This is a genomic window from Pseudomonas putida (assembly GCF_028682475.1).
Lineage (GTDB): Bacteria > Pseudomonadota > Gammaproteobacteria > Pseudomonadales > Pseudomonadaceae > Aquipseudomonas > Aquipseudomonas putida_AG.
Map to the genome: position 1 here is coordinate 57,672 of NZ_JANHLE010000020.1, position 44,649 is coordinate 102,320.

36 protein-coding genes (1 of these 36 cut by a window edge) are annotated in these 44,649 nt (G+C 62.6%); 25 read left to right on the forward strand and 11 right to left on the reverse strand.

The window, feature by feature from the left end; all coding sequences use genetic code 11:
* A protein-coding gene (gene rlmKL, locus NPS47_RS17265) for a bifunctional 23S rRNA (guanine(2069)-N(7))-methyltransferase RlmK/23S rRNA (guanine(2445)-N(2))-methyltransferase RlmL (protein WP_274296032.1) crosses the window boundary here: on the reverse strand, positions 1-789 show its 5' portion. It extends 1,413 nt beyond the left edge of the window; 789 of the gene's 2,202 nt are visible here — the first part of the coding sequence; it begins with the start codon at positions 787-789; its stop codon lies beyond the left edge, outside the window.
* Positions 790-1,328: 539 nt separating this feature from the next.
* Between rlmKL and rmf the strand changes: the two genes are divergently transcribed.
* Positions 1,329-1,544 (forward strand): ribosome modulation factor, encoded by a 216-nt coding sequence (gene rmf / locus NPS47_RS17270; RefSeq protein ID WP_010223328.1) that lies wholly within the window; start codon positions 1,329-1,331, stop codon positions 1,542-1,544.
* A 95-nt stretch (positions 1,545-1,639) separates the two neighbouring features.
* Here the strand turns inward: rmf and NPS47_RS17275 are convergent, their stop codons facing one another.
* Positions 1,640-2,662 carry a quinone-dependent dihydroorotate dehydrogenase gene (locus NPS47_RS17275; RefSeq protein ID WP_274296033.1) on the reverse strand — a complete coding sequence of 341 codons (1,023 nt, stop codon included), beginning with the start codon at positions 2,660-2,662 and terminating at the stop codon, positions 1,640-1,642.
* Between the two features lie 151 nt (positions 2,663-2,813).
* On the opposite strand from NPS47_RS17275, the gene NPS47_RS17280 reads away from it, so the two are divergent.
* The 4 genes from NPS47_RS17280 (at position 2,814) to NPS47_RS17295 (ending at position 7,684) form a co-directional block, all read left to right on the forward strand.
* Entirely contained in the window at positions 2,814-4,028 is a 1,215-nt protein-coding gene (locus NPS47_RS17280; protein ID WP_274296034.1) for a CmpA/NrtA family ABC transporter substrate-binding protein, read from the forward strand.
* A gap of 15 nt (positions 4,029-4,043) precedes the next feature.
* A complete protein-coding gene (locus NPS47_RS17285) occupies positions 4,044-4,619 on the forward strand; it encodes an ANTAR domain-containing response regulator (protein ID WP_274296062.1) in 576 nt (191 codons plus the stop codon).
* A 173-nt stretch (positions 4,620-4,792) separates the two neighbouring features.
* Positions 4,793-6,004 carry a nitrate/nitrite transporter gene (locus NPS47_RS17290; protein WP_274296035.1) on the forward strand — a complete coding sequence of 404 codons (1,212 nt, stop codon included), beginning with the start codon at positions 4,793-4,795 and terminating at the stop codon, positions 6,002-6,004.
* A gap of 9 nt (positions 6,005-6,013) precedes the next feature.
* Positions 6,014-7,684 (forward strand): bifunctional protein-serine/threonine kinase/phosphatase, encoded by a 1,671-nt coding sequence (locus tag NPS47_RS17295; RefSeq protein ID WP_274296036.1) that lies wholly within the window; start codon positions 6,014-6,016, stop codon positions 7,682-7,684.
* 157 nt (positions 7,685-7,841) lie between these two features.
* Here NPS47_RS17295 and NPS47_RS17300 read toward each other — a convergent pair whose 3' ends face one another.
* From NPS47_RS17300 to ppsA, 8 genes are all read right to left on the reverse strand, one after another.
* Complete coding sequence (locus NPS47_RS17300) at positions 7,842-8,879, reverse strand: OmpA family protein (RefSeq protein WP_274296037.1); 1,038 nt, start codon at positions 8,877-8,879, stop codon at positions 7,842-7,844.
* A 110-nt stretch (positions 8,880-8,989) separates the two neighbouring features.
* The gene (sigX, locus tag NPS47_RS17305) at positions 8,990-9,556 is read right to left on the reverse strand and encodes an RNA polymerase sigma factor SigX (protein ID WP_036990388.1); all 567 of its coding nucleotides are present in this window, start codon (positions 9,554-9,556) and stop codon (positions 8,990-8,992) included.
* 114 nt (positions 9,557-9,670) lie between these two features.
* Positions 9,671-10,495: a mechanosensitive ion channel family protein gene (locus tag NPS47_RS17310; RefSeq protein ID WP_128326090.1), complete on the reverse strand. Its 825-nt coding sequence runs from the start codon at positions 10,493-10,495 to the stop codon at positions 9,671-9,673.
* A 2-nt stretch (positions 10,496-10,497) separates the two neighbouring features.
* A complete protein-coding gene (locus NPS47_RS17315; RefSeq protein ID WP_371261983.1) occupies positions 10,498-10,752 on the reverse strand; it encodes a CrfX protein in 255 nt (84 codons plus the stop codon).
* 95 nt (positions 10,753-10,847) lie between these two features.
* Positions 10,848-11,843, reverse strand: a complete 996-nt coding sequence (locus NPS47_RS17320) for a zinc transporter ZntB (protein ID WP_274296038.1) — start codon at positions 11,841-11,843, stop codon at positions 10,848-10,850.
* A gap of 27 nt (positions 11,844-11,870) precedes the next feature.
* Positions 11,871-12,359, reverse strand: coding sequence for a ribonuclease E activity regulator RraA (rraA, locus tag NPS47_RS17325; protein ID WP_038608795.1), 489 nt, complete (start codon positions 12,357-12,359; stop codon positions 11,871-11,873).
* A gap of 69 nt (positions 12,360-12,428) precedes the next feature.
* Positions 12,429-13,445 carry an alpha/beta fold hydrolase gene (locus NPS47_RS17330; protein WP_274296039.1) on the reverse strand — a complete coding sequence of 339 codons (1,017 nt, stop codon included), beginning with the start codon at positions 13,443-13,445 and terminating at the stop codon, positions 12,429-12,431.
* Positions 13,446-13,554: 109 nt separating this feature from the next.
* Complete coding sequence (ppsA, locus tag NPS47_RS17335; protein ID WP_274296040.1) at positions 13,555-15,930, reverse strand: phosphoenolpyruvate synthase; 2,376 nt, start codon at positions 15,928-15,930, stop codon at positions 13,555-13,557.
* A gap of 176 nt (positions 15,931-16,106) precedes the next feature.
* On the opposite strand from ppsA, the gene ppsR reads away from it, so the two are divergent.
* A complete protein-coding gene (ppsR, locus tag NPS47_RS17340; protein WP_274296041.1) occupies positions 16,107-16,925 on the forward strand; it encodes a posphoenolpyruvate synthetase regulatory kinase/phosphorylase PpsR in 819 nt (272 codons plus the stop codon).
* A gap of 170 nt (positions 16,926-17,095) precedes the next feature.
* On the opposite strand, the gene NPS47_RS17345 is transcribed toward ppsR, so the two are convergent.
* Positions 17,096-21,961 (reverse strand): NAD-glutamate dehydrogenase, encoded by a 4,866-nt coding sequence (locus NPS47_RS17345; RefSeq protein ID WP_274296042.1) that lies wholly within the window; start codon positions 21,959-21,961, stop codon positions 17,096-17,098.
* A gap of 349 nt (positions 21,962-22,310) precedes the next feature.
* On the opposite strand from NPS47_RS17345, the gene NPS47_RS17350 reads away from it, so the two are divergent.
* The 19 genes from NPS47_RS17350 (at position 22,311) to NPS47_RS17440 (ending at position 44,603) form a co-directional block, all read left to right on the forward strand.
* On the forward strand, positions 22,311-22,664 hold the full coding sequence (locus NPS47_RS17350; RefSeq protein ID WP_274296043.1) for a hypothetical protein: 354 nt from the start codon (positions 22,311-22,313) through the stop codon (positions 22,662-22,664).
* Between the two features lie 74 nt (positions 22,665-22,738).
* Positions 22,739-23,449 carry a FadR/GntR family transcriptional regulator gene (locus NPS47_RS17355; RefSeq protein WP_157191789.1) on the forward strand — a complete coding sequence of 237 codons (711 nt, stop codon included), beginning with the start codon at positions 22,739-22,741 and terminating at the stop codon, positions 23,447-23,449.
* Between the two features lie 118 nt (positions 23,450-23,567).
* Positions 23,568-24,761, forward strand: a complete 1,194-nt coding sequence (gene lhgO / locus NPS47_RS17360; protein WP_274296044.1) for an L-2-hydroxyglutarate oxidase — start codon at positions 23,568-23,570, stop codon at positions 24,759-24,761.
* A gap of 45 nt (positions 24,762-24,806) precedes the next feature.
* Complete coding sequence (locus tag NPS47_RS17365) at positions 24,807-26,135, forward strand: MFS transporter (RefSeq protein WP_274296045.1); 1,329 nt, start codon at positions 24,807-24,809, stop codon at positions 26,133-26,135.
* A 189-nt stretch (positions 26,136-26,324) separates the two neighbouring features.
* Positions 26,325-26,948, forward strand: coding sequence for a CDP-alcohol phosphatidyltransferase family protein (locus NPS47_RS17370; RefSeq protein ID WP_274296046.1), 624 nt, complete (start codon positions 26,325-26,327; stop codon positions 26,946-26,948).
* A 10-nt stretch (positions 26,949-26,958) separates the two neighbouring features.
* The gene (locus NPS47_RS17375) at positions 26,959-28,716 is read left to right on the forward strand and encodes a bifunctional alpha/beta hydrolase/class I SAM-dependent methyltransferase (RefSeq protein ID WP_274296047.1); all 1,758 of its coding nucleotides are present in this window, start codon (positions 26,959-26,961) and stop codon (positions 28,714-28,716) included.
* Entirely contained in the window at positions 28,716-30,068 is a 1,353-nt protein-coding gene (locus NPS47_RS17380; protein WP_425313521.1) for a phosphatase PAP2/dual specificity phosphatase family protein, read from the forward strand. The genes NPS47_RS17375 and NPS47_RS17380 overlap by 1 nt, the downstream gene beginning before the upstream one ends.
* Positions 30,058-30,513, forward strand: coding sequence for a hypothetical protein (locus tag NPS47_RS17385; protein WP_274296049.1), 456 nt, complete (start codon positions 30,058-30,060; stop codon positions 30,511-30,513). Before NPS47_RS17380 ends, NPS47_RS17385 begins: the two co-directional genes overlap by 11 nt.
* Positions 30,514-30,522: 9 nt before the next feature.
* Positions 30,523-31,143 carry a lysophospholipid acyltransferase family protein gene (locus tag NPS47_RS17390; RefSeq protein ID WP_274296050.1) on the forward strand — a complete coding sequence of 207 codons (621 nt, stop codon included), beginning with the start codon at positions 30,523-30,525 and terminating at the stop codon, positions 31,141-31,143.
* Positions 31,144-31,145: 2 nt separating this feature from the next.
* Positions 31,146-32,078, forward strand: coding sequence for a phosphatidate cytidylyltransferase (locus NPS47_RS17395; protein WP_274296051.1), 933 nt, complete (start codon positions 31,146-31,148; stop codon positions 32,076-32,078).
* 189 nt (positions 32,079-32,267) lie between these two features.
* On the forward strand, positions 32,268-33,227 hold the full coding sequence (locus NPS47_RS17400; protein ID WP_274296052.1) for an AAA family ATPase: 960 nt from the start codon (positions 32,268-32,270) through the stop codon (positions 33,225-33,227).
* A 4-nt stretch (positions 33,228-33,231) separates the two neighbouring features.
* On the forward strand, positions 33,232-34,176 hold the full coding sequence (locus NPS47_RS17405) for a DUF58 domain-containing protein (RefSeq protein ID WP_274296053.1): 945 nt from the start codon (positions 33,232-33,234) through the stop codon (positions 34,174-34,176).
* Positions 34,173-34,667 (forward strand): DUF4381 domain-containing protein, encoded by a 495-nt coding sequence (locus NPS47_RS17410; protein ID WP_274296054.1) that lies wholly within the window; start codon positions 34,173-34,175, stop codon positions 34,665-34,667. Before NPS47_RS17405 ends, NPS47_RS17410 begins: the two co-directional genes overlap by 4 nt.
* Entirely contained in the window at positions 34,660-35,736 is a 1,077-nt protein-coding gene (locus NPS47_RS17415) for a vWA domain-containing protein (protein ID WP_274296055.1), read from the forward strand. Before NPS47_RS17410 ends, NPS47_RS17415 begins: the two co-directional genes overlap by 8 nt.
* Complete coding sequence (locus NPS47_RS17420) at positions 35,733-37,451, forward strand: tetratricopeptide repeat protein (protein WP_274296056.1); 1,719 nt, start codon at positions 35,733-35,735, stop codon at positions 37,449-37,451. Before NPS47_RS17415 ends, NPS47_RS17420 begins: the two co-directional genes overlap by 4 nt.
* Complete coding sequence (locus tag NPS47_RS17425) at positions 37,448-39,076, forward strand: BatD family protein (RefSeq protein ID WP_274296057.1); 1,629 nt, start codon at positions 37,448-37,450, stop codon at positions 39,074-39,076. The genes NPS47_RS17420 and NPS47_RS17425 overlap by 4 nt, the downstream gene beginning before the upstream one ends.
* A gap of 51 nt (positions 39,077-39,127) precedes the next feature.
* On the forward strand, positions 39,128-40,369 hold the full coding sequence (locus NPS47_RS17430; RefSeq protein WP_274296058.1) for an exonuclease SbcCD subunit D C-terminal domain-containing protein: 1,242 nt from the start codon (positions 39,128-39,130) through the stop codon (positions 40,367-40,369).
* The gene (locus tag NPS47_RS17435) at positions 40,366-44,013 is read left to right on the forward strand and encodes an AAA family ATPase (protein WP_274296059.1); all 3,648 of its coding nucleotides are present in this window, start codon (positions 40,366-40,368) and stop codon (positions 44,011-44,013) included. Before NPS47_RS17430 ends, NPS47_RS17435 begins: the two co-directional genes overlap by 4 nt.
* Entirely contained in the window at positions 44,010-44,603 is a 594-nt protein-coding gene (locus NPS47_RS17440; RefSeq protein WP_274296060.1) for a glutathione S-transferase, read from the forward strand. The genes NPS47_RS17435 and NPS47_RS17440 overlap by 4 nt, the downstream gene beginning before the upstream one ends.
* Positions 44,604-44,649: the final 46 nt, after the last annotated feature.

The window sequence follows — 44,649 nt, forward strand, 5'->3', positions numbered from 1 at the left end:
CAACGGCGGCCGGGCAAGACCAGCCTGCGCCCGCGCCTGCGCTTCGTCATGCAGCTTGCGCCACAGTGCCGGGACATGGCCAAGCCAGGCGCTGAAGCCCCAGCGCTCTCGCTTGAGGTTGGGGGCGATGTCGGCAGCGATCATCGCCGCTTCCACCAGGAAGGTACCCACGCCACACATCGGGTCAGCCAGCGCTCCGCCTTCGGCGGCAATACGCGGCCAACCGGCACGGATCAGCACGGCGGCGGCAAGGTTTTCCTTGAGCGGTGCCGCCCCCTGCTGCAGGCGATAACCGCGCTGGTGCAGGCTGTGACCGGACAGGTCCAGGGACAGGATCGCTTCCCCGCGGTCCAGACGAAGGTGCACGCGCAAGTCCGGGTTGAGCTTGTCGACCGAAGGGCGCTCGCCATCGCGGGTGCGCAGTTTGTCGACAATGGCATCCTTGACCTTCAGGGCACCGAAATGGGTGTTGTCGATCCCCGAGCCATGGCCGCTGAACTCGACGGCCAGCGAACCGCTGGCTTCCAGGTGGTCCTGCCACTCGACATCGTGCACGCCATCGTACAGGTCGTCGGCGTTCTTCATGTTGAAGCGCTTGAGCACCAGCAGCACGCGGTTGCCCAGGCGTGACCAGAGGCACAAGCGGTAGGCGGTTTCCATGTCGGCCGAGCCGCGAATGGCCGAAGTGTGTTCACGCACCTCTTCAAGGCCCAGGCCGCGGGCCTCTTCGGCGAGCAGGCCTTCAAGACCTTTAGGGCAGGTTAGGTAGAGTTCGAAACGGTCCGACATGAGGTATCCAGTGCCTTGAGCAATAAGTGGAGGGCAAGCGCATCGCCTTCCGATGTTTAATCGAACGCCTTTCCAGCGAGCGTTCGAATGGCACCGCAATGAGTGCCGGGCCACCCGGGCAACCTGACCTTTGCCTGGGGCAGAAAAGTCTTTGATCGCCGGGCAGAATGAAAATTTCACGACTGACAGGGGAAAAATGACCCTTCGTCGTATTGACTGCCTTGTTACAAATTATCACCAGGCAATAGCCAAGTGACTTCAATTCTTATCAAACCCTGATCATAGCGGGCTTTGCATCGGATCCAGGTCTGAAGCATTTATTTACTTATCCTTTGACCCTAGGAAAGGTTACGTCCTTATGACAAAACGATCATTCACACTGTGTCGTGCATTGGTTAGAACTCATCTCAGGTTGTCACCGCAACGGGGCAACACTTTCGCTCGCGACGCCGGCAGCGAGCGCAAACCGGCAGAACGATTCTGCCCGGCCTCCTGGAGGCCGACGCGACATTACAGTCAACAAGTGAGGGCAACACCCTATGAGAAGACTTAAGCGTGATCCGTTGGAAAGAGCATTTTCACGTGGCTACCAATATGGGGTCACCGGCAAATCCCGCGAGCTTTGCCCCTTTACTCTACCGTCTGTACGCCAGGCATGGATCAATGGCTGGCGTGAAGGACGCGGCGACAACTGGGACGGTATGACCGGCACTGCGGGTATTCACAGACTCAACGAACTTCACGCCGTTGGCTGAACGAGGATCTGAATTCATTCACCATGCGCGCCCCATCCGGGCGGCGGGCTAAGGCCCAGGGGCCCCTTCAAGGGGCCCTTTTTTATGCCTGCGCTTCAGCGCGGCATGGCAGCGATGGCGTCCACCGCTTCGCGGATCAGCGCAGGGCCCTTGTAGATGAACCCCGAATAGATCTGCACGAGGCTGGCACCAGCGGCGATCTTCTGTGCCGCGTGTTTGCCCTCGGTGATGCCGCCGGCGGCGATGATCGGCAATTTGCCGCCCAGCTCACCCGACAGCACCTTGACGATATGCGTGCTCTTTTCCAGTACCGGCGCGCCCGACAGGCCTCCGGCCTCGTCGCCATGGGGCAAGCCTTCGACACCTTCGCGGCCGAGCGTGGTGTTGGTGGCGATCACCGCATCCATGCCTGACTCGATCAGCGCCGCTGCCACCAGGGCGGTTTCTTCATCGCTCATGTCCGGAGCAATCTTGATCGCCAACGGTACGTGCTTGCCGTACTGCGCAGCCAGTTGCCCACGGCGCTCGGCCAGGGCATCGAGCAACTGCTTGAGCGAGTCGCCGAACTGCAGGCTGCGCAGGCCCGGGGTGTTGGGCGAACTGACGTTGACGGTGATGTAGCTGGCATGGTCGTAAACCTTGTCCAGACAGATCAGGTAGTCGTCTACCGCGCGCTCGACCGGGGTGTCGAAGTTCTTGCCGATGTTGATACCCAGCACGCCGCGGTATTTCGCCGCCTGCACGCGGTTCAGCAGGTTATCGACGCCCAGGTTGTTGAAGCCCATGCGGTTGATGATCGCTTCGGCTTGCGGCAAGCGGAACAGGCGCGGCTTGGGATTACCCGGCTGCGGACGAGGCGTGACCGTACCGATTTCGACAAAGCCGAAGCCCAGCTGGGCAAACCCATCGATGGCTGCGCCGTTTTTGTCCAGACCAGCCGCCAGCCCCACCGGGTTGGCGAACTCCAGGCCCATGACCGTCACCGGCAAGGAGGCCGGAGCCTTGGTCAGCAGCCCGTTCAGGCCCAGGCGGCCACCGGCGCCGATCAGGTCCAGGGACAGGTCATGGGAGGTCTCCGGGGAGAGCTTGAACAGCAGCTGGCGGGCCAGGGTATACATGGGCGGGCTTAGCTCGACGTGAGTGAGGGGGCGATTATATAGGGGGCGTGGTCCGGGGGACAGCGCCGCCTTGGCATATGCGTTGCTTTGTTGTCTGTCGATACCGGCCCCGCAAGCGGCACGGCCTGACTTTCGATACAGGCGCGATACTGTGAACAATGATATCCCTTCGACAGCACTGGCCTGGGTCAACGGCAGCGATGCGCCGGAAAAACACAGCCTGAATATCGGTTTCATGGCCCTGAGCGATTGCGCCTCGGTGGTGGTCGCCGCAACCCAGGGTTTTGCCCAGCCCTACGGCTTGAGCCTGAACCTCAAGCGCCAGAGCTCCTGGGCCGGCTTGCGCGACAAGCTGGTCAGCGGTGAACTGGATGCTGCCCATAGTCTGTACGGGCTGATTTATGCCGTGCACCTGGGCATTGGCGGCATCGGGGCCACCGACATGGCGGTGCTGATGGGGCTCAACCAGAATGGCCAAGGCATCAACCTGTCGGCGGCGCTGCAGCGTCAAGGCGTGACCCGTCCCGAGGCGCTGGAGCGTTTCGCGCACCAAAGCAGGACAAAACTCACCTTTGCCCAGACCTTTCCGACCGGCACGCACGCCATGTGGCTGTATTACTGGCTGGCCAGCCAGGGCATCCACCCACTGCATGACGTCAACAGCGTTGTAGTGCCCCCGGCGCAGATGCTTGCTCATCTACAAGCCGGGCGTATTGACGGTTTCTGTGTCGGCGAACCCTGGTCGGCCGAGGCCGTCGAGCAGGGCCAGGGGTTTACGCTGGCGACCAGCCAGTCGATCTGGCCCGACCACCCGGAAAAAGTCCTCGGCTGTACCCGCGCCTTTGTCGAGCACTACCCCAATACCGCCAGGGCGCTGGTCAAAGCGATTCTGGCCGCCAGCCGCTTCATCGAGCAAAGCCCGGAAAACCGGCGCGGCACTGCCCAGCTGCTGAGCGGCGAGGCGTACCTGGACGCCCCCTTGAACAGCATCGAGCCGCGCTTGCTCGGCGACTACCACGACGGCCTTGGCAATCACTGGCACGACCCGCATGCCTTGCGCCTGTATGACAACGGCCGGGCCAACCTGCCTTACCTGTCCGACGGTATGTGGTTCATGACCCAATTCCGCCGCTGGGGCCTGCTGCGCGAGGATCCCGACTACCTGGGCGTGGCGCGCCAGGTGCAACAACTGGCGCTGTACCGCGACGCCGCCAGTGCCATCGGTGTGCCTTGCGCCGAGCAGAACATGCGCCGTAGCCAGTTGATCGATGGCAGCTATTGGAATGGCAGCGACCCCGCCGGCTACGCCCGCAGCTTTGCCCTGCACGCGCTGGTGCAAACGCCTGCCGCCCTAGCCCGTCGCTGATAAGGAGGCGCCATGATTCTGCGAATCCTGTTGATCGACGACACCGAAAAAAAAGTCGGGCGCCTGAAAGCCGCACTGGTTGAGGCTGGCTTTGAAGTGATCGAAGCATCGGGATTGACCATCGACCTGCCGGCACGCGTCGAAACGGTGCGTCCGGATGTGGTCCTGATCGATACCGAGTCACCCGGCCGGGATGTGATGGAGCAAGTGATCCTGGTCAGTCGCGACCGACCACGGCCAATCGTCATGTTTACCGACGAGCACGACCCGGGCGTGATGCGCCAGGCGATTCAGGCCGGGGTCAGCGCTTACATCGTCGAGGGCATTCATGCGGCGCGGCTGCAGCCGATCCTCGACGTGGCCATGGCCCGCTTCGAAAGCGACCAGGCGCTCAAGGCCCAGCTGCAAGCCCGCGACCAGCAGCTGGCTGAACGCAAACGCATCGAGCTGGCCAAGGGCCTGCTGATGAAGATGAAGGACTGCAACGAAGAGCAGGCCTACACCCTGATGCGTCGCCAGGCCATGAGCAAGCAGCAGAAGCTGATCCAGGTGGCCGAGCAGATCATTGCCATGAGTGATTTGCTTGGCTGACAGGACGCTGGCCTGGCTTTTGCAAAATCTATCGCACAGGTAGCCAACGGCGGTTGCCCCTTCACGACAAAGACGTCGCATCCCCCTCGCAGCAGCGGGCCGGGAGGCGGCGTCTTTTGCGTTTCTGCCCCTTGAGGGCGCGACCTGCAGTGCAACGTTCAACGAGGTGTTCGATGAATACGAGTTTCTGGAAGTCCGGGCATATCCCCACGCTGTTCGCCGCCTTTTTGTATTTCGACCTGAGCTTTATGGTCTGGTACCTGCTCGGCCCCCTGGCAGTGCAGATTGCCACCGACCTGCAGTTGACCACCCAGCAGCGCGGCCTGATGGTGGCCACACCGATCCTCGCCGGCGCCATCCTGCGCTTGGTGATGGGTATCCTGGTAGATCGGCTGTCAGCGAAAACCGCCGGCCTCATCGGCCAGGTGATCGTCATCATCGCGTTGTTCTGTGCCTGGAAGATGGGCGTACACAGCTATGAACAGGCATTGCTGCTAGGTGTGTTCCTCGGTGTCGCTGGCGCCTCCTTCGCCGTCTCCCTGCCGCTGGCCTCGCAGTGGTACCCGGCCCAGCACCAGGGCAAGGCCATGGGTATTGCCGGCGCGGGTAACTCCGGCACCGTGTTTGCCGCACTGCTGGCGCCGGTCCTGGCGGCCAGTTTTGGCTGGAACAATGTTTTCGGCTTTGCCGTGGTGCCGCTGATGCTGAGCCTTGTGCTGTTCGCCCTGCTCGCGCGCAATGCCCCGCAACGCCCCAAGCCCAAGGCCATGGCCGACTACCTCAAAGCCCTGGGTGACCGCGACAGTTGGTGGTTCATGTTCTTCTACAGCGTCACCTTTGGCGGCTTCATCGGCCTGGCCAGCGCCCTGCCCGGCTACTTCAACGACCAGTATGGCCTGAGCCCGGTCACTGCCGGCTACTACACCGCCGCCTGCGTGTTCGCCGGCAGCCTGATGCGCCCTCTGGGTGGCGCCCTGGCCGATCGCTTTGGCGGTATCCGCACCTTGCTGGCGATGTACACCGTGGCCGCCATCTGCATCGCCGCCGTCGGTTTCAATCTGCCCAGCTCGGTGGCGGCACTGGCATTGTTCGTCAGTGCCATGCTCGGCCTTGGCGCAGGCAATGGCGCGGTATTTCAACTGGTACCGCAGCGCTTTCGCCAGGAAATCGGGGTGATGACTGGCCTGATCGGCATGGCCGGGGGTATCGGTGGTTTCCTTCTGGCCGCCGGCCTTGGCGCGATCAAACAACACAGCGGCGACTATCAACTGGGGCTTTGGCTGTTCGCCAGCCTGGGCGTGCTGGCCTGGTTCGGCCTGCACGGCGTCAAGCAACGCTGGCGCACCACCTGGGGCTCGGCCGCCGTCACTGCGGCGCGGGTCTGAGACAGCGCCATGAGCCTGCAACTGAGCTTCGCCCACGCCAGCGCTACCGGGCCTCGAGAAGAGAACCAGGATGCCTTGCGCCTGGTCACACCCAACCCGGAACTGGCCGCCAGCAAGGGCTATCTGTTCGCCCTCGCCGACGGCGTCAGCCAGTGCGCCGACGGCGGCCTGGCCGCGCGGGCAAGCCTGCAGGCGCTAGCCCTGGACTATTACGCCACACCGCCTACCTGGGGCGTGGCCCAGGCCCTCGACCGCCTGTTGCTGGCACAGAATCGCTGGCTGCGCGCCAATGGTGGTGGCCAGCCTCTCCTGACCACCCTCAGCGCCCTGGTGCTGCGCGGTCGGCGCTTCACCCTGGCGCATGTCGGCGACTGCCGCGTCTATCGCTGGGCCGCCGGCCAGTTGCAACGCATCAGCGAGGATCACGTCTGGGATCAGCCCGGCATGCAGCATGTGCTGAAGCGCGCCCTGGGCCTGGATCAACACTTGCAGGTCGACTATCTCGAAGGGGACCTGCACACCGGTGAATGCTTCGTCCTGCTCAGCGATGGCGTCTGGGCCAGCCTCAGCGAATCGCAGATAAGGGCGATATTGCGCGAACAGCTGGACTTGCAGGATGCCGCCCAAACGCTGGTCAGCTCGGCCCATCACAGCGGCAGCCAGGACAATGCCAGCGCCTTGCTGGTGCGGATCGACCGGTTGGGCGCAAGCAACCTCGGCGATTCCCTGGCGCAATTGCAGCAATGGCCGCTGCCTGGCCCCCTGCGTAGCGGCCAATCGATCGATGGCTGGACGGTCGAGCAGACGCTCGGCCAGAGTCGGCAGTCCCTGCTGTACCGGGTCCACGACGACCAGCAGCGCGCCTGGCTGCTGAAAACCTTGCCCGAGCAGCGCAAGGATGAACCTGGCGCGCTGCAAAGCCTGCTGCTCGAAGAATGGTTCCTGCGCCGGGTTGCCGGGCGTTACTTCCCCGAAGTGCACCCGGCCAGCCAACGCCAGCACCTGTATTACCTGATGCGTGAATACCCGGGCCAGACCCTTGCGCAACTGTTCGCCCGTTCCGGCCCTCTGCCATTGGCGGATTGGCAAGCGCTTGCCCAGCAACTGTTGCAGGCCGTGGGCCTGTTACATCGACGCAACATTCTCCATCGCGACATCAAGCCGGAAAACCTGCACCTGGGCGATGACGGCCAATTGCGCGTGCTGGATTTTGGCCTGGCCTTTTGCCCCGGACTTTCCGAAGACCGCGCCCATGAGTTGCCCGGCACCCCGTCGTTCATTGCTCCGGAGGCGTTCGACGGTAAGCCGCCCAGTGCCCAGCAGGACTTGTACAGCGTCGGCGTGACGCTGTTCTATCTGCTGACCGGTCACTATCCCTATGGCGAAATCGAAGCCTTCCAGCGCCCACGCTTTGTCCAGCCCACCAGTGCCGCGCGCTACCGCCCAGACCTGCCCGAATGGCTGGAGCACAACCTGACCCAGGCGTTGTTGGCCGACCCGCAACAACGTTTCGAAACCGCCGAACAATGGCTGTTGCTGCTCGAACAAGGCGAACGCCAGCAACTGAGCCTGCGCCCGCGGCCACTGCTCGAGCGCGAGCCGATGAAAGTCTGGCGCGGCCTGGCGCTGCTGTCATTGTTGCTCAACCTGATCCTGCTGATCTGCCTGCTAAAAGGCTGACGCTGCGCGCTTCAAACTGAGCAGCCCGGCGATCCTGGTGATTGGCGAAGTGGCGGCCCGAGGAGCCTCACACAGCACCCTGCTGCAGATACCGGCCTGAATCGCAGGCAAAGAAAAGCCCGGCCTAGGCCGGGCTTTTCTGTGAAGCGCTTACCAATTACTTGGCTTGTGCTTCTACTTGTGCTTCTACGCGACGGTTAACAGCGCGACCAGCGTCGGTGGCGTTGTCAGCAACCGGACGGGTTTCACCGTAGCCTACCGACTCAACACGGCTCGATTCTACGCCGTACTGGTTGGTCAGAACCTGCTTAACGGCGTTTGCACGACGCTCAGACAGCTTCTGGTTGTAAGCGTCAGGACCGACGGAGTCAGTGTGACCTTCAACAGTGGTGGTGGTCTGTGGGTACTGCTTCATGAAGTCAGCCAGGTTCTTGATGTCGCCGTAGCTGTTTGGCTTGACGACCGACTTGTCGAAGTCGAACTTGACGTCCAGCTCAACACGTACGACTTCGGCAACAGCCGGGCAGCCGTCAGCGTCAACGGTAACGTTGGCTGGGGTGTCAGGGCACTTGTCAACGTTGTCGCAAACGCCGTCGTTGTCGCTGTCGGAGCAGACTTCAGCAACTGGAGCAGGAGCAGCTGCAACCTTGCCACCGCTACCACCGAAGTTCAGACCCAGACCGACGGTTGGACCCCACTCGGTGTTGCCGTTGTCGATGTTGTACATGGCTTCAACGCCGGCACGGGCGAAGAACATGTCGGTGATGTACCACTTGGCGCCAGCGCCAACGTTGGCGAAGGTGGAGTGGTCACGACCGTTGTTAGTGGCCTGGCCCAGGCTCTCGTGCGCGAAACCAGCGGAAACGTAAGGACGCACTGCGTCGCCTACGGTACCCAGGTGGTAGGTAGCGTCGAGCTTGGCTTTAGAACCTTTGATGTCTTTGTTGAAGACTTCGCCACGAGCGTTGTGAGTCTCGTTGTAGCCCAGGTCCAGCGACAGGTCGTCGGTCAGGAAGTAACCGAGGCGAACACCAGGGTTGGTGCCGTCGTTCTTGAAATTGCGCTCGCTATCGTAGTACTGCTTGGTAACGTTACCTTCGATCTCAACCGCGCCTTGGCCTTGTGCCAGAGCGCCGAGCGAAGTTACGGCTACAAGAGAACCAATGGCCAAGCCCAAGGTGTTTTTCAATTTCATCCGTTAAATCCCCATCTGGTGATAGTTAAGCAGTCCCACCAACATCCGGGGGACAACTCGACGGCAAGTCTAGCAGAACTTGCCGGTACGTTAGAGATATTTACGCGCCACTAAGTTTCAGCAAGGCCCGCAAATTTCTCACGTAGCTTGTCTAGCGCACGCTTGTACCGCATTTTCGTTGCGCTCAGGCCCATATGCATGATATCGGCGATTTCCTGAAATTCCAGCTCTGCGACAAATCGTAGCACCAGAATTTCACGGTCAATCGGATTAACATGCACTAACCACTTGTCCAACCCACCCTTCTCTTCCGGTTTCGGCGCCTTCTCTTCCGAGGCTTCCTCAAGTGGATCAAGACTCAAGGCATCCATCAGTCGACGCTTGCGCCGCTCCTTGCGGTACTGGGTGATGCATTCGTTATAGGTGATGCTGTAGAGCCAGGTCTTGAACTTCGATTTACCCTCGAAGTTCTTCAAACCATAGAGCACCTTGAGCATCACCTCCTGACAGACATCATCAGCGTCCCGATCGTTCCCCAGATAACGCGCACAGACGTTAAAAAGGGTCCGCTGGTAGCGTCGCATGAGCTCCTCATACGCGCGAGTAACATGAAACAGCTCCTCATGCGAACGCGCCACCAACTCCTCATCAGTGAGCTCGCGGGGGTCGTAACGCATGGGCAGCGAGTGAACTTTATTCAAAACGAATCTGGCCGACAGTCAGGTCAATGTCGCCGCTTACCCCTGCCTGGGGCAATTTCGCGGCGGCATACATTAGCAGGATTTACCCGGTTAGCGGCTATTGACTCGCTGCTCGAGAAGAATCCGGTTGGACAACGAAACCAACTCGCCGTCGTCGGTCAGCAAGGTCGTCTTGACCGTGCCGATCTCCTCGATCTGCCCTTCGACCTCTCCAACCTGCACTTGCTGGCCGACTTGATAGAGTTCTCGAACATAGATTCCAGCCAGAATCTGCCCGGCAATTTCGCGACTGCCCAGGCCCATCGCCAGGGCAACGGCCAGACCAACGGTAATCAATCCGATGACAATTACATGGTTGAGCAGGTCGGTTTTGACCTCGAGCTGGCTGATTGCCACTGAAATACTGATGATAATCACCAGGCCCTGGGCGATACGACCGACACCGGCGGCGTACTCCAGGCCGATGCCTTCGGCGGCACCGCGCACCAGGCCGTTGACCAGTTGCGCCAGCAGCACGCCCGCCAGCAGCACCAGGGCCGCGCCGAACACCTTCGGCAGGTACAGTGCGAGCATGTCCAGGGTTGCCGAGACGCGCTCAAGACCCAGGGATTCAGCGGCCGAGACCAGGAAAATGAGCAACACGAACCAGTAAACAATCTTGCCGATCAACGTCGAGATCGGCACCTGGATACCGACCCGATCGAGCATCTTGGTCAGGCCGGTGCCGCCCATCAGGCGGTCCAGACCGAGTTTGGCCAGCAGCTTGGAGAGCAAGGTGTCGAGCAGCTTGGCCACGACAAAACCGAGCAGCACCACAACCAGGGCGCCAAACAGATTGGGGATGAAGTTCGCCACTTTGGTCCACAGCGCGGTCATCGCGGTGAGCAAGCTCTGGGTCCAGAGATTAAGTTCCATATTCAATCGGCCTTATCAGCTTTACGAGCGGTAGCGTTACGGCGGACCGGCGCTACATGCGCCGAACCATTGTTCACGGCAATCATCAACGCCTGGCTCCAGCGGCCAAGCAGGCTGAACAGATCGCCCGCACCGACCTGACGGTTGGCGGTTTTCAGGACACGCCCAAGGCAGGCATCGTCGTCGCGCTCGCGCCCGGACGGTGAAGCCTTGAGCAGGTCTCGCAGGGATTCTTCAAACGGATCGTGCATAGGCACCTCGCGCAATATCTGTCAGAGACGAGGTGGTCTCAGCGCGGGTCACATGAACCGGGCAGACAGTTAATGACTGGTTGTTCACCAAATGCACCGGATCACACCCAGCGCAGTCGGCGGAACAGCCACCACTGCCCCAGTGCCAGCGCCAGTACCAGCAGGCTGGCGAAGAGAAATCCATAGGGGCTTTCCGATCCCGGAATACCGCCGACGTTGATGCCTAGCAGCCCGGTGACAAAACTCATGGGCAGAAAAATGCAGGTGATGATGCCAAAGCGGTACATGGTCCGGTTCATCCGCTCGGCACGCCGACGGTCTTCGCTTTCCAACACCAGGGCAGCCCGTTCACGGGTCAGTTCCAGCTCTTCAAGGTAGCGGATCAGGCTGTTGTTCAGCTCGTTCCAGTAATCGGCATCGTCTTCGGCGAACCAGCTCCACTTGTTGCGCGCCAATTGCGCGTATAGCTCGCGCTGCGGCGCGAGAAAGCGCCGCAGACCGGCAGCGCGGCGGCGGATCTGCTGCAAGGAAGCCTGCTCCGGCGCGTACCGCTGGTCGGCTTCAAGCTTCTCTTCTTCCAGGTCGACCACTTCCGAGAGGTCGCTGAGCAGCGCCTGAACCTTCTCGGTCAGTAGCTGCGCCATACTCAGCAACAGTTCGGAGGCCGTCTTGGGGCCACGGCCTTCGGCCAGTTGCTGCAACAGCTCGTCACTGGCGCGTAATGGCCGCAAGCGCAGGGAAATTACCCGCTGCGCCTGGGCGAAGATCCGTACCGACACCATGTCTTCGGGCTCTGCGCCCGGATTGAGGTTGACCCCGCGCAAAAACAGCAGCATCTGCGCTTCTGGCAAGGGCAGTAGGCGTGGACGGGTATTTTCTTCAAGGAGCAGGTCGCAGGCGAATTCGCTCAGGCCGCTGTCGCGACGCAGCCAGGTCCGCGTCTGCGGGTGACTGCGATCCCAATGCAGCCAGAGGCTCTGCTCTGGCTGCAACTGCAGGTCGTCCAGTTCAGTTCGACCAATCGAACGCGCACCGCCTTTACCATCGAGCACCAGGGCATGCACCAACCCCCACTGCGCGTTTTCTTCCTCGAACATTCCTGCTCCACTTCGCGGTTTCAGTGCTTATTCCGGCATTTTAAGCGGACTTGGCGAGACAATCACACCATTGTTGTCAGCGTAGATATACTCGCCCGGACGGAACGTCACCCCGGCAAAGTTCACCACCACGTTGAGATCACCGATGCCGCGCTTGTCGGTCTTCATCGGGTGGCTGGCCAGGGCCTGCACGCCAACGTCGGTCTGTGCCAGGACATCGACATCACGCACGCAGCCATAGATCACCAGGCCTTCCCAGCCGTTCTTGGCGGCTTTCTCGGCGAGCATGTCACCGAGCAGCGCGCGACGCAGCGAACCGCCACCGTCGACCACCAGCACCTTGCCCTTGCCATCCAGGTCAACCTGCTCCTTGACCAGCGAGTTGTCTTCGAAGCACTTGATGGTGACGATCTCACCACCGAAGGAGTCGCGGCCGCCGAAGTTGCTGAACATCGGCTCCAGCACCTGCACCAGTTCCGGGTAGGCGTCGCACAGATCGGGGGTGAGATAATGCATGGGAAACTCCTGTCGGTTGCCAAGACAAAGGGATGTCACAGTTTCAAATCAGTTAACGAGGCCCAGCGATCACGCTTTAGGCTCAAGGCTACACGTCGGCGCCGGTCCGGTCACCTGCTGCGCAGCATCATTGAGCAAAGCAGTCAAAGGGTTGTGCAGCCAGCGCTCGACCAGCGGCCAAACCTGGGTCTGCGCCGGCTTGCTGACCAGCATGTCGACGTGGCCGAAGTTGTCGAAACCCTCTTCACGTCCCAGGCGAATGAATTGCTTGTGCTCGCCGCCCAGTTGCTCAAACAGCTTGCGGCAGGCCCACACCGGGTCCTGATGATCGCCCGCCGCGCCTACCGCCAGCACCGGCACATCGACTTCGGCCAGCCCGGCCCACCAATCGCGATCCTTGTCGCCGAAACGGCCGAACAGACCGAACCAGCGCATGCTTTCCAGAGCCAGGCCAATCGGTTCGTCTTCCGGGCCGCGCTTGAGACGCGCGCCGGAAATCTGCCCGAAGCGCTTGAGCAACAGGCGCCCGCCCCACTCCACTGGCGGCAATTTCAGCGGCCAATAGGTGCGACTGACCTGAGTACCGAAAAATGCCGCGCTGGCCACCTGCTCAGCCGTCAGATACTGACCGCCAAGCGCGGCAGCCAGGGTGGTGCCGCCCAGGGAGTGGCCGATCCAGTGCGCGGCACGGCCGCACTGCTCGCTGACAAAGGCTGCAATGACTGGCAAATCGTAACGGGCATAGTCGGCGACACGGTTGTGTCGATAAGCATGGTTGCGCGGCGACAGACCGTGACCGCGCATTTCCGGAATCCACACATCGAAACCGGCGCGCGCCAGGTAGGCACCCAGGCCAATACCCCGGGGCGAATACCAGAAACGCCGGTTGGAAAAGCTGCCGTGCAGCAAAATCACCGGGGCGCCGCGCACCTCGGCCTGGTCAGCCAGACCGAGACGGGTGACCGCCAGCTCAACGGTGCGATCCGGGCTGTTACCGGCCTTGATCCGGTAGACATCTTCGCTCAGATCACCGCGACGCTCGGCACTGAGCAAGGCCACGGGAAATAGAGAACTGCTGCTTTGCATAGGTTTCTTGCACGAAAAAGGGCGGGAACCATCACTGGAACACGCCCTGGAATACGGTCGAAACCTTCACCGACCCAAATAGGCCGGGTGAAGGTTCCGGTTCAACGCCTCAGTTCGCAGCCTGACCTTCGGCCAGGAAGAACCAGGTTTCGAGTACCGAATCCGGGTTCAGCGAGACGCTTTCGATGCCCTGTTCCATCAGCCACTTGGCCAGGTCCGGGTGGTCGGATGGACCCTGGCCGCAGATGCCGATGTACTTGCCAGCCTTGTTACAGGCCTGGATGGCATTGGCCAGCAGCTTCTTGACCGCAGGATTACGCTCGTCGAACAGGTGCGCGATGATCCCCGAGTCACGGTCCAGGCCCAGGGTCAGCTGAGTCAGGTCGTTGGAACCGATGGAGAAGCCGTCGAAATACTCGAGGAACTCTTCGGCAAGGATCGCATTGGACGGCAGCTCGCACATCATGATCACGCGCAGGCCGTTGTCGCCGCGGGCCAGGCCGTTTTCAGCGAGCAGGTCGACGACCTGGCTGGCTTCACCCAAGGTGCGTACGAACGGCACCATGATCTCGACGTTGGTCAGGCCCATCTCGTTGCGCACGCGCTTGAGGGCGCGGCACTCCAGCTCGAAGCAGTCACGGAAGGTTTCGCTGATGTAACGCGAAGCGCCACGGAAGCCCAGCATCGGGTTTTCTTCTTCCGGCTCGTAGAGCTTGCCGCCGATCAGGTTGGCGTATTCGTTGGACTTGAAGTCCGACAGACGCACGATGACCTTTTTCGGCCAGAACGCCGCCGCCAGGGTGCTGATGCCCTCGACCAGTTTCTCGACGTAGAAGCCGACCGGATCGTTGTAGCCGGCGATGCGCTTGTCGACGCTTTCTTTCAGTTCGGCAGGCAGGCCGGCATAGTTCAGCAGTGCCTTGGGGTGCACACCGATCATGCGGTTGATGATGAACTCCAGGCGCGCCAGGCCGACACCGGCGTTGGGCAGCTGGGCAAAGTCGAACGCGCGGTCCGGGTTGCCGACGTTCATCATGATCTTGAACGGCAGGTCAGGCATGGCATCGACCGAGTTCTGACGGACGTCGAAGCCCAGCTCGCCTTCGAAGATGAAACCGGTGTCGCCTTCGGCGCAGGAAACGGTCACGCCCTGGCCGTCCTTGAGCAACTGGGTGGCGTTGCCGCAACCGACCACGGCCGGGATACCCAGCTCACGGGCAATGATCGCCGCGTGGCAGGTACGCCCGCCACGGTTGGTGACGATGGCGCTGGCGCGCTTCATGACCGGTTCCCAGTCCGGGTCGGTCATGTCAGATACCAGTACGTCGCCGGCCTGGACCTTGTCCATCTCCGACACGTCCTTGATGATGCGCACCTTGCCGGCGCCGATGCGCTGGCCGATGGCACGACCTTCAACCAGCACGGTGCCGGTTTCCTTGAGCAGGTAACGCTCCATGACGTTGGCCTGGGAACGGCTCTTCACGGTTTCCGGACGCGCCTGAACGATGTACAGCTTGCCGTCATCGCCGTCTTTGGCCCACTCGATATCCATCGGGCACTTGTAGTGCTTCTCGATGATCATGGCCTGTTTGGCCAGCTCGCTGACTTCGGCGTCGCTCAGGCAGAAACGGGCGCGGTCGGCCTTGTCGACATCAACGGTCTTGACCGAACGACCGGCCTTGGCTTCTTCGCCGTAGACCATTTTGATGGCCTTGCTGCCCAGGTTGCGACGCAGGATGGCCGGGCGACCGGCTTCCAGCGTGCCTTTGTGGACATAGAACTCATCCGGGTTGACCGCGCCTTGTACGACGGTTTCACCCAGGCCATAGGCGCCGGTGATGAACACCACATCACGGAAGCCCGATTCGGTGTCGAGGGTGAACATCACGCCGGCCGTGCCGGTTTCCGAACGCACCATGCGCTGCACGCCTGCCGACAGGGCCACCAGCTTGTGGTCGAAGCCCTGGTGCACGCGGTAGGAAATCGCGCGGTCGTTGAACAGCGAGGCGAACACTTCCTTGGCGGCGCGGATGACGTTGTCGACGCCGCGGATGTTCAGGAAAGTCTCCTGCTGACCGGCGAACGAAGCGTCTGGCAGGTCTTCGGCGGTGGCCGAGGAACGCACGGCAACGGCCATGTTCGGGTTGCCCTGGGACATTTCAGCGAAGGCAGTGCGGATTTCAGCGTTCAGGCGCTCGGGGAACTCGGCTTCCATGATCCATTGACGGATCTGCGCGCCGGTACGGGCCAGGGCATTGACGTCATCGACATCCAGCGCGTCGAGCGCGGCGTGGATCTGGGCATTGAGCCCACTCTGCTCGAGAAAATCACGGTACGCCTGAGCCGTAGTGGCAAAGCCGCCGGGGACCGATACACCGGCGCCCGCGAGGTTACTGATCATCTCGCCGAGGGATGCGTTCTTGCCCCCCACATGCTCTACATCATGGACGCCGAGCTTATCGAGGGAAACTACGTACTCTACCAAGGTGATCTCTCCACTAACTGTGTTGGAAAAGCTCAGGTCGCCCGCCTGCCAGCTCTGGCTTGGCCGGGCGCTTGTGGCCTGGACCCGGAAAATAAGTGAGAATGCCGAACACGATGTTCGGTAAACCGAACCTATCATATCCAAGAATTCTCACCAGCTTAAGGCCCAAGGCGCAAATGAAACGATCTGCTTTCTTTATTTCCGACGGCACCGGTATCACTGCCGAGACGCTGGGACAGAGTCTTCTGGCGCAATTCGATACCATTGTGTTCAATAAATACACACGGCCGTACATCGACAGTGTGGAAAAAGCGCGGGCCATGGTACAGCAAATCAATAGCGCCGCAGACAGGGACGGCGTCCGTCCGATCATCTTTGACACCATCGTCAATCAGGATATCCGAGAGGTCCTGGCCACCTCCAATGGCTTCATGATCGACATTTTTTCCACCTTCCTGGCCCCGCTGGAGCAGGAACTGACTGCGCATTCGTCCTATTCGGTGGGCAAGTCCCACTCCATTGGCGGCAATTCCAACTACATGGAGCGCATCGAGGCGGTCAACTTTGCCCTGGACAACGATGATGGCGCCCGCACTCACTACTACGACAAGGCCGACCTGATCCTGGTGGGGGTCTCGCGTTGCGGCAAAACCCCGACCTGTCTGTACATGGCCATGCAATTCGGCATCCGCGCGGCCAACTACCCGCTGACCGAAGATGACATGGAACGCCTGCAACTGCCGCAGGCCTTGAAAAACCACCAGCACAAGCTGTTCGGCCTGACCATCGACCCGGACCGGCTGACCGCCATTCGTCATGAGCGCAAGCCCAACAGCCGCTACGCCAGCTTCGCCCAGTGCGAGTTCGAAGTGCGCGAGGTGGAGAACCTGTTCCGCCGCGAAAACATTGCCCACATCAACTCCACGCATTTCTCGGTGGAAGAGATCGCGGCGAAGATTCTGGTCGAGAAAGGTGTGGAGCGACGCTTCAAATAACACTCGGTGGGAGCAACTGTCTTGATTGGCTAGCGGCTACACGGTGGGAGCGGGCTTGCCCCGCGATTGCGGGTTGTCAGTTACATCGCCTCGCGGGGCAAGCCCGCTCCCACCGTGGTCCCACAAAAAAGCCCCGGCAGATGCCGGGGCTTTTTCATTTCAGCTCAGACTCAGGATGGCACCACTGCCGCCTGGCCGCTCATGGCCAGATCGACCAGCTCGCGGTTGGCTACCGCGTACATGGCGTAATCGGTACCGGTTGCGGCACGCAGCTCGTCCAGCATGGCACGCCAGCGACTGACCATTACACGGTGCTGCTCAAGCCACAGCGCCACCCGGGCATCCATGTCTTCGGGCGCATCAGTCATCTGCAGGACGGAAATGGTGATCACCCGCTGCTGCAGATCGATATCATCGCGGAACGACTCGCGGGCCAGGGCCTGCCAGTTGTTTTCCACCGACAGGTTGCTGATTTCCTGCAGGTACCAGGTCAGGTCCAGGGCACTGCCCACCGCGAAGAAGGCCTTGGCCACTTCCGCCGGATCCTGGCCGGTGACGTCGGACGCTTCGATGATCGGCAACAGGGTGTACAGGTGCGTAGTACCGGCCACCATACGCGCCAGCAGCTCTGGCACTCCGGCTTCGACGAAGCCCTGGTAACGGGTCATCCAGCGCTCACGGGTCGGCCCTTCGAGCAGTTCGTCAAGCTTCAGACCCAACGCGGCGATCTTCGGCCCGAAGTGCGCAACATCGCGCCCGGCATCCTGCTCGTTACGGCGGCTGCGCAGGAACCAGCGGGTCGCCCGACGGCCCAGACGCATCAGCTCGTCCATCAGGGTCAGCTGGATTTCCGCAGGCACCTGGTAGTCCAGCGCCTCGATCTGCCGGAACCAGTGCGGCAGGTGGAAGATGTCGCGCACGATCACGTAGGCACCGGCAACGTTCGCCGGGCTCATGCCGGTGGACTCTTTCAGGCGCTGAACGAAGGTGATGCCCATGTTGTTGACCAGATCGTTGGCGATCTGGGTGCTGACGATTTCGCGTTTCAGGCGATGGCGACGCATGGCCTCGGCGAACTTGTTCACCAGTGACGGCGGGAACGCGGTCTCCATGTCACGCGTCAGGTAATCGTCATCCGGTACCAGCGACTTGAGCAACTGCTCCTTGAGGTCGATCTTGCTGTAGGAGATCAGCACAGACAGCTCGGCGCGGGTCAGGCCCTGGCCAGCCGCCAGGCGCTCGGCCAGCTGTTCTTCGGTGGGCAGGAACTCGATAGCCCGGTCCAGCTTGCCACGGCTTTCCAGGTCGGCCATCAGCCGCTTGTACTCGGCGATGCGCTCCTTGGCCCGACGCGCGGCCAGAGACAGTGCCTGAGTCTGCTTGTAGTTGTTGCCCAGCACCAGACCGGCGACTTCGTCGGTCATGCTGCCCAGCAGCTGGTTACGCTGCTTCTCGGTCATGTCGCCAGCCTGCACCACTTCGTTGAGCAGGATCTTGATGTTGACCTCGTGGTCAGAGCAGTCCACGCCACCGGCGTTGTCGATGAAGTCGGTGTTGGTGGCGCCACCATTGAGACCGAACTCGACCCGACCGAGCTGGGTCATGCCGAGGTTACCGCCCTCACCCACCACCTTGCAGCGCAGCTCGTCGCCGTCGACACGCAGGGCGTCGTTGGCCTTGTCGCCGACATCGGCGTGGCTTTCTTCGCTGGACTTGACGTAGGTACCGATACCGCCGTTCCACAGCAGATCAACCGGCGCCTTGAGCAAGGCGTTGAGCAGTTCGGTCGGGGTCAGCTTGTCGGCTTCGATGGCGAAGCGCTCTTTCATTTGCGGGGTGATCGCAATACTTTTTGCGCTGCGCGGGAAGATCCCGCCGCCTTCGGACATGATGCTGGTGTCGTAGTCGCTCCAGGCCGAACGCGGCAGGTCGAACAGACGCTTGCGCTCGGCAAAACTGCTGGCGGGCTCCGGGTTCGGGTCGATGAAGATGTGCAGGTGGTTGAATGCGGCCACCAGTTGCAGCTTCTCGGACATCAGCAAACCGTTGCCGAACACGTCACCAGCCATGTCACCGACGCCGACCACGGTGATTGGGTCTTTCTGGACATTGATGCCGCGCTCACGGAAGTGACGCTGCACGCCGACCCAGGCGCCACGGGCAGTGATGCCCATTTTTTTGTGGTCGTAACCGGCCGAGCCACCGGAGGCGAAGGCATCGCCGAGCCAGAAGCCGTAGTCGATGGCAATGCCGTTGGCGATGTCGGAGAAGGTGGCGGTGCCCTTGTCGGCGGCCACTACCAGGTACGGGTCGTCATCGTCGTGACGCACGACATTCGCCGGTGGCACCAGGGCGCCGTCCTTGAGGTTGTCGGTGATATCCAGCAGACCGGAAATGAAGATCCGGTAGCAGGCGATGCCTTCAGCCTGGATGTCGTCACGGCTGCCGCCCAGCGGCAGACGGCGCGGCAGGAAGCCACCTTTGGCCCCGACCGGCACGATTACCGAGTTCTTCACCTGCTGGGCTTTTACCAGGCCCAGCACTTCGGTACGGAAGTCTTCCTCACGGTCCGACCAGCGTAGACCTCCGCGGGCAACGTTGCCGAAGCGCAGGTGCACACCTTCGACGCGCGGCGAGTAGACGAAAATCTCGAACTTCGGCACCGGCTTGGGCAGTTCGGGAATCAGCTTGGGATTGAACTTGAAGCTGAAGTACGACTTGATCTGGCCGTGGGCGTCAGTCTGGTAGAAGTTGGTGCGCAGGGTGGCCTTGATCAGGTCCAGGTAACGACGCAGGATGCGGTCTTCGTTGAGCACCTGGACGTCGTCCAGCGCCGTCAGGATGGCCTGTTCCAGACGTTGCTGCTTGTCGTCCAGGTCTTCGCTGGTGAGCTTGCGTGCCAGGTAGAAGCGGGTCTTGAACAACCGCGTCAGCTCGCGGGCGATGTCGGTGTGGTTGTTCAGGGTGCTGGCGATGTACCCCAGGTCGAAGCCCAGGCGGATCTGCTTGAGGTAGCGGGCATAGGCACGCAGCAGCGCGACGTCGCGCCACGGCAGGCCGGCGGTCAGTACCAGGCGGTTGAAGGCGTCGTTTTCCGCATCGCCATTGACGATGTGAACAAAGGCATCCTGCAGGGTGTCGTTGAGCTGCTGGATATCCAGGCTCAGGCCTTCGCTATAGGTGAAGGCGAAATCATGAATCCAGAACTCACGGCCATTGGCATGCTTGAGGCGATACGGGAACTCGCCGAGCACCCGCAGGCCGAGGTTTTCCAGGATCGGCAGGACGTCCGATAGCGCCAACGGCGTATCGGCATGGTACAGCTTGCAGTGCAGCTGCTGTTTGCCGGCCTGGGTCAACGGCTGGTAGAAGCTCATCACCAGCGGCTTGCGCTCGGACAGGGTGAGCACATGCTGCATGTCGACCACTGCCGAATGGGCGGCGAAACGCTCGCGGTAGCCGGCCGGGAAGCCTTTCGGGAAGTCGGCTAGGACATTGGTGCCCTGGGCTTCGCCGAAGCTTTCGACGGTCAGGCTGGCATAGTCGTCCTGCCACGAACGGCAGGCCTGGATCACTTCGTTTTCCAGCTGTTGCGGGTCGATGTCGATGCGGTTTTTCGGATCGACGCGCAGGATCAGTTGCACACGCGCCAGCACCGACTCGGAGAAGAACGTCCAGAACTCGCAATCGCTGGCCTTCAAGCGATCCATCAGCACCTGCTGGATCTTCTGCCGTACTTCGGTGGAGTAGATATCGCGCGGCACATAGGCCAGGCAGTAGCAGAAGCGGCCGTACGGATCCTTGCGCAGGAACACGCGGATCTTGTTGCGCTCCTGGATCTGCACGATCGACATGACGGTGCTGAACAGCTCGTCGACCGGGGTCTGGAACAGGTCGTCACGCGGCAGCACTTCCAGGACCTGGGCCAGTTCTTTACCCAAGTGGGCTTTGGGGTCGAAGTGCGAGCGACGCTCGACTTCCGCCACCTTGCCACGAATGTAAGGGATGTTGCGCACGCTCTCGCCGTACACCGAGGAGGTGTACAGGCCCATGAAGCGGCATTCCTTGATGACCTTGCCGTCGGCATCCAGCTGGCGGATCGAGACGTAATCCGGGTAGGCCGGACGGTGCACACGGCTCGGGTAAGCGGCCTTGGCGAAGGACAGCAGCAACGGCTCGTTGAGGTAATTGACCGCGTAGTCTTCGATGCGCAGGTCTTCGGCCGTCAGGCCGGCGCGCAACAGACGGGTCAGGCCGAGGAACGACTGCTCGTCATACACCAGCTGACCGCCCTGGGCATCGGCGCGGACCACGAACTCTTCATAACCGAGGAAGGTGAAGTGGTTGCCCACCAGCCATTCCAGGAAGTCCTTGACCTCGGCCTTCTCGGCCTGGGCCGGGGCATAGGCGGTTTGTTCGACCAGCGCCAGCAGATCCCGCAGCTTGGCTTTCATCGGCTCGAAGTCGGCCACCGCAACGCGCACCTCGGCCAGCACTTGCTCCAGCTCGCGGCTCAGCACATTGAGCTCGGCGGCGTTGGCGCAGCGATCGATCTCCAGGTACATCAGCGACTCTTGTGAAACGCCCTCGCCCTGAGTGCCCTTGGGCAGGACTTCCAGCAGCTCGCCCTTGGCCCCGCGACGCACGCTCAGGACGGTGGTCTGCAGGGTATGGATGCTGTAGCCGCGACGGTTGAGTTCGGTGCGTACCGAGTCAACCAGGAAGGGCAGGTCATGGTGCAGTACTTCAACCGCAGTGTGCGTCGACTGCCAGCCATGACGCTCGTAATCGGGGTTGTAGACGTGGACCTGGGGGTGGGCTGGGTCGAAACGCTCGATGATGCGCCAGGCCGACAGGGTGCAACCGGCCAGGTCCGACAGGCGGCGCTGGGTAAGTTCGTCTAGAGAAATGATGCCGAAGAACTGTTCCGCGAACATCGCCACTTGTGGCAGTGCCTGTTCGCTGATGTGCTGCGCCAGGGCCGCTTGCAGTTGGTGCTGGAAGTCGGCTTTGCTGGCTGCGGTGAAAAACGCCATCTGTGGTACTCCGCTGGGCTTTGTTATGGAGTGAAGCGTCGCGCGCGTCCGCCCTCTACGGATCAACGATAGCCAACCCGTAGCAGGAGGACGGAAAAACCATCGGAACGGGTGCAAATCATGACTAACAAGTCACAGGCACTCGTTCCACGGATGGGCATCTGCAAAAACGACTGCTCCAGGCGGAGCTGTGTCTTTACGGGTGACCATCGACAGCGCAGCTTAACGAGTGCCCGCCCGCCCCTGCTTGCGGTGCTGCGACATATTCGGTCATTGAGGTGCAGGTCCACGTTTATCCGGGCGCCGAAGACTGGCAGAATCGTGTTTCAACTTATTTATCGAGCCACTCATGCAACTGACCACCGCCCTGCTCTTCGCCACCCCTTGCGATGATGAAGAAGACAACATGGCCACTTTGTGCTGCCACAGCGACAAGGGCCGGATGTTCCTCATGACCCGCTACCCGGACGAAGACCGCGTGGACATCACCCTCGACGACCACTACGCCCCGGTCGATGGCTTGAAGGTCACCCTGGGCAAAACCAGACTGCTGATCGAGGTTGCGCCGCTGGATGCCGACGCCCTCGGTGGCGATGATCACCTGGAGATCACCCTGAGCAGCGACGGCACCGACCTGGCCGAAGTCGAAGAGACCTTGCAGAACATCCTCAAGGGCACTGGCACCTACGTCAGGGAGCTGTAATGGCGATTGCGGTTTCTTGACAAGAAACCCTCCCGAAGGCATTGTCTGACAACCTGATTAATGAGCAATACCCCATGCTTGAGCTTCAGCGCCCCGATACGCTGGTTGAACGCGTTGTCGGTGCCATTCGTGCAGAGATCGATTCCGGGCGCCTGGCGGCCGAATCGCGCCTGCCCACCGAACAGCAACTGGCCGAACAGCTGAACGTCAGCCGCTCGGTAGTGCGCGAGGCGGTGGCCCAGCTCAAGGCCGATGGTGTGTTGATCGCCCGTCGCGGTCTGGGTTCGTACATTTCGCAAACCCCGACCGGCACGGTGTTCCGCTTCCCTTCCGGCCAGGGCCGTCGCCCGGACCTGGTGCAGATGTTCGAAGTGCGCCTGTGGATCGAAACCCAGGCTGCCTCGGTTGCCGCCCAGCGCCGCGATGCCGCGGACCTGGCGCGGATGAACAAGGCCCTGCAGGAGATGCTCGACAAGCGCAGCGACTTTGCCGCTGCGGCAGCCGCTGACGTCGAGTTTCACCGTGCCATCGCCGACGCCAGCAAAAACGATTATTTCGTGGCCTTCCACGACTTTCTTCGTGGCCAGTTGGCCGCCGCCCGCAAAACCGCCTGGGAAAACTCGGCAGCCCACTCGGTGGGTGGTTCGGCGGATGCCAACCGCGAGCATCAGGCGCTGTACCAGGCCATCGCCGATGGCGACCGGCATGCCGCCGCTGCCTGCGCTGAGGCCCACCTGCGCGCCTCGGCCAAACGCCTGAAACTGGAATTGCCAAGCATCGATTGAACCCTTGAACTGCCATGAATAGCGGGCGCTGGTGCACAGCGCCCTTTTGTTTGACCGACTTAGTCTGACAACCTGATAAGCAGACTCTCTGACAAGAACAAGCCAAGGTGACACCTGCATGATTTACGACTACTGCATCATCGGCGGCGGCATCGTCGGCCTCGCCACCGCCATGGCGCTCCTCGAACGCCAGCCCGGCGCTTCGCTGCTGATTCTGGAAAAGGAAGCGAGCCTAGCCAGGCACCAGACCGGTCACAACAGTGGCGTCATCCATGCGGGCATCTACTACGCCCCGGGCAGCCTCAAGGCCGACCTGTGCAAGCGCGGCGCCGAGGCAACCAAGGCGTTCTGCACCGAGCACAAGATCAAGTTCGATGTCTGCGGCAAACTGCTGGTGGCCTCTACCCCGCTGGAAGTCCAACGCATGCACGCGCTTTACGAACGTTCGCAGCAAAATGGCCTGAAGGTCGAACAACTGGACGCTGCCGAACTGCAACGCCGCGAGCCGAACATCGTTGGCCTCGGCGGACTGTTTCTCGATGCCACCGGCATCGTCGACTACAAGCAGGTGTGCCAGGCCATGGCCCGGGTGATCCAGGCCGCAGGCGGCGAGGTGCAGCTGTCGACCACCGTGCGCGCAATCGTCGAGAGCGGCGACAGCGTCACCGTCAGCAGTGATGACAAGGTCTGGCAGGCCCGTCAGCTGGTGGCCTGTGCCGGTCTGCAGTCGGATCGCCTGGCAGCACTGGCCGGGGTCAAGATCGATCACCAGATCATTCCGTTTCGCGGCGAATACTTCCGCCTGCCGGCGAGCAAGAACGACATCGTCAACCACCTGATCTACCCGATCCCCGACCCCGAGTTGCCGTTTCTCGGCGTGCACCTGACGCGAATGATCGATGGCAGCGTCACCGTCGGGCCCAACGCCGTACTAGGGCTGGGCCGGGAGAACTACAAGAAATTCTCGGTGAACTGGCGCGACGTCGCCGAATACGCACGCTTCCCTGGTTTCTGGAAAACCATCTGGGCCAACCTCGGCTCCGGCACCACCGAGATGAAGAACTCGCTGTTCAAGGGCGGCTACCTGGAGCAATGCCGCAAGTACTGCCCGTCGCTGAACATCGAAGACCTGCTGCCCTATGAAGCCGGGATCCGCGCCCAGGCGGTGATGCGCGACGGCACCCTGGTGCACGACTTCCTGTTCGCCGAGACGCCGCGCATGGTGCATGTCTGCAATGCCCCTTCACCGGCCGCCACCTCGGCGATCCCGATCGGCCAGATGATCGCCGACAGGATCTTCAAGACACGCTGAACCCTGCTGAACACCATAACTACAAAGACAAAAAGGAAACCTCCGATGTCGGTACATGAGGCGGCTGTGGCCGCGACAGAATCCCCGGAACAGAAAAAAAAGCGCCTGCGCAAGGTCGCGGCTGCGACCATTTTCGGCTCGATGCTGGAGTGGTATGACTTTTACCTGTACGCCACCATGGCGGCGATCGTGTTCTCCAAGGTGTTCTTCGATCCCAGCAACCCGGCCGTGGCCTCGCTGCTGGCGTTTTCGACCTTTGCCATCGGCTTTATCGCCCGGCCCTTCGGCGGCATCCTGTTCGGCTACCTGGGCGACCGTTTCGGGCGCAAGCAGGTACTGGTCATCACCTTCTGCCTGATGGGGGTGTGCACCACCCTGATCGGCCTGATCCCCAGCTACGCCTCGATCGGCATCTGGGCGCCGATCATCCTTGTTCTGGTCCGCGTGATTCAAGGGCTGGGGGCTGGCGCCGAACTCTCCGCCGCGGCGGTCACCTCCTACGAGCACGCCAGTGAAGGCAAGCGCGGCAGCCAGGGTGCCTGGCCAGCACTGGGGCTGAACCTGGGCCTGTTGCTGTCGTCGCTGACCGTGTACCTGTTGACCATGAACGGCAACGAATTCCTGCTCTCCGGTGGCTGGCGCATTCCGTTCATCTGCAGCATCGTGCTGGTCGCGGTCGGCCTGTGGGTACGCAGAAGCATTCCGGAAACCCCGGACTTCAAAGAGCTCGACAAAACTCAGCGCAAAGCGCAGGTGTCGCCACTCAAGCTGCTGTTCAAAAACGACCTCAAGGGTCTGGCCGTGGTGTTCTTCGTCGCCATCGGCTACAACGCCCTGAGCTACATCTTCAAGACCTTCTCCCTGGCCTACCTGACCCAGTACAAAGGCGTTGAAGCGCATGTCACTTCGCTGTCGGTGACCATCGCCAGCCTGGTGGCGATTATCGCCGTGCCGTTCTTCGGCTGGCTGTGCGACAAGTGGAGCAGCAAGACCGTGCTGATGCTCGGCGGGGTCTTCTCGGTGCTGTTCGCCTATCCGTTCCTGGCCCTGCTCAACACCGGCGAGCCGATGATGATCTACCTGGCGATCGCCATCGGTACCGGCATCCTCGCGCCGATGATGTTCGCTCCCCAGGGCTCGTTCCTCAGCCGCCAGTTCCCGACCCAGACCCGCTCCTCGGGCTTCGGTACCGGTCGCGAGATCGGTACTGCCGTCGCCGGTGGCCTGGCACCACTGGGCGGCCTGGCCCTGGTGGCCAGCTCCGCGACCCACTCCACCGATGGGGTGGCGGTGATCCTGGCGGTAGCGGCCGTGCTGGTGGTGGTGTTTGCCTTGTGTGACCAAGGACGCAAACATTCCAGCTTCAAGAACTGAAACATCGCCTCACTCACCCGCGTAGTCTTCGGGCTACGCGGGCCCCGCCTGTATCGCAACCTGTAGCACTACCGGGATTTCCTCTACAGTTGCTTTTGCGTAACACTGCAGCCCCTGATGGCGCTCCGCGCCTTTGCCCGGCGCCATCCTGACCCCAACCTGTTCCCTGACCGGTCGAGACCTGCTCCGATGGTGTCCATCTACCAACTCAAACCTGCTTTCCAGAACCTCCTGCGCCCGCTGGTCAAACGCCTGCACGCACGCAATGTCACCGCCAATCAGATCACTTTGCTGGCCGGTGCCTGCTCGGTGTTGCTTGGCTGCCTGATCGCCCTCTTCGCCCAGCACGCCTGGCTGTTCATCCTGATTCCGTTGTGGATGATCCTGCGCATGGCCCTCAACGCCATTGACGGTATGCTGGCCAGAGAATTCGGCCAGCAGTCGCACCTGGGGGCCTACCTCAACGAACTGTGCGACATCGTTGCCGACAGTGCGCTGATCCTGCCTTTCGCGCTGCTGCCAGGCGTCAGCGCGTTTGCGGTAGTGCTGGTCGCGCTATTGGCGGTGTTCAGCGAGTACACTGGCGTGCTCGGGCCAATGGTCGGCGCCTCACGCCGCTATGACGGCCCGATGGGCAAAAGCGACCGCGCCTTCGTGCTCGGTGCCTTGGCCATTGCAATTGCCCTGGGTTGGCTCAGCGCCACCTGGATCAATGCAGTGTTCGCGGTGATTGCCGGCTTGCTGGTGTATACCCTGATCAACCGGGTGCGCCAGGGCCTCAAAGAAGTACAGGAAAACGCTCCATCAGCATAAGGAAATTGCAATGCGCGAAGCTCAGGATCAGACCTTCACCACCCATGACGGCGTAGCACTGTACTACCGCCACTGGCCAGCCAGCAGCGCCACGCCGGCCGAGCCGCGCAAGGCCGTGCTGCTGTTTCATCGCGGTCACGAACACTCCGGGCGCATTGCCCATCTGGTGGATGAACTGGACCTGGCAGACACTGACTTCTTCGCCTGGGATGCCCGTGGCCACGGCCAGTCACCCGGCGCCCGCGGCGACAGCCCGAGCTTTGCCACCAGCGCCCGGGACGTACAGACCTTCTGCGAGCACCTGGCCCAGGCCCATGGCATCGCCGAAGAACACATCGCCGTGATTGCCCAAAGCGTAGGTGCGGTAATCGTTGCCACCTGGGTTCACGACTATGCCCCGCGCATCCGCGCCCTGGTGCTCGCCTCGCCGGCGTTCAAAGTCAAACTTTACGTGCCCCTGGCCCGGCCGGGGCTGGCTTTGCTGGGTAAACTGCGCGGCAACTTTTTTGTCGACAGTTACGTCAAGGCCCGCTTTCTCACCCACGATCCACAGCGTGTAGCGTCCTACGACCAGGACCCGCTGATCACCAAGAGCATTTCGGTCAATGTGCTGCTGGGCCTCTACGAAGCGGGCGAACGCGTGGTCGCCGATGCCCAGGCGATCGGCGTACCGACCCAGTTGCTGATCTCCGGCGCCGACTTTGTGGTGCATCGCAAACCCCAGGAACAGTTTTTCGAGCGCCTGGGCAGCGTGCACAAGGAGAAACACATTCTGCCGGGGTTCTTCCACGACACCCTGGGCGAAAAAGATCGCGCCCCGGTCATCGCCCGCATGCGCCGCTTTATCCTGCAGAATTTCGCCCGCCCGTTGCATCGCCCGTCATTGCTGGACGCCGACCGCCTCGGCGCCACCTGTGCCGAGGCCGAATCGCTGGCCACCGCGCTGCCACGCAACTCCCTGCGCGACCTGTACTGGCGCATGACCCGTGCCAGTCTCGGCCTGGGTAGCAAACTGTCGGCCGGGGTCAAGCTGGGTTTTGACACCGGTTTCGACTCGGGCAGCACCCTCGATTACGTGTACCGCAACCGCGCCACCGGGCTGTCGCCGCTTGGCCGGCTGATCGATCGCAATTACCTCGACTCCATCGGCTGGCGCGGTATCCGCCAACGCAAGCTGCATGTCGAAGAACTGCTACGCCTGGCCATCGCCGGGTTGCGCGAACAGCAGCAGCCGGTGCGCATCGTCGATATCGCGGCCGGTCACGGCCGCTACATCCTTGAGGCGGTACACGGCATGAGCCCGTTGCCGGAGTCGATCCTGCTGCGCGACTACAGCGACATCAACGTGCGCGACGGTAGTGCGTTGATCGCTGAAAAGGGCCTTGGCGACATCGCCCGGTTCGTCAAAGGCGATGCATTCGACCGTGAGGACCTGGCTGCGCTGTCGCCAAAACCGAGCCTGGCGGTGGTCTCCGGGCTCTATGAACTGTTTGCCGACAATCAGATGGTCAGCAACTCCCTGGCCGGGCTGGCCGATGCCATCGAACCAGGAGGTTATCTGGTCTACACCGGGCAACCCTGGCACCCGCAACTGGAGCTGATCGCCCGCGCCCTGACCAGCCATCGCGCCGGCCAGGCCTGGGTGATGCGCCGCCGCAGCCAGGCCGAGATGGATCAGTTGGTGGAGGCGGCAGGCTTTCGCAAGGTGACCCAGCGCATCGACCAATGGGGGATCTTCAGCGTTTCGCTCGCCCAGCGGGTGCAATGATGAGCCTGAGCGCCGCCGCCCCGCTGACCGCACGCGAACCTGGCCTGCTGAAACCCGCCGTGCTCTGGTTGCTGCTATTGGCGCCGCTGTTTTTCGGCACTTACGGCTTCGCCACCTGGGTCACCGCCCAGCGCGATGATGTCGCCAGCCTGGTGTTTGCCTGGGAACAACATGTGCCGTTCTGGCCGTGGACCATCGTGCCCTACTGGTCCATCGACCTGCTGTACGGCTTTTCCCTGTTGCTGCCGCGCAGCCGCCAGGCCCTCAAACGTCATGCCCTGCGCCTGCTCACTGCCCAGCTGATTGCCGTCAGTTGCTTCTTGCTCTGGCCTTTGCGCTTCACGTTCGAACGACCCGAGCTCGACGGTATGTTCGGCTGGCTGTTTGCCGTACTTGCAGGGTTCGACAAACCCTTCAATCAGGCCCCCTCATTGCACATCGCCCTGCTGGTGGTGTTGTGGGTGTGCTACGCCCAGCATTGCCGGGGGCTGTGGCGCTGGCTGGTGCACGGCTGGTTTGCCTTGATCGGCGTTTCGGTACTGACCACCTACCAGCACCACTTTATCGATGTGCCCACCGGCGCCCTGGCCGGTTGGCTCTGTGTCTGGCTGTGGCCACTGGAGCGCCCCGGCATGCTGCAACGGCTAGAGCTGACACGCGACCGCAAGCGCTGGCAGCTGGCAGTGCGCTACACACTGGGTGCTGCGCTGTTTGCCATCCCCGCCTTCGCCCTCGGCGGCGGCGCGTTGTGGTTGCTCTGGCCTGCGCTGGCACTGCTGCTGGTGGCGCTGAACTATGCGCTGTTCGATGCCGCCGGTTTTCAGAAAGGCGCCAACGGTCGCTTGAGCCCTGCCGCCTGCTGGTTGCTGGCGCCGTATCTGGCCGCTGCCTGGATCAACTCAAGGCTGTGGACGCGCAAACACCCGCAGCCAGACCGGGTAATCGATGACGTCTGGCTAGGACGTATCCCTACTGCCGCGCAACTACGCAACAGCTCGTTCAACGCCGTGCTCGACCTGTGCGCCGAGCTGCCCCTTGATCCTGGCACCGCGGCCTATCAGGCAGCGCCGGTACTCGATCTGACGGCCCCCACGACGGCGCAATGCGTTGAACTTGCCGAGGCGCTGGAACGCCTGCGCCAGCACGGCCCGGTGCTGGTCTGCTGCGCCCTGGGCTACTCCCGAAGTGCAACGGCAGTGGCAGCCTGGTTGCTGCACACTGGCCGCGCCGCCAGTGTTGACGCTGCCCTCGAACGGCTTCGCCAGGCACGCCCGCGGGTGGTCCTGCACGCTGCGCACCGTCAGGCCCTGGCGCCGTTGAGCGAACATCAGTCGAGGGTCTATGGCCACTGAAATGCAACTCTATTGTGTCGCCAGCCTGCTGCGCCGCGGACGCAGCCTGGATCACCTATCCACCGGTCTGACATTGCTGGGCGTGGTGCTCGGGCTCGGCCCCTGGTGGCTGGCCACGTTCAACCCCTGGGCCCTGAGCGCCGGCTGCATGTTGCTGATGCTGGGGGCAGTGCAAAAATACTGGGCGCTGAGGGTGGCCTTCGATGCCGATCTGTTCCAGCGCCTGGCCGATGACCCGTCAGCGCTGAACGACAATACCCGAGCGCTGGATCACGCCCTGGCTGCACTGGGCCTGCAAGCTGCCGAACGCGGCGGCCGAGCGTGGTCTGAACGCAGTCGCGGCGCCCTGGCGCTGCTGCGCCGCCAAGCGCTGGTGCTCGCGGCGCAACTACTCCTGACCCTGGGCTGCCTGCTGGCCAGCCCCTGGTGGACCACAGCCGGATAAGGAATCCCTATGCTCGCACCCCTGGTCGCGCACCTCATCACCTCCGCCGCACGCTCAATCACCGGTGCCCGCAGCCTGTGGCTCGGCTGCGGCCCGGAGCCTGTGCAACGCATCTACTTCGCCAATCACAGCAGCCATGGCGACTTCGTCCTGCTGTGGGCCTCGCTGCCGCCGGCGCTGCGCAAAACCACTCGACCGGTGGCGGGGGCCGATTACTGGCAAACCTCTGGTTTGCGCCGCTATGTGATCAATCAGGTATTCAATGGCGTACTGATCGACCGTGAGCGCCACGACCCACAGGCCAATCCCCTGCAACCGATGCTCGATGCCCTGGAGGCTGGTGATTCGCTGATCATTTTCCCCGAAGGCACGCGCAATCAGGAAGACGGCCTGCTGCCATTCAAAAGCGGCATCTTTCACCTGGCCACAACCTACCCACAGGTGCAACTGGTGCCGGTGTGGATCGCCAATCTCAATCGGGTCATGCCCAAGGGCCGTGTACTGCCGTTGCCGTTGCTGTGCACCACCAGTTTCGGCGCACCGCTTGAGCTCGAAGATGGCGAGAGCAAAACACAATTTCTTCAACGTAGCCGTGCTGCGTTACTGGACCTGGCCCCGGAGCATTGCTGAACATGGATAACCAGACCCTGACGTTGTTTGCCGGCATCGGCGCACTGCTGCTGGCAGCCTCGCTGATCGGCTTGATCCTCAAATGGCGAACCGGCGGCAGCGCCAATGCCGTGATCGACAACCTCAATGCGCGGATCAATGCCTGGTGGGTGATGGTGCTGGTCATCGGCATCGCCTTCTGGCTGGGTAACGGCGCCGTGATCCTGCTGTTCTACGCCGTATCGTTCTACGCCCTGCGTGAATTCCTCACCCTGACCCCGACCCGGCGCAGCGACTACCCGGCCCTGGTGGCAGCGTTCTATCTGGCGCTGCCGCTGCAATACCTGCTGATTTACGCCGACTGGTACGGATTGTTCTCGATCTTCATCCCGGTCTACGTGTTCTTGCTCCTGCCGATCCTCGCGTCCCTGGGCGGTGACAGCGCGCATTTTCTCGAGCGCGCCTCCAAAGTCCAGTGGGGTCTGATGATTGCGGTGTACTGCATATCCTTCGTGCCGGCCCTGCTGACCCTGGACATCGCCGGCTACGAGGGCCGCAACCTGTTGCTGATCGCGTATCTGGTGATCGTCGTGCAACTGTCCGATGTGCTGCAGTACGTCTGCGGCAAGCTGTTTGGCAAACACAAGATCGCCCCCAACCTGTCACCGTCGAAAACCGTCGAAGGCTTTGTCGGCGGCCTGTTGCTGGCGTCGCTGATTGGCGCTGCGCTGTGGTGGATTACCCCGTTCAACCTCTGGCAGTCGTTCCTGATCGCGCTGCTGATCAACCTGTTGGGCTTTGCCGGCGGTATCGTCATGTCCGCGATCAAACGCGACCGTGGCGTCAAGGACTGGGGGCACATGATCGAAGGTCATGGCGGCATGCTCGATCGCCTGGACTCGGTGTGCTTTGCCGCACCGATCTTCTTTCACCTGGTGCGTTACTGGTGGACCTGAGATCGCTCGCGGGGCAAGCCCGCTCCTACCACAGCCGGTGGGAGCGGGCTTGCCCCGCGAGGCGTTGGCGATTTGCACAAAATAACCTGCCGCCATTAGTAGCCTGAGGCCCGGATGGATTAAAGTAACAGCCCCCGCCCGGGCGCTTTCACGCCGCACGCCCAGGCTTTTGTCCAGGAACCTTCAACGATGGAACACCGTGAGGCGCTGATCGCGCTGCGCACCTTTCTTTCAACCCAGATTCTGGGGCAGGAAAAACTCGTCGAGCGCTTGCTCATCGTGCTCCTGGCCGACGGCCACATGCTCGTCGAAGGCGCCCCCGGCCTGGCCAAGACCAAGGCCATCAAGGAACTGGCCGAAGGCGTCGAAGCCGAGTTCCATCGTATCCAGTTCACCCCCGACCTGCTCCCGGCCGATATCACCGGTACTGAAATCTACCGTCCGGAAACCGGCAGCTTCGTATTCCAGCAAGGGCCGATCTTCCACAACCTGGTTCTGGCCGACGAAATCAACCGCGCCCCGGCCAAGGTTCAGTCGGCCCTGCTCGAAGCCATGGCCGAACGCCAGGTCAGTGTCGGGCGCAGCACTTACGAGCTGTCGCCCTTGTTCCTGGTCATGGCCACGCAAAACCCGATCGAGCAGGAAGGCACCTACCCGCTGCCTGAAGCCCAGCTCGACCGTTTCCTCATGCATGTGAAAATCGGTTTCCCGGATGCCTCCGTGGAGCGCCGGATTCTCCTGCAGGCTCGCGGCGAAGCACTCAATGGCGAAGCCAAGCCCGAACGCCGGGTCAGCCAGCAAGCGATCTTCGCCGCACGCAAGGAGATCCTTGGCCTGTACATGGCCGATGCGGTGGAGGAGTACCTGGTGCAACTGGTCATGGCCACCCGCACGCCGGCCAAGTTCGACCTCGAGCTGGCCGACTGGATCGCCTATGGCGCCAGCCCGCGCGGTTCGATCGCCCTGGACCGTTGCGCACGCGCCCACGCCTGGCTGGCCGGGCGCGACTTTGTCAGCCCCGAAGACATCCAGGCCGTGCTGTTCGACGTGCTGCGCCACCGCATCATTCTTTCCTTCGAGGCCGAGGCCGCCGGGATCGATCAGGACCGGGTGATCCAGCGCGTCCTCGACGTCGTCGCCGTCGCCTGACGCCATGCCCGATCGTTTGCTGGCCGCGCCCGGAATCCGTATCAGCCTCGCCGAGCTGATCGAGATGCGTCATCGTGTGCGCGAAGTGCAATTGTTCTCGCGTCCCGGCCAGCGCAGCCCGCTGGTGGGGCTGCACCATTCAAAACTGCGTGGGCGCGGGGTCGACTTCGACCAGGTGCGGGTGTACCAGGCCGGCGACGATGTGCGCAACATCGACTGGCGGGTGACCGCACGCACCCAGGAGCCGCATACCAAGCTGTTCCATGAAGAGCGTGAGCGGCCGATCTTCATTCTCGTCGAACAAAGCCAGCGCCTGTTCTTCGGCTCGGGACTGATGTTCAAATCGGTGCTCGCCGCCCAGGCTGCGGCGCTGATCGGCTGGGCGGCCCTTGGCCACAACGACCGCATCGGCGGCCTGGTGTTCGGTGACAACGAGCACTACGAAATCAAACCGCGGCGCAGCAAGCAGAGCCTGCTGCAATTGCTCAACCGCCTGGCCCGGGTCAACCAGTCGCTGCATACCGAAGCCAGGCCGCAGGCCGACAGCCTCGGCCTGGCCCTGCGCCGCGCCCGCGAAGTACTGCGCCCGGGCAGCCTGGCGATCATCATCTGCGACGAGCGTGCCTTGAGCCCGGCGGTGGAGCAGCAACTGAGCCTGCTGTCGCGCCACTGCGACCTGCTCCTGCTGCCGCTGTCCGACCCGCTCGACCACGCCTTGCCCGCCGCCGGGCTGCTGCGTTTTGCCCAGCACGGTGCGCAACTGGAGCTCGATACCCTCGACCCGACCTTGCGCCGCAGCTACCGTCAACAGAGCGAAGCGCGTATCGAGCGCTGGGAGCTGCTGGCACAGAAACTGCGGGTGGTGCTGATGCCCCTGAGCACGCAAAGTGAAATGATCGAACAGTTGCGCGAGTACCTCAATGCGCAGCGACCGGGGAAAGCCCAGTGAACCCGCTGGAGCAACTGCAACCACTGATCAGCCCGCCGCCGATCAGCTGGTGGCCACTGGCACCGGGCTGGTGGCTGTTGCTGGCCCTGCTGCCGTTGCTGGGCTGGGGCATGTGGCGCTTGCGCCACTGGCGACCAGGCAAAAAACCCATCGTGCGCGCCGAACTGCCGCTGGACCCGATCCGTATCGAAGCGCTGGCAGAACTCGCGCGCCTGCCCAAACCCTATGACGGTGAACCGGCCGGCGCCTGGCTGCAGCAGATCAACGCGCTGCTCAAGCGCCTGTGCCGCAACCACTACCCCGGCAGCCACAGCCATACCCTCAATGGCCGGCAGTGGCTGGCCTTTCTCGACAACCGTTGCCCGGCTGCCGGCCTGACCCGCTGGATGGTCCTGGTCGAAGGCGCCTATAAGCCCGAATGCAAGCTCGACGACAAGGCCATCGCTGGGCTCAATCAAGCGGTCGAAACCTGGATCCGTAAACATGTTTGAACTGGCCTGGCCGTGGGTGTTCCTGCTGTTACCGCTGCCCTGGCTGGCGCGCTGGCTGCTGCCTGGCGCCGACAGCGGCGAACCGGTACTCAAGGTCAGCTTTCTCAATGAACTCGAAGGCCTGGCTGGGCGCCGTGCCCGCCTGAACCTGCCGACCTGGCGCCAACAGGCACCCTTTGTCGTGGTCTGGCTGTTACTGTTGCTGGCCGCCGCTCGCCCGCAGTGGCTGGGCGAGCCCGTACCAGTCTCTGCCAGCGGCCGCGACTTGCTGGTGGCGGTGGATGTCTCCGGCTCCATGGACTTTCCCGACATGCATTGGCAAGACGAAGAAGTCAGCCGTCTGACCTTGGTCAAGGCCCTGCTCGGCGACTTCCTTGAAGCGCGCCAGGGCGACCGCGTCGGCCTGATCCTGTTCGGCAGCCAGGCCTACCTGCAAGCGCCGCTGACCTTCGACCGGCGTACCGTGCGCACTTTCCTCGACGAAGCGCAGATCGGCATCGCCGGCAAGAACACCGCCATCGGCGATGCCATTGGCCTGGCACTCAAGCGCCTGCGCCAGCGTCCGGCGCAGAGCCGGGTGCTGGTACTGGTTACTGACGGCGCCAACAACGGCGGACAGATCCACCCGCTGACCGCTGCCCGCCTGGCCGCTCAGGAAAACGTGAGGATCTACACCATCGGCATCGGCGCCGACCCGGAAGAAACCGGCACTGCCGGCTTGCTCGGCCTCAATCCGAGCCTGGACCTGGACGAAGCCTCCCTCAAGGAAATCGCCGGGCTGACCGGCGGCACCTATTTCCGCGCCCGTGACGGCGAAGAACTGCGCGCTATCGACGATGCCCTGGACCGTCTGGAACCGGTCGCCCAGCAACCGACCCAGGCGCGTACGGCCGAGGCCTTGTACAGCTGGCCGCTGGCGCTGGCCCTGCTGCTCAGCGTATTGCTGGTCATCCAGGAACAATGGCCGGACAACCGCCTGCAGCGCCTGTTACGCCGCCCCAGCTTTCTTGTCCCGCATCCGCAATGGCGCGAGCGGCTCAAGCGCCTGCGCCTGAGGAGACGCCGATGATCGCTCTATGGCCGCAATGGCTGCGCCCGGTCTGGCTGATCGTATTGCCGCTGCTCGCCTGGTTGCTGTGGAAGCTCTGGCACCGGCAGAAACGCGCTGGGCGCTGGCAGATGATCCTGCCGCCCAGCTTCCATGCCGTGCTGCTCGGCGGTGGCAGCGGCCGCGACAGCAAACTGCCGTGGATTGCCCTGGGCCTGGCCTGGCTGCTCAGCGTCCTGGCACTGACCGGCCCCAGCTGGCAACGCCTGGAAGAAACCCGTCAGCGTCCGGCCGACCCGCTGGTGATCCTTCTCGAGCTGACCCCGCAGATGCTCGCCGAAGATGTCGCGCCGACCCGTCTGGACCAGGCCCGGCGCAAGATTCTTGACCTTCTCGAACATCGCCGCGACAGCCAGACGGCAATCATCGTCTATGCCGGCAGTGCCCACACCCTGGTGCCGCTGTCGGACGATCTGGCCACCAGCCGCAACCTGCTTGAAGCCCTCGACCCGTCGATCATGCCGCAGACCGGCCAGCGCGCCGACCTCGCCGTGCGCAAGGGTCTGGCCTTGCTGGCCCAGGCTGGCCTGGGCCAGGGGCGCCTGCTGCTGGTGGGCTCGGCCTTGACCCCGCAGGAACGCGAAGGCATCAAGCAAGCCCTGGGGCGCAATGGGCCGAGCCTGCTGATGCTGGGTATCGGTACCGCGCAAGGCGCCCCGGTCAAGCAAGCCAATGGTGAATTCCTCAAGGACGACCAAGGCGGCATCCTGCTGCCACGACTGGAAAGCGCCAGCCTTAAAGCATTTCTCAGCAGTACCGGCGGGCGCTACCGCAACGCCCGTATTGACGACCTCGACCTGCGTGGTCTGCGCCTGTTCGAGAATCCGAAAAGCCTGCGCGACGATGGTCAGACGCTGCAATTGGACAGCTGGGCCGATCAGGGCTACTGGCTGCTGTTGCCACTGCTGCTGTTGGCTGCCTGCGCCGGCCGCCGTGGCTGGCTGTTCTGCCTGCCGTTGTTACTGGTGTTGCCACAACCCAGTTATGCCTTCGAGTTCAGCGACCTGTGGCTACGTCCCGACCAGCAGGGCCAGCGCCTGCTTGAGCAACAGCGTCCGAATGAAGCCGCCGAGCACTTCCAGGATCGCCAATGGAAAGGCCTGGCCCTCTATGAAGCCGGCGACTTCGACGCGGCCGCGCGCCTGTTCGCCCAGGGCAACAGCGCTGCAGACCACTACAATCGCGGCAACGCCCTGGCGCGTAGCGGGGAACTTGAAGCGGCGCTGGATGCCTATGAACAGGCGCTGGAGCTTCAGCCGGAATTGCAGCCGGCGTTGAGCAACAAGGCCCTGGTCGAACAGTTGCTGCAACAACGTCAGGCCGAACAGCCTGAGCAACCGCCCGAGCAAAACCAGCAGAGTGACGCCAACGCCCAGACCGACAGCAACAGCAGCGCCCAGAACAATCAGGATCCGGCCAGCGAAAAGCCTGCGCAACAGCCCAGCGACAGCCACAAGGACGACAGCAACAGCAGTGAGCAGGCGCAGCAGCTGGCCAACAACGGCGATGATGAAGAAACCACCCGGCCACCGCAACGCCCGCTCGACAGCACCCTGGATGCCGAACAGCGCCAGGCGCTGGAACAATGGCTGCGGCAGATTCCGGACAACCCGGCCGAACTGCTTCGGCGTAAATTCTGGTACGAACAGCAACAACATCAGGAACCCCATCGATGAGTCGCGTCAGCGTCTTTGTACTCGGCTTCTTACTCTGCCTGCAGGTGCAGGCCGCGTCGCTGCTCGCCAGCGTCGATCGCACACGCCTGAACGCTGGCGAAACCCTTGAGCTGACCTTGCAGACCCGAGACGTCACCCAGTTCGGCAAACCGGACCTGAGCCCGCTGGAGGCCAGTTTCGAAGTCCGTGACACCCGTCAGGTCAACAGCCTGAACAGCCTCGACGACCAGAACGCCGCCGGCACCCGCTGGATCATCACCCTGCTGCCACGCCAGAGCGGCAGCGTGGAAATTCCGGCGCTGCAACTGGGCGAGCTGCGCAGTGAGCCGATCAGCCTGCAGATCCTCACCCCGCAAGCCAGCAACGAGAACCACGGCCCGGTATTCATCGACGCCAGCCTCGATCAACCCGAAGTCTATGTGCAGGCCCAGGCGGTCCTGACCCTGAGCATCTATCACTCGGTGCCGCTGTACGACGACAGCAGCTTGAGCCCATTGCAGATCGACAACGCCAAGGTCGAGCCGCTGGGTGAATCGCGGACTTTCGAGAAAGATATCGACGGTGTACGCCACGGGGTGATCGAAATGCGCTATGCGATCTACCCGCAGCAAAGCGGCGACCTCACTATCCCGGCCCTGGCGTTCAGCGCCACGGCTGCACAGAATGATGCCGAGCAGGAACTCAATACGCCCAGGGCCGGCAAACAGGTGCGCGTCGACTCCACACCGCTGGTGCTGACGGTCAACCCGATCCCTGCCGATTATCCGGCCAATGCGCCCTGGCTGCCGACCAGCAACCTGAGCCTGGAGGAACACTGGAGCCCGGACCCTGCGCAACAGCAGACCCAGATCGGCGATTCCCTGACCCGTACCGTAACAGTGCAGGCCGAAGGCCTTTCCAGTGCCCAGTTGCCACCTTTGCCGGCGACCGAAGTCACCGGCCTGCGCCGTTACCCGGACCAGCCGCAACTGCGCAATCAGGTCAATGACCGGGGTTTGCTCGGCATTCGCGAAGAACGTGAAGCGCTGGTCCCGACCCATAGCGGCAACCTCGAACTGCCGGCTCAGGAGGTATTCTGGTGGAACACCCGTGAAGACCACCTGGAGCACAGCAGCCTGCCGGCGCGCAGCTTGCAGATCGAGGACAACCCGGCGCTGAGTGCCGACAAACCGGCCAATATCGACCCGGTCAGTGTCACCACCCGGCCGCTCTGGCCGTGGCAACTGAGTACCGCGTTGCTGGCCCTGACCACCTTGCTCGGCTTCGCCCTGTGGTGGCGCGCCCGTTCGCAACCGGCGGTGCTGCGTGCCGCCCAGAGTGGACCGAGCCCGCGTACCCTGCTCGATGATCTCAAGCGCGCGTGCCAGGCCAACGACCCGCAGGCCACCCGCCAGGCCCTGGACGCCTGGGCCCGGCAACAACCGGAAACCCTGGCGGAAATGGCCGCCCGCTTCGTGCCGCTGTCAGATGCCTTGGACGGCCTCAACGGTGCCCTCTACAGCGAAAGCGGGCAGTATTGGCAAGGTGAAGAACTGTGGCGTGCCATCGGCACCATCCCGGCGGCTGAACAGCTGCAGCCAACGGCGAGCGAAAACGGCAGCCTGCCGCCCTTGTACCCCAAATAACCCCAAGGCGTGACGCCCAACGCGTCGCGCCAGTCATCTGCGGAACCCTTCATGCGTCTGTTTCACACCTCCGACTGGCACCTGGGACAAACCCTGCATGGCCAGGAACGCGACTTCGAACACGCCTGCTTTCTGGACTGGCTGCTCGGCCAGCTCAAGCTGCGTCAACCGGATGCCCTGCTGATCGCCGGCGACATCTTCGACACGGTCAACCCACCGGTCAAAGCCCAGGAACGTCTCTACGACTTTATCGTCCAGGCCCACGAGCAGCAGCCGAAGCTGAACATCGTGATGATCGCCGGCAACCACGATTCGGGCTCGCGCATCGAATTGCCAGCGCCGTTGATGCGGCGCCTGCGCACCCATGCCCTGGGCCGGGTGCAGTGGCTCGACGACGGCGTGCTGGACAGCGATCGTCTGCTGATCCCCCTGACCAATGCGCGCGGCAAAGTCGCGGCCTGGTGCCTGGCCCTGCCATTCCTGCGCCCGGCCGAAGTGACCGGCGCGCAGCTGGGCGATGACTACCTGCGCGGAATCGGCCAGGTGCACGAGCGCCTGATCGAAGCCGCGCTGGAGCGGCGCAAGCCAGGCCAGGCGCTGATCGCCGTCAGCCATGCACACATGGCCGGTGGTTCGGTCTCGGAAGACTCCGAACGCAGCCTGATCATCGGCAACGCCGAAGCGCTGCCCGCCAGTCTGTTCAGCAAGGACATCAGCTACGTCGCCCTCGGCCACCTGCACAAACCGCAGCGGGTCAACCGCGAGGAGCGCATCCGCTACAGCGGCTCGCCGATCCCGCTGTCGTTCTCGGAAATTGGCTATCAGCACCAGATCCTCGAAATCGAACTCGAGGGCAGCAAGCTGGCCAGCGTCGAAACGCGCCTGATACCCCGTGCCGTGCACCTGCAGCGCCTCGGCCCAGCACCGCTGGCAGAAATTCTTGAGCAACTGGCCGAACTGCCGGTTATCGACCTGCTCGATGACCCGCAGCGCCAACCCTGGCTGGAAGTGCGCGTGCGCCTCGACGAGCCACAACCGGACCTGCGCCAGCAACTGGAAAGCGCCCTGCACGGCAAGGCCGTGCGTCTGGTGCGCATTGGCGCCGAATACGCGGGTAACCGCGAAGGTGAAGCACTGGATGACGCCGCCCTGGTGGAGCTGGGCCAGATGACGCCGCAAGAATTGTTCAGCCGCGCCTGGGCCCAGGCCTACGGCAACGCCGTGGACGAACAGACCCTGGCCGACTTCGCCCTGTTGCTGCAGGACGTTCAACAGCAAGAGGAGCAGCCATGAAGATTCTCGCCATCCGCCTGAAGAACCTGGCCTCTCTGGCGGGCCCCTTTGAAATCGACTTCACTGCCGAGCCTTTGGCCAGCGCCGGCCTGTTCGCCATCACCGGCCCTACCGGCGCCGGCAAAAGCACGCTGCTCGATGCCCTGTGCCTGGCCCTGTTCGGCGCCGTGCCGCGCCTGAGCAATATCGGCCGCGAAACCAAGCTGCCGGAAGTCGACAGCGACATCCTCACCAGCGACCCGCGCACCCTGCTACGCCGCGGTACCGGCAGCGGTTTTGCCGAAGTCGACTTCGTCGGTGTCGATGGCCGTCGTTATCGCGCCCGCTGGGAAGCCAACCGCGCCCGCGACAAAGCCAATGGCAAACTGCAAGGCAGCCGCCAGAGCCTGCACGATCTGGACAGCGAGCAATTGCTGAGCAACCAGAGCAAAAGCGAGTACAAGCAACTGATCGAGGCCTGCCTGGGGCTGAATTTCGAGCAGTTCACCCGTGCCGTGATGCTGGCCCAGAGCGAATTCAGCGCCTTCCTCAAGGCCGACGACAAAGACCGTAGCGAGCTGCTGGAAAAGCTTACCAACACGGCGATCTACAGCCAGCTGGGGCGGCGCGCCTACAGCAAGAGCAAAGAAGCCGAAGAGGCGCACAAGGCCCTCGAAGACCAGGCGGCCGGCGTCATGCCGATGACGCCTGAGGCCCGTGCCGACCTCGATCAACGCTATGGCGAGGCGCTGGCAACACTCAAGGGCGAACAAGCACAACTGCGTCAACTCGAACTGCAACGTGCCTGGCTGACCGAACTGCAGCAGCTGCAAGCCCAGGTACACAGCAGCAACGAGCAATTGCATAGCGCCCGGCAGCACAGCGACAGCCTGCAAGGCGAACGCCTGAACCTGGTGCGTCTGGAACAACTGGCCCCGCAGCGCCATCAGTTCGCCCGTCAGCAGGCATTGAGCAGTCAGCTGTCACCCTTGGCCGCCAGCATCAGCGCCTTGCGCCAACAGCACGACGAACTGCACACGCGCCAGCAACAGCTGCACGAGCTTCAGCACAACGCCCAGCAGGCATTGAACCAGGCCCTGGCCGCACAAAGCGACAGCGCACCTTTGCTGCGCCAGGCCTTTGCCGAGCAGAACAGCGTGGCCCGCCTGTCGCAGGAGCTGGGCAACTGTCTGGCACTGAAGGAGCAGGCCGAGCAAGCCTGCAGCGAAGGCCAGCAACAGTTGCTCAACCTTGCCGAACAACAGCGCCTGAGTACGGAACGCCTCGGCCAGATCAGCGAACAATTGGCCCAGAGTGCCTCCCTGGCAGGCCTGAGCGAAGCCTGGAATGCCTACCGCGATCGCCTGCAACAGGTGATGCAACTGGGTAACCGCCTCAATCAGGGCCGCGCCGAACTGCCCGCCCTGCAAGCCCGTGCCGAGCAGGCCAGCGCCGCCCTCGAGCAACAGCGCGCCGCCATCGCCCTGCTCTACCATGAAGCCCAGGCCGAACCCGAAGCCCTGGCCGAGCAGGTCGGTTTGCTCGGCGAGCTGCTGCAGAAAAATCGCCAGCAGCAAAGCCAGGTGGAAGCACTCAACCGCCTGTGGAGCCAGCAGCAAGAACTGGAGCAACGCCTGAATGCCTTGCGCGAGCGCCAGCAAATCGCCCTCAAACAGCGTGAACAGCTGATCAGCGAAGGCCTCAACGGCAAGCACCAGCTGAGCGCCGCCGAACAAGCGCTGACTGTTACCCGCCAGCTGCTCGAACGCCAGCGCCTGGCCCGCAGCCAGAGCGTGGAAGAGCTGCGCGCACAACTTCAGGATGATCAGCCCTGCCCGGTATGCGGCAGCCAGGAGCATCCCTACCATCAGCCTGAAGCCCTGCTGCAGAGCCTCGGTCGGCATGACCAGGATGAAGAACGCAACGCCCAGCTGGCCGTCGATGAACTGAAGAAGCAACTGGACGAACTGCGCACCCAGCTGGGTGGCGTCAACGGTCAGATCAAGGAACACTTGCTTCAGCAGGAGCAACTGAGCGAGCAGCTGCAAGGCCTGGCGCCTGCTCTGCAGGCGCACCCGCTGTTCCCTGCCTTGTCCGATCAGGAGGTGAGCCAGCGCTCGGCCTGGCTGGCACTGCAGTCACGGCGCCTGAACGATGACATCAGCCGCGACGAACAGCGCCAGAACACCCTACTGACGCTGCAGAAGGACGCCGCCCGCCTGCAGCAGCAACTGCACGTCACAAGCGAAGCCAACCAGCAGGCCAACCAGCACCTGCAGCAACAACAGCAAGCGCTGGCTGCCGATCAGGAGCGACTGGAGCAGGAGCTGGCGAGCTTCGCCACGCTGCTGCCCGCCGACACCCTCGATGAACTACGCCGTGAGCCGGCCGCCACCTTCCTGCGTCTGGACCAGCAGTTGGCCCAGCGCCTGGACCTGCTGCAGCGGCACAAAGATGAGCAACTAGAGCACAGCGAACGCCAGCAGACCCTGGACAAGGCTCAGCTCCAGCAACAGGCGCGGGCACAAAAGCAGCAAGAGCTGCAGACGCAGTTCGCCGAGCTGGAACGCCAACAGCAGCAGAGCCAGGCCAGCCTCGCCAACCTGCTCGCCGAACAACCCAGCGCCGAGCAATGGCAGCAGCACCTGGAACAGGCGGTAGAGCAGGCTCGCCAGCAACAGGCGCAAGCAGCCTCGCAATTGCAGGAGACCCAGACACAGCTGATTGAACTGGCGGCCGAACTCAAGGCCAAGGGCGAGCGTTTGACTGCCCTGGAACAAGAGCACGCCGAGGTACGCAGTCAGATCGAGCAATGGCGCCAAGGCCACCCTGAACTGGATGACAGCGCCCTGGATCAGTTGCTGGCCCTGGATGACAGCGCCGTCAGCCAGCTGCGTCAGCGCCTGCAGGACAGCGACAAAGCGCTGGAACAAACGCAGATTCTGCTCAAGGAACGCCAGCAACGCCTGGAACAACATCAAACCCTGGCCACCCTGGAGCTGCCCGCCGAAGCGCTGGAGCAAGCCCTGCAAACCCTGCAGGAACAACTGTCGGCCAGCGAACAGGCGTGTGCCGAACTGCGGGCCGGGCAAGCTGATGACCAGCGCCGCCAGCAAGCCAACCAGGCCCTGGCCGAGCAAATCGCCCAGGCCTACAGTGAATGGCAACGCTGGGCGCGGCTCAATGCCCTGATCGGCTCGGCCACCGGTGATACTTTCCGCAAGATCGCCCAGGGCTACAACCTCGATTTGCTGGTGCATCACGCCAACGCCCAGCTGCGCCAGCTGGCCCGGCGCTATCGCCTCAAGCGTGGCGGCAGCCTGCTGGGGCTGCTGGTGCTGGATACCGAGATGGGCGACGAGCTGCGTTCGGTGCACTCATTGTCCGGTGGGGAGACCTTTCTGGTGTCCCTGGCCCTGGCATTAGGCTTGGCGTCGATGGCCTCGAGCACCTTGCGCATCGAATCGCTGTTCATCGACGAAGGCTTCGGCAGTCTCGATCCGGAATCGCTGCAACTGGCCATGGATGCCCTTGACGGTCTGCAGGCCCAGGGCCGCAAGGTAGCGGTGATCTCCCATGTGCAGGAAATGCACGAACGCATCCCGGTGCAGATCCAGGTGCGCCGTCAGGGCAATGGTTTGAGTACGGTGGAGGTCAGCGGATGATTCTCTACTCGTTCCGCCGTTGTCCCTGGGCCATGCGCGCGCGTCTGGCCCTGCGTTATAGCGAATGTGCGGTGGAAATCCGCGAAGTCAGCCTCAAGGCCAAGCCGGCCGAGCTGCTCGCACTTTCGCCCAAAGGCACGGTGCCAGTACTGAGCGCGAATGGCCAGGTGCTTGAAGAAAGCCTGGATATCATGCGCTGGGCCCTGGCCCGGCATGATCCACAGGACTGGCGGCTACGTGCCGACTCCGAGGCGGCGCAAGCGGCCGACGCGCTGATTGTGCGCAATGACCGGGACTTCAAGGTCCAGGTCAATCTGTACAAATACGCCGAACGCTACCCGCAGCACTCGCGTGAGTTCTACCGGACGCAAGCCGAAGCCTGGTTGGCCGAACTGGATGAGCGGCTGAGGCAACGGACGTATCTGTTTGCCGATCACCCGAGCCTGGCCGATGCCGCCTTGCTGCCGTTGATGCGCCAGTTTGCCGGGGTCGAACCGGACTGGTTCGCCAGCGCGCCCTACCCGCACCTGCGTGCGTGGTTGCAGGGCTGGCTGGAGTCGCGACTGTTCAAAGCGATCATGGCGCGGTGACAGTCTCTTCGCGGGGCAAGCCCGCTCCCACCGGGTGAGCTGAGAC

What these genes read in the sequence shown, in the direction of transcription:
- NPS47_RS17275 (WP_274296033.1), bottom strand. Translation starts at nt 2,662, where the DNA reads ATGTATACCCTGGCCCGCCAGCTGCTGTTCAAGCTCTCCCCGGAGACC.
- NPS47_RS17405 (WP_274296053.1), top strand. Translation starts at nt 33,232, where the DNA reads ATGCCCGATCGTTTGCTGGCCGCGCCCGGAATCCGTATCAGCCTCGCC.
- NPS47_RS17375 (WP_274296047.1), top strand. Translation starts at nt 26,959, where the DNA reads ATGCGCGAAGCTCAGGATCAGACCTTCACCACCCATGACGGCGTAGCA.
- NPS47_RS17310 (WP_128326090.1), bottom strand. Translation starts at nt 10,495, where the DNA reads ATGGAACTTAATCTCTGGACCCAGAGCTTGCTCACCGCGATGACCGCG.
- NPS47_RS17355 (WP_157191789.1), top strand. Translation starts at nt 22,739, where the DNA reads ATGCTTGAGCTTCAGCGCCCCGATACGCTGGTTGAACGCGTTGTCGGT.
- NPS47_RS17415 (WP_274296055.1), top strand. Translation starts at nt 34,660, where the DNA reads ATGTTTGAACTGGCCTGGCCGTGGGTGTTCCTGCTGTTACCGCTGCCC.
- NPS47_RS17365 (WP_274296045.1), top strand. Translation starts at nt 24,807, where the DNA reads ATGTCGGTACATGAGGCGGCTGTGGCCGCGACAGAATCCCCGGAACAG.
- NPS47_RS17425 (WP_274296057.1), top strand. Translation starts at nt 37,448, where the DNA reads ATGAGTCGCGTCAGCGTCTTTGTACTCGGCTTCTTACTCTGCCTGCAG.
- NPS47_RS17435 (WP_274296059.1), top strand. Translation starts at nt 40,366, where the DNA reads ATGAAGATTCTCGCCATCCGCCTGAAGAACCTGGCCTCTCTGGCGGGC.
- NPS47_RS17380 (WP_425313521.1), top strand. Translation starts at nt 28,716, where the DNA reads ATGAGCCTGAGCGCCGCCGCCCCGCTGACCGCACGCGAACCTGGCCTG.
- ppsR (WP_274296041.1), top strand. Translation starts at nt 16,107, where the DNA reads ATGAAACGATCTGCTTTCTTTATTTCCGACGGCACCGGTATCACTGCC.
- sigX (WP_036990388.1), bottom strand. Translation starts at nt 9,556, where the DNA reads ATGCGTTACGACCCCCGCGAGCTCACTGATGAGGAGTTGGTGGCGCGT.
- lhgO (WP_274296044.1), top strand. Translation starts at nt 23,568, where the DNA reads ATGATTTACGACTACTGCATCATCGGCGGCGGCATCGTCGGCCTCGCC.
- NPS47_RS17420 (WP_274296056.1), top strand. Translation starts at nt 35,733, where the DNA reads ATGATCGCTCTATGGCCGCAATGGCTGCGCCCGGTCTGGCTGATCGTA.
- NPS47_RS17350 (WP_274296043.1), top strand. Translation starts at nt 22,311, where the DNA reads ATGCAACTGACCACCGCCCTGCTCTTCGCCACCCCTTGCGATGATGAA.
- NPS47_RS17430 (WP_274296058.1), top strand. Translation starts at nt 39,128, where the DNA reads ATGCGTCTGTTTCACACCTCCGACTGGCACCTGGGACAAACCCTGCAT.
- NPS47_RS17390 (WP_274296050.1), top strand. Translation starts at nt 30,523, where the DNA reads ATGCTCGCACCCCTGGTCGCGCACCTCATCACCTCCGCCGCACGCTCA.
- NPS47_RS17320 (WP_274296038.1), bottom strand. Translation starts at nt 11,843, where the DNA reads ATGTTCGAGGAAGAAAACGCGCAGTGGGGGTTGGTGCATGCCCTGGTG.
- NPS47_RS17400 (WP_274296052.1), top strand. Translation starts at nt 32,268, where the DNA reads ATGGAACACCGTGAGGCGCTGATCGCGCTGCGCACCTTTCTTTCAACC.
- NPS47_RS17300 (WP_274296037.1), bottom strand. Translation starts at nt 8,879, where the DNA reads ATGAAATTGAAAAACACCTTGGGCTTGGCCATTGGTTCTCTTGTAGCC.
- NPS47_RS17330 (WP_274296039.1), bottom strand. Translation starts at nt 13,445, where the DNA reads ATGCAAAGCAGCAGTTCTCTATTTCCCGTGGCCTTGCTCAGTGCCGAG.
- NPS47_RS17295 (WP_274296036.1), top strand. Translation starts at nt 6,014, where the DNA reads ATGAGCCTGCAACTGAGCTTCGCCCACGCCAGCGCTACCGGGCCTCGA.
- rraA (WP_038608795.1), bottom strand. Translation starts at nt 12,359, where the DNA reads ATGCATTATCTCACCCCCGATCTGTGCGACGCCTACCCGGAACTGGTG.
- NPS47_RS17395 (WP_274296051.1), top strand. Translation starts at nt 31,146, where the DNA reads ATGGATAACCAGACCCTGACGTTGTTTGCCGGCATCGGCGCACTGCTG.
- NPS47_RS17290 (WP_274296035.1), top strand. Translation starts at nt 4,793, where the DNA reads ATGAATACGAGTTTCTGGAAGTCCGGGCATATCCCCACGCTGTTCGCC.
- rmf (WP_010223328.1), top strand. Translation starts at nt 1,329, where the DNA reads ATGAGAAGACTTAAGCGTGATCCGTTGGAAAGAGCATTTTCACGTGGC.
- NPS47_RS17370 (WP_274296046.1), top strand. Translation starts at nt 26,325, where the DNA reads ATGGTGTCCATCTACCAACTCAAACCTGCTTTCCAGAACCTCCTGCGC.
- NPS47_RS17345 (WP_274296042.1), bottom strand. Translation starts at nt 21,961, where the DNA reads ATGGCGTTTTTCACCGCAGCCAGCAAAGCCGACTTCCAGCACCAACTG.
- NPS47_RS17385 (WP_274296049.1), top strand. Translation starts at nt 30,058, where the DNA reads ATGGCCACTGAAATGCAACTCTATTGTGTCGCCAGCCTGCTGCGCCGC.
- NPS47_RS17440 (WP_274296060.1), top strand. Translation starts at nt 44,010, where the DNA reads ATGATTCTCTACTCGTTCCGCCGTTGTCCCTGGGCCATGCGCGCGCGT.